This window comes from Bacillus sp. ISL-78 (genome assembly GCF_018613455.1).
In the GTDB taxonomy this organism is placed as follows: Bacteria; Bacillota; Bacilli; order Bacillales; family DSM-1321; genus Peribacillus; species Peribacillus frigoritolerans.
Genome location: NZ_JAGGQC010000026.1, coordinates 1 through 57,671, shown reverse-complemented (window position 1 = coordinate 57,671; position 57,671 = coordinate 1). Strand labels below are relative to the sequence as shown.

Below are 57,671 nucleotides of genomic sequence, written 5' to 3'. Positions count from 1 at the left end.
ACGGATGGAAATCAGCATGCCGCACCTTAAAGAAACGGTATATTTCATTGTCAATCCAATGGCAGGAAATGGAGAGAGTTTGAAGGTTTGGAAAAAAGCCGAGAAAATCCTGCAATCAAAAGCTGTTCCCCATGAGGTGTTTTTTACACGGGAAAAGGGTCATGCGCTAAGATTGACGAAGGAGATCCTATCAGGGACGAAGCATGATACCCGGATGATCGCTGTCGGGGGAGATGGCACGATCAATGAAATGATAAATGGCGCCATTGGTTTCCCCCACGCCATCATCGGCTCCCTTGCGGCTGGATCAGGCAATGATTATGTAAGGGGCATTCAAAAAACCGGGAGTGTGGAAGAAGCTCTTTCTTTATTTCAGGAAAATGCCTTTAGTGCCATTGATATCGGACAGTTCGAGACGAATGGTAAGATGGGGTATTTCGTGAACAGCCTGGGAATGGGCATTGATGCTGAAATTTCCGATGAAGCGGAGCGTTCCGCTCTGAAAAAATGGTTTAATTTTGTCAGAGCGGGTAAATTAATTTATCTGTTCATTTTTATAAAAAAGATAGTGACTTATAAGCCCAGCTGCATGGAATTGATCATTGATGGAGACCGGCATATATTGAAAAAGGTTTGGTTCATCGTTATTGCGAACCAGTCCTATTTTGGCGGCGGGATGAAAATTTCACCGATGTCGAAGCTGGATGATGGCAGGTTGAACGTGATTGCGGTCCATGATATTCCTTTGTTGAAATTATTGACCGTCTTCATCACCGTTTTATGGGGCGGTCACCTGAACATTAAAAATGTTGATTCTTTTTCCGGTAAAATGATAAAAATGAAGAATGAAGGGTCAGTGAAAATCCAGTCTGATGGGGAGATTGTTGGTAGGAACGAAGTAGCTGCAGTGGTTCTGAAACAGAAATTGCGCGTCATGTTACAGGGTGTTAACCGATACAAAAATATGAAATGATTTATTTGTTTTTGTTTTATGCGTATAATCGTTTTATAGTACTTGACGAAGAAACCGTTTTTCAACTAAAATTTAATTTATGGCTATTGTTTAATTGCTCAATAGCTATTTTTTTATTTCTCTAAAAATGAGGATGTTTTTAATTGCGGGTATCACCCCGATGCAAGTATATATGCAGCTTCGCCAGCAGGCGGATTTTTTATAAAACATGGACTCAAAGTAGTGGTAATACATACACTAGGTGAACGTACCCACATTTGTATGATTAAGCGAGGAAATCGAAGGTGAACCAGTTGGAACATTTATTAGGTCAGGAGTGGGATATATCCCCTGCTGGAGGAGCTACGGGAGAAGCCTTTATTGCCGAGAAAGAGGGGCAGAAGCTCTTCCTTAAACGAAATTCATCGCCATTTTTAGCTGTTCTTTCAGCTGAGGGCATTGTTCCAAAGTTAATGTGGACAAAACGCCTGGAAAATGGGGATGTAATTACGGCCCAGCATTGGATGGAAGGCAGGGAGCTATCTCAGCAGGAAATGAACAATATAAGAGTCGCAAAGCTGCTTCAAAAAATTCATCAATCCGATCCTTTGTTAAGCATGCTCAAAAGGCTTGGGAAATCCCCTTTACGACCTGAAAGTATACTTACAGACATAGAAACCGGGTTATCTTCGGATGTTACGGACATTCCGATTATCAAACAGGCCATCCATTTTTTACAGAACAATCTCCTGTTGATTGAATGCGACGAAAAAGTCGTCTGTCATTGTGATGTGAACCACAATAATTGGCTCATGACGGAAACGGACGGATTGTTCCTGATTGATTGGGACGGAGCGGTCATAGGCGATCCGGCCATTGACCTCGGCATACTCCTGTATTCATATGTCCCGAGGGAAGAATGGAATCAATGGCTTGCCCGTTACGGCAAGAAGCTTGACGCAGGCCTGGAGATGAGGATGAAATGGCACACGGTTTCACAACTTGTGCTTTCCATCCAATGGCATCATCGTAGGAAGCGGTACGAGGAAAGAAATGAATTACTGCAAAAACTGGAAGCTTTATTGATGGTCAGCTGATCAGAATTGATCTATATCATCCACCCACTGGGACAGGTCGTTCTGGTGGGTTGAAATATGTGCATCCAAATCGGCGGTACCGATGCCCGTCTGACTGTATTCGTAAATCTCCGTCAGTATCGTTTTCACATTGCTGTCAATTTCCATATTGATCATCAAGGATTTGACAAGCCTTTCAACCTGTTCACATTCAGAAACGGATCCGCAGCAGTCTGTTTGATGGTTGGTCAATATATCTTTCAATAGTGACATTTGGTGTTCATGGGAAAGCGGCATATAATACCTCTCCTTTCTTAAACATGGATTCAAGGGGTTTCCAGGTGGTACTCGCCTGCCCTTCACTTATTTATGGTGTGTTTTGCTGAAAGTTTTATACATGAAAACTACAGTGACTGTCGCCTGGATGGCCGGCAGTTTTTTTATTTGATCAGTGGGTGTTTCCTGAAAAAATCAACTTGCAGGAATCCATACACTCGTGTTATGGTTTGAACGATTATATTATAAATAGGGGTGTCATCATGCGTTTAAGAAATAAACCTTGGGCTGAAGACCGTTTGAATGATTTTCCACAATATGTAATTCAGCAGCCAGTGAGCCATAAAGGTAAATGGCATGAAGTTTTCGGAAACGATAATCCGTTATATATTGAAGTGGGTACGGGAAAAGGCCGTTTCATCACAGAAATGGCAAAGGCCCATCCTGATGTGAATTTCATTGGAATTGAAGTATATGGAAGCGTCATTGTCGCTGCATTGGACTTGCTGATTGAAGCGGATGTTCCAAATTTAAAGCTGTTGAATGTTGACGCAGCGAACTTAGGGGACTATTTTGCAAAAGGTGACGTGGATCGCGTCTACTTGAATTTCTCTGATCCATGGCCGAAATCACGTCATGCAAAACGCCGGTTAACATATAAGACCTTCCTCGAAGTATATGAAGGCATCCTGCCAGACAAAGGCGAGATTCACTTCAAGACGGATAATCAAGGGTTATTCGAATCTTCCTTGAAAAGTATTTCCGAATACGGCATGCTCTTGAAATTTGTAAGCCTTGATTTGCATAACAGCAGTTTTGAAGGCAACATCATGACTGAATATGAAGAAAAGTTCTCGAGTAAAGGCAATCGGATATACCGATTGGAAGCAATGTTCCAATAATCAACGATCGGAAACCAGGTGCACAGCATCTGGTTTTTTTTTGATTCACGGATGACTTGATTGTTATCAATTTCAATATATGGAAGCGGGTGTTAAACTATAGGCAGAGGAGGGGTAAAATGGAAACGATGCAAATAGGGGAAATAAAATTAACATGGTTGAATGGCGGTGTGACACACTTGGATGGCGGTGCGATGTTCGGTGTTGTACCGAAACCGCTTTGGTCCAAGAAGTATCCCGTTAACGAAAACAACCAAATCGAGTTACGTACGGATCCGATTTTGGTGCAGGCGAATGGATTGAATATGCTAATAGACTCCGGTATTGGCAATGGAAAGATGAATGACAAGCAGAAACGCAATTTTGGGGTGACGGAGGAATCCCATCTTGTTGAAGATCTTGGCAGACTTGGGATTCAGCCAAATGATATCGATTACATTTTAATGACCCATCTGCATTTCGATCATGCCTGCGGGTTGACGAAACGTGAAGGTGAAACTTGGGTGCCTGTTTTCGAGCGGGCAGAAATCATCACGACCAAAACGGAATGGGCGGAAATGAAAAACCCGAATATTCGTTCAAAAAGTACATATTGGGCAGAAAACTGGGAGGCTGTCGCTTCTCTTGTACGTCCTTTTGAAGGGGAACAGGAAATTACGGCTGGCATTAAAATGATCCATACAGGGGGGCATAGTGATGGACATGCGATCATCATCATGGAAGATGGCGGGGATAGATTGATCCACATGGCAGATATCATGCCGACGCACGCGCATGCGAATGTCCTTTGGGTTCTTGCTTATGATGATTATCCCATGACTTCCATCGAGGCGAAGGAAAAGTGGATGAAATCCGGACTGGAAAATGGGTCCTGGTATAGCTTTTACCATGATGCCCAATACTGTGCCATCAAATGGGATGCAACGGGTAAGGAGATACTAGCCGAATTGAAACGGAAGCGTTAAGAAGGAAAGCGAAAGGAGGACGTCATCTTGACGGCCCTCCTTTTTTGTTTCAATCATTTTGAGCATTTAGCTCCAATATCGTTCCTGTCGAGGCATCTGCAACAAATTCGAATTGCTCGCGTTTACCCTCTGTATTCCTGGTGATCCCGCCTTTGTACACTTCATAGTCCAAATCGTTTTTTGTATAGTTCTCCGGCTTCATCAAGATCCATGAGCCATATATATTTCCGTCCTTTTTGACTGTTTCCTTCACTTGGGCCAAGACTTTATCGGGAGAAGGTTTACTTGATTGATCCAATAATTGTTTTGTTGCATAGCCAGCAGCAAACCCGGCTGCAGTTCCTAGTAAAAACGTTTTCCAATTCATTGATTTCTCCTCCATTGCATTTTATAAAATCACTTCTTCTAGTATACAGAAGAAGGCTTTATTTGACTAATAATTTGAAATTTTACCCATAAACTGATAAATTAGAACTTTCTAGTGTAACATGATGCTAAGTTTTGTAAAATAGAAAGAAACAATACATAGTTAGGGGTAGAAAAATGAATCATGAGACTTTGGAGCTTTTTAAAACATTGACGGAATTACCGGGAGCCTCGGGAAATGAACATGCAGTTCGGAGTTTCATGAAGAGTGAGTTGGAAAAGTATTCGGATGAAATCGTCCAAGATCGCCTTGGCGGAATATTTGGCGTAAAAAGAGGAAATGAGGAGGGGCCGACCGTCCTGGTTGCCGGGCACATGGATGAAGTGGGATTCATGGTCACATCCGTAACTGAAAATGGAATGATTCGCTTTCAGACCCTAGGTGGCTGGTGGAGCCAAGTGCTTTTGGCCCAAAGAGTCGAGATCATAACCGATAACGGTCCGGTCATTGGTGTCATCGGTTCGATTCCGCCCCATTTGCTTGATGAATCACAACGGTCAAAACCAATGGATATCAAAAATATGCTGATTGATATTGGGGCGGATGATAAGGAAGATGTGAAGAGAATCGGTATTAAGCCCGGTCAGCAGATTGTACCGATATGTCCATTCACGCCGATGGCCAATGAGAAGAAAATCCTCGCAAAAGCGTGGGATAATCGTTATGGCTGCGGGCTTGCGATTGAATTGTTAAAAGATTTAAAAGGTGAAACGCTGCCGAATGTCTTATATTCCGGGGCAACCGTCCAGGAGGAAGTGGGATTACGGGGTGCGCAAACTGCAGCTCATATGATCAAACCGGATCTTTTCTTTGCTTTGGATGCAAGTCCGGCGAACGATATGTCCGGCAGTAAAAGTGAATTTGGCCAGTTGGGAAAAGGGGCACTGCTCCGCATTTTTGATCGTTCGATGGTTACGCATCGCGGCATGAGGGAATTCATCCTTGATACGGCCGAGTCGAATGAGATTCCGTATCAATATTTCGTTTCCCAGGGCGGCACGGATGCAGGGCAAGTCCATATTGCAAACGAAGGCATTCCAAGCGGGGTGATTGGCATTTGTTCCCGCTATATTCATACGCATGCATCCATGATTCATATTGATGATTATGCCGCTGCCCGTGAACTGATAGGGAAATTGGTTCGTTCCTGTGATAAAACGACATTTGAGACCTTGATTAAAAACGGTTGATGGAGGAAGCTGAAATGGAAAGGGATGGTGTCATAATCCTTTTCCATCAGCTTTTTTTACATAGAAGGAAGGTAATTATATTGAAAATAGCAGTAGGCAGTAAGAATCCGGCGAAAGTAAGTGCCGTGCTTGGTGTATATGAAGATGCTGAAACCATTTCGCTTCAAGTGGAGAGCGGGGTCCCGGAACAGCCTTTTTCAGACGAGGAAACGATGGAGGGGGCCATTACACGTGCCCGGAATTGCTTGATTCACAGTGATGCCGATATGGGTATCGGACTTGAAGGCGGTGTCGTGAAAATGGGACAAGCCCTGTTTCTGTGTAATTGGGGTGCAATGGCCACGAGGGACGGTGAGGTCTTTGTAGCTGCCGGAGCGAGAATCCCGGTTCCGGGAATCGTTGCCCGGAAGGTTCTGGACGGTGAAGAGCTGGGCCCGGTGATGGACGCCTTCACAAAGCAAGAGAATATTAGCAAAAAGGAAGGGGCGATCGGCGTATTTACAAATGAGCGAATCACCAGGGGAGAAATGTTCCTTCATATCATGAGGATGCTAGCCGGTCAACACGAATATAAGCTGAAAATGAGAAAGCACGATTTATGAATCACTGTCATGGAAAGGTGCCTTCGAATGGAAACGAACACTGCCAAAACTGAGCAGAATAAGACAGGGTTTTATTGAGCGGTCTTGCTACTATAGTGACAAGGGGTGAGCGGATATGGGGTGGGTTGAATCAATCCAAAAGGCCATCGACTATATCGAGGAGCACTTATTGGAGGACCTTACGATCGAGAGCATTTCCAGGCAGGCGAATGCTTCAGCTTTTCATTTTCAGCGGACCTTCACCATTTTAACGGATATTTCCATCGGTGAATATATCCGGCGTCGAAGACTGACGTTAGCGGCCCAGGAGATATCATCCACGAATGGCAAGGTCATTGATTTAGCCTACAAGTACGGCTATGACACCCCCGAGGCATTCTCAAAAGCTTTTCGAAGGCAGCATGGGGTATCTCCGAGCGAAGCGCGAAAGTATATGGGGAAGCTGAAATTCTATGAACGCCTGATGATACAGGTCATTCTGAAAGGGGCAAAACCGATGAAATACAATATCCTTGAAAGGGATTCCTTTCAATTGATTGGAATCAAGCAAGAGTTTTCCTTGGTTAATGAAGAGAATTTGATCGGGATTCCAAAGTTGTGGGAGAAAGTCAATTCGAATGGAACAGGAGATAGGTTAGCGAAGTTGAACAACGGCCAAATAGATGGCTTGCTTGGTGTATGTGTCGATAAGCGTAATGTGGAAAAAACTGAAACGATGGATTATTGGATAGGTGCAGAGTATTCCGGGAAAGTGCCTGAAGAGTTTTCGGCCCTTACGATACCGGCTTCCAAGTGGGTTGTATTTGAAGTTCACGGACCTATGCCTGATAGCATGCAACAAGCGTGGAAGCGGATTTTTTCCGAATGGTTCCCTACGAGCGGTCATGAACATGCCGGAACTCCTGAATTGGAAGTATACGACATTGCGGATGCTTCAAACCCTGACTATTACTCCGAAATTTGGATTCCGATTAAAAAGGGATAGTATTCAACCATCAAAATCATTCGTTATTCGCTTGCAGGGTTAGGCATCTAATTTGCCCCTGCAAGCTTTTTTATTTGTAAATATGAAATGATCAGCCCTTCATTCTTGTGCTTGATAAGGACAGGAAGATTTACAGCCCTTCTTCAAAAATATAAGAAAGCACCTTCATGGCTTGGTTCACGGATTCGACCGTGACACTCGCCTTTTCCGATAACTCCTTTAAGGCATGGTGATGGGGTTCCGGACGAATCAAAATAAGTGGTTTTCCCAGGGAAATCGCGGTGCTTGCGTCCATGGCAGTATTCCACTGCTTATATTTCTCGCCAAACAGAGCGACGACTAGATCGGCTTTTTTCATCAAAAGACCTGTCCGCAAATTATTGATTTGGGAAGCGGCTGCATCCTTCAGGATAGGGTTCGGCTGTTCCCCCAGGACATCTTCACCGATATTATCGGAGCGTTCATGATTTTCCATCGGGCCGACGAATTCTAATGGAAGCTTCAGTGCAGCAGCCTTATCTCTCAACTCACTTCTCCAATTTGAATGGATTTCCCCAGCAAGATAAACGGTTAACTTCATTGTTTTCCTCCTCGATATTGAAATTGCTTTCATTGTACCATGTTTTTTAGAAAATGGATGAATTCCATAAATAAGGATAATATTATCCATAAGATAGTACAAGAGACGGCTGGAGGAATGACGATGGCTTTATCGAATAAGAATTTCCTTGTTATCCTGTTGATAAGCAGTTTGATCGTAGGCTGCTCAGGAATCGAGAGACAAACCGAAAAGGCAATGAAGGCTGCTGAAGTGGCTTTTCGTGACGATGAAAAACAGCCCAATCAAGAAGCAGGGCTAATTCAGGTCCATCTGCCAAATGATTTTAAAGTAGTGGAAGAACATGATAATAACTTGATTTTACAAAAAAGTGATCAGATTTATATATTATTTGCCAACCCAAATGAAAAAGAAGACAGTTCCGTGTTATATTTGGCAATTAAGGAACAAGGGGATCAATTTGAAGTGCTGCATTCTTTTCAAACTGATGATAAATTCGGCTTTATTTCAATTAAAGAAATACCGAAAGAAAAGTATGAGCTTGCAGTGGGGATCGGCGGGGTGAAACTGACAACGGAAACGGATAAAGACCAATTAAAAACCGATGCAAAACAAATGATGGAAATCGTTTCATCCGTGCCCCAGAAATAAGCTGACCCCTGCCTTTCAACCGATCCGTATTAATGGTTGATTCGCGGAGAGTCTGGTATGATGGGATTATAAAAACTAAGGTGTCATTTAGAGCAGGAGGAATATTCAAATGGAAAAATTACAAACCGTCGAGCAATATGATGCATTGAAAAATGAAGGCAAACATATCTTTCTTTTTTCCGCTACATGGTGTGGAGATTGCCGTGTAATCGAACCGATAATGCCGGAGATAGAAACGAAATTTCCTGACTTTACATTCATTTATGTGGACCGTGATGAATTCATCGATGTGTGTGCGGCTAATGATGTATTCGGTATACCAAGTTTCATCGCCTATGATAATGGTAAAGAGCTAGGCAGATTCGTGAGCAAGGATCGCAAAACGCAAGAACAAATTGAGGAATTCATTCAATCACTATAATCAAAATCCCCTTCTCGTTGGGGGTTTTTCAATGAAGAGGAGGGTCAGTCATGAAAATGGACAGCACGAAGCTGAAAAATATTTTGAAGGAACGTTTAAAAGATGAGGGTCGGACATTCAAATTCGATAGCAAGCAAGATACGTTACGGGTGGAAAATGTGAAGACCGGGAAAGGGATCACCATCGAGTTGCCTCCTGTACTTGCTAACTATGAAAACGTACAGGAAAAGGCCATCGATGAAATTATATATTACGTGGAAGAGGCCCTGAATGTGATGGGGGAAGAACACAGCATGGAAGGCAAGGAGAAATTCATTTTCCCAGTCATCCGCTCGACCTCCTTTCCAATGGAATCGGAAGACGGAAATCCGTTTTTATTCGATGAGCATACAGCTGAAACCCGGGTTTTTTATGCCCTTGATTTAGGTAAAACCTACCGTCTTATAGATGAAAAGATGATTCAACGGGAAAACTGGCAGGGTGACAGGATCCGTGAAATTGCGCTTTTTAATGCCCGTTCCCTCTCCACTGAAATGAAGTCGGATATCGTTGCAGGTAATGCATTTTATTTTTTGAACACGAATGATGGATATGATGCCAGCAGGATCCTGAATGAATCATGGCTTCGGGAAATGAAGGACAAGATCGAGGGAACCATGGCTGTGGCCATTCCCCATCAGGATGTCATCATCATTGCCGATGTGAAGAATGATACGGGCTATGATATTCTGGCGCAAATGGCGATGAGCTTCTTTGCCAGCGGCCATGTTCCGATTACGGCTCTATCATTCCTTTACGAAGAAAATGAGTTGGAGCCCATCTTCATTATGGGAAAAAACAAAAAGCGTGAACAATAATAAAGGGAATCACAAAAGGACCGTGTCAGCATCTGGCAGCGGTCCTTTTAAAGTTTGATAGAGTTTATAATTCTCTTGTAGTTGATATTTATATTTTAATCGGTGATAATATAATTGTAATATTTTGAAAATATGGATAAAACATCGAGCAAGATTGAGGCGCCAAGGAGCAAGTTCCAAAAATATCCCTTGGAGTTAAACCCTCTTTCCGTTTTATCGTCCAATATAAAGTAAGGAATTACGCTGTTTATCCACACTGATATTCAACGGGGCATGATGTATAAATGTCCACGAAAAGCAAAACTGACCAAGGGGGAGAACAATCGTGAACGTGAAAAGCAAATTAATGAACATGCTGGAAGCCCGTAAAGAGGAAATCGTTCAAATCCGCCGTCATTTACACGAGAATCCGGAACTATCCTTCAAAGAAAAGAAAACGGCACAATATATCATTGATTTTTATAAGGGGAAAGGTGTGTCGATACAAACGAATGTAGGAAATGGTTTAGGGATCATCGTAACGATCGAGGGCGGAAAACCTGGGAAAACGATAGGTCTCCGTGCGGATTTCGATGCATTGCCGATTACAGAAGAAGCGGAGGTCCCGTTCCGTTCAAAAAATGAAGGTGTCATGCATGCCTGCGGACACGATGGGCATACCGCTTATTTATTGGTACTGGCAGACTGCATCAACGAGCTGAAAGATTCTCTATCAGGTACGATTAAAATAATCCATCAACATGCAGAAGAGACACCCCCAGGCGGAGCAAAAAGCATGATGGAATCAGGGGCTTTGGATGAACTGGATGCTGTTTTTGGAATCCATTTATTTCCTTCGCACCCAGCAGGGGTTGTCGGGTATCGCGGCGGCTATTCGATGGCTGGACGGACCTATTTCAAGCTGGCGATAAAGGGTGTGGGCGGCCATGGTTCCTCCCCGCATATGGCGAATGATGCCATTGTGGCAGGGGCCCATTTCGTGACAGCCGTCCAAACCGTAATCAGCCGTCGCTTGAACCCTTTTGATATGGGCGTAGTTACAATTGGCTCCTTCGATGGAAAAGGAAGCTTTAATGTCATTAAAGATCGTATAGAAATTGAAGGGGATGTCCGTTATATGACAGCGGAAACCCAACAGCTGATCGATAAGGAAATCCACCGGATCGTCAAAGGGATAGAAACGGAATTCGATGTTCAGTGCGACCTTACATATGTGCCCGATTATCCTCCGCTATATAATGACCCTGAACTGACTGAATTCGTGAAAAATAGCCTGGAAAGCATGAATGACAAAGAGATTAAGGAGGTTGTCGAATTTCCGGTTTTTTCAGGTTCAGAAGATTTTTCGTATTATGCAGAAAAGATACCAGGCTGCTTCTTTTACATTGGCTGTAAACCGAAAGGGGTGGAGAAGGCATACTTCAATCACCATCCTAAATTCGACATTGATGAAGATGCCCTTTTGATCGCTTCCAAATCAGTGGCGCAGGTTGTTTGCCGTTATTATGAATGGAACTAGTCCTTTGGTCTTCGTTTGCAAAAAAAACGGAGAAACCCACAAAACACCGTTCGGTATTAACGAACGGTGTTTTATGGGTTGCGACAGGCAATAGGATTCTGCCGGAGGTTCATGAAGGATGATGCAATGAATTGGCCAGGCTGTTTTCAAGTCAGCATGAAAACTTAATCTCTTTGTAAACGCGATTTAACAGCTGTGTTTTATTTAAATAGTAGACTACGGGCTAATGTTATTTCGTGATGATAGGTTTAAACCCATTGCAGAAGGGGTTTAATAGGGTAGGAGTTCTGCGAAATACGTTAAGGCAGCAAGAATGCGATAAAAAAGTAGATACTAATCCCAATTTAGCTTAAATTTTCTCGATATTTTTAAAATAACTGGTAGAATTAGTTACATAACTACAGATGTAGAAAGAGTGATAGTTTTGAAATGGCTAAATAAGATGAAAAAATGGTTCCAAGCAGAGGAAATTATTGAAATCGAAGAGATTATTATAGATGAACCGCTTGATGAAGAGACATTGAGGAAAATGGATTTTTCGAAGCTTACGAAGTCAAAGAAAGAAGAAATAAAGGTTTACAATCAAAAAGTGGAAAAAATGTCCCAGACGCCAGACCCGGATACGAAAATCCTGTTTCAATATCCAAAAGGCCAGTTCAAGTTTCCGCTCATTCCAGACCGGGAGCAGATTAAAAGAAAACCTAGGGAAAGAAACAGGGAAGACAACGAACCCAAACAGGGGAAGAATGTGACTAAAGAAACAACGAGAAGGCCTGTAAGGGATCCTCAACCAAAACGGAAAAGCTTTGACCGGGAGGAAACTTCAAAAATAGTCCCGTCAAATACCCCATTCCGCCCAACGGAAATCCCATCACCCATTTACGGGTTCCGTCGTCCGGAAAAAAAAATAGTCCCTTCTGAAGAAATTGTTGAATATGAATTGGAAAGCAAGATGCCCATCCTTAAAAAAGAAGAACCCGCTATCGAGATTCCGGTATCGATCCCTGAAATCCCAAAAGGTGCGTCACATGAGGAAATGATGACAGAACCCGCCATTCTTATACCGGAACAAGCGGAAGAAAAAAGGGAAGATACGGAGATACCCGCATTCTTTCGTAGAAATTCCATTGAGTCATTGCCGGAAGACGCGGTAATCGAGCCTAACATGATCGAGCCTAAGGTAGAAAAAGAGGCTATTGAACAGGACCAAGTCGATTTTGGACGCGAAGTCGCTGTATCCATCATCGAACAGGCGGACGACACACGACCTGAAGCGATATCGGTTCAGGGGGAGGCTACTGGACAATCATCCGTTAGTCAAGGGACAATGCCTGAAAGTGACTCATCTGAGGCCATGCCTGAAGTGCAGCCTAAAAGTCCGAAAAAACATATTCCATTTAATGTGATGATGCTTAAGCAAGATCGGGAAAAAAATGGCTTCATGAATAAAATGATAGCGGAAAAAAAAAGCCTTAAATCGGAAAGGGCAGTAGTTTCACCTGATAAACGAGCAATGGATGATGCTGTCCAAACGGAGGCGGGACAAGCGGAACCATCCGCCATTCCCGAACGCAAACCGGATGTAGGCAGAGTTATGCCGAAAGGGGAGAATCCGGACATTACACCTGCCTTTTCGGATACTGAAGCCGCCGCCGAGCCTGAAAATACAATTGAATCGATTATTGGCTCTGACCCTAAGCCGCTTCTAGAACAGGAATCCCCCATTTCTGGAGATGGGTATCAAGAAGCAGTTTTAACAGAGACAGCGGAAAGTGGCCAGGGCAATGCTCTTGAAGTTTTTGATTCCGTGGAAGCGGATGATAATCCATACTATGTGTTTCCGAATATCGAATTGCTGACACCTCCCACTTATGCTGTGCATGATGATGAGTGGCTCGGGGAACAGACTGTATTACTTGATCAGACATTGAAAAATTTCAATGTCCGTGCTAAGGTCGTCAATGTCACCCAAGGACCGGCAGTCACTCGTTTCGAGGTGCATCCGGAGCCGGGAGTGAAGGTGAATAAAGTGACGAACCTGATGGATGACATCAAATTAAGCCTTGCTGCCCAGGATATGAGGATGGAAGCGCCCATTCCGGGTAAACATACAATCGGCATCGAGATTCCGAACAGGAAAAGCAAACCGGTATTTTTGCGTGAGGTTTTGGAAAGTACTGAGTTTCAAGAGCATGAATCACCGCTTGCCGTGGCTTTAGGACTCGATATATCCGGTCAGCCGATTATCACGGATTTGAGAAAGATGCCGCATGGTTTGATAGCCGGGCAAACGGGATCGGGGAAAAGCGTCTGTATCAATACCATGCTGGTCAGCTTGCTGTATAAAGCGACGCCGCAGGAGCTGAAATTACTGTTGATCGATCCGAAAATGGTCGAGCTCGCCCCATATAACCGGATCCCGCATTTGGTCAGTCCAGTCATAACCGATGTAAAAGCCGCTACGGCTGCGTTGAAATGGGCTGTAGAGGAGATGGAACGGCGTTATGAATTGTTTGTACATGCCGGTGTACGTGATATCACCCGCTTTAATGAACAAGCGGAAAAAGCCGGTCAATATTCAAGCAAGCTGCCTTATATCCTGGTGATCATCGATGAGCTTGCGGATCTAATGATGATGTCCCCGGCTGATGTTGAGGAAGCGATTTGCCGGATTGCTCAAAAGGCCCGTGCCTGCGGCATCCATTTGATTGTTGCCACTCAAAGACCTTCAGTCGATGTCATAACTGGATTGATCAAGGCAAATATCCCGACAAGGATCGCTTTTTCGGTTTCTTCACAAGTCGACTCCCGTACAATCATCGATAGCGGCGGTGCAGAAAAACTTTTGGGAAGAGGAGATATGCTATTCGCTGAAAACGGCTCTTCAAAAACGGTGCGCCTGCAAGGGACTTTCGTGAGTGATGAAGAAATCGATCAAGTGGTCAACCATGTTAAACGGGAGCAGCAGCCGAAATACCTGTTTGAACAGGAAGACTTGCTGAACAGGGCCCAGGTCACGGAAGAAGCGGATGAGCTGTTTTTCGAGGCATGTGAATTTGTCGTGAGCCAGCAGGCCGCATCTGCATCGAGCGTCCAACGGCGTTTCCGTGTCGGATATAACCGTGCAGCGCGTCTAATAGAAATGATGGAGCAACAGGGAGTCGTTTCCGAATCCAGGGGCTCAAGGCCCAGGGATGTATTGATTACGGAAGAAGAGCTGGAATTTTTACATGTTAATTAAGAGAACCTAATAAAAGGAAATTGTATATAATGTGAAAGGGTGAAAACCCTTTTTTATCACCTTAATTGAGGGAAAAGCCAATGATTTGATAAATTGGCACCTGCCTGACATGGATGAATGAATAAAAAAGTGATATAATAGTTTTTTGTTGATGAATGATTGAAAATAAAAGTTCGAAAACCTATGAAGAAATTGCGTTACTAACAAGTCTCGTAATGGAAAAACAAATAAAAGATGACGTCATATACTGTCATACAGGTAGACGATTGGTGGAGGTTCGCTTTATGACTGCTTACCATTTTGTGGGAATTAAAGGGTCGGGTATGAGTGCTCTTGCACAAATACTGCATGATATGAATATTGAAGTGCAGGGTTCCGATTACGAAAAAGAATTTTTTACACAATTGGCATTAGAAAAAGCCGGGATTAAAATCCTTCCTTTCAACGAGGAAAATATTCAACCTGGAATGACCATCATTGCAGGAAATGCGTTTCCGGATAGCCATCCGGAAATCTTGAAGGCAAAAGAACTTGATTTGCCGATTATCCGTTATCACCGTTTCCTAGGTGATTTCATGAAAAACTTCATCAGCGTGGCGGTTACGGGAGCGCATGGTAAAACATCGACGACCGGCTTACTTGCCCATGTAATGGGGGGCGCTAAACCGACATCCTTCTTGATTGGGGATGGAACGGGTAAAGGAATCGTGAATTCTGATTACTTCGTATTCGAAGCATGTGAATATCGCCGTCATTTCCTTTCCTATTATCCGGATTATGCAATCATGACGAATATCGATTTTGATCATCCTGATTATTACGCTAATGTCGAAGACGTGTTCGAGGCTTTCCAAACGATGGCCCTTCAAGTCAACAAAGGCATCATTGCGTGCGGGGATGATGAGCATTTACCACATATTCAGGCGAAAGTACCGGTTATTTTTTACGGATTTGCAGAAGGAAATGATTTTCAAGCGAAAAATGTTTCCGTCACTCCGGATGGCACGACTTTTGATGTGCATGTAAGGAATAATTACTATGATACATTCACTATTCCTACTTTTGGAAAGCATAATGTGTTGAATGCACTTGGTGTCATTGCACTTTGTAAATATGAAAACTTGGATACGGAAGCTGTGAAAGCCCAATTGCGGACTTTTGGCGGAGTTAAACGCCGCTTCTCCGAAAAGGAAATCGGAAGTCAGATCATCATTGATGATTATGCACACCATCCGACCGAAATCTCTGCAACTGTGGACTCGGCGCGTCAGAAATATCCAGAGCGTGAAGTTGTTGCTGTATTCCAGCCGCATACTTTCTCGAGAACGCAGGCATTCCTGGATGAATTCGCCGACAGCTTGAATTTGGCCGACAAAGTATACTTATGTGAAATTTTTGGATCTGCTCGTGAACATCAAGGAAAGTTATCGATTGAAGACCTTCAAGATAAGATTCCAGGTGCCGAGCTGATTACGGAGAACACAACATCTATATTGCAAAACCATGATAACAGTGTCGTGTTATTCATGGGTGCGGGGGACATTCAAAAGTTCCAAGCAGCCTATGAGCATTCACTGCAGGTAAAATAAGAAAACGACCATCCGTTAGTAGCGGATCGGTCGTTTTTTTATTGGGTTATTTTAAATTTTCCGGATTTAAATTTTCCAGTTCCGGTAAAACGAAGCGTCCGTCCTTACGTATCAAGACGTCATCAAAATAGATTTCCCCGCCCCCATATTCAGGCCGCTGGATATTGACCAGGTCCCAGTGAATGTCTGAATGGTTTCCGTTAAAGGCATCATCATAGCATTGTCCTGGAGTGAAATGAAAACTTCCATCAATTTTTTCATCAAAGAGGATATCTTGCATCGGATGTAGAATATAAGGATTTACACCAATTGCAAATTCACCAACATATCGTGCGCCTTCATCAGTATCAAAAATTTTGTTGATGCGTTCCGTATCATTCGCAACCGCTTCAACGATTTTTCCATCCTTGAATGTCAACTTCACGTTTTCAAAAGTAAAACCCTGATATGGGGAAGGAGTATTATACGAAATCACTCCATTGATGGAATCTTTAACTGGAGCCGTATATACTTCACCGTCAGGAATGTTCAGCTCACCCGCACATTTGATGGCTTTAATGTCTTTGATGGAGAAGGTTAGATCCGTACCGGGCCCAGTTAAGCGGACCTTATCCGTCTTATCCATCAATTCGACAAGGTTGTCCATTGCTGAGCTCATTTTGCCATAGTCGAGGTTGCAGACTTCGAAATAAAAGTCTTCGAATGCTTCTGTGCTCATCTTGGCTAATTGGGCCATGGAATTTGTCGGGTAGCGAAGTACGACCCATTTTGTTTTTGGCACGCGGATATTTCTATGTACTTTACCGACTGTCTGTCCATGAATCGCCATCTTCTCTGAAGGGACATCGGATTGTTCATTGATATTATCCCCGGCACGAAGCCCGATATAAGCATCCATCTGCTTCATTACGTTTGCTTCAAACTCACCCATCATCTTGTACTGTTCTTCTTTGGCACCCATCAGCAAGGCCCGATCCACTTGATGATCCTTTAACAGGACGAATGGGTAACCACCTGCTGCATAGGCTTCATTCACAAGTGCGTTAACAAGTTCACGCTGCAAACCAAAGTTTTCGATCAAGATTTTTTCACCTTTTTGAAGCTTCACGGAATAATTGATTAAGTTTTTGGCCAATGTACCAATTCTGGGATCTTTCATAAAAAATACCTCCATTGTTTAAATTCGACTTATCTTTTCTATCATACCCGATTTCCTGCCATAAGTGTCACCCATGAATTTCAAGGAGGAACTGGATGCAGACAACAATATTTCCAGATTAGGGTTTGATAGGGTATATTGAAAAAATAAATACGTTTATAATAATAGGGAAGGGGTAATTAATATCTAACAGCTATTAAATAAGTCGATTTTTTTCGGAGGTGTTCCAATGGAGATTATTTTATACGTAAGTGCTGCTGTTGCAGCGATAGCTTTTTTGGTACTCGTTATTTTTCTAACGAAGGTACTGACATCACTTCAAACTACCCTGGACAGTGTGGCCCGGACGCTGACAGGACTAGAGGGCCAAATGCAGGGCATAACGCTCGAAACTACTCAGTTATTACATAAAACGAATACGTTGGCTGAAGATTTGCAGCAAAAGTCAGAAAACCTGAACACGGTGGTGGATGCGGTGAAGGATGTAGGTACATCCATCTCCAGCTTTAATTCTTCCATCCAAAAGGTTTCCCATAAAGTGCAGGCTGAGATTGATAATAATCAAGAAAGAATCTCACAAATTGTACAATGGAGCAATGTAGCCATGGAGATCAGGGACAAATGGAAGTCCAGAAGCAAACAGGCAGCCCCGACCCCGACTGAAAGGGCAGAGATAGAAAGGGAAGCGCTGGAAACAGATAACTTACCTAAAAAAAGGTTTTTACGTTCTAGATCATAAAATCTATTAAATAAAAATGAACTGAAAATTGAAAGGGGAATGTATTATGACTCAAAAAGAATTTCCGACAAAGGACTATCAGAAATCATATGAGGACGAACGCGACTCGATCAATTCTAAGGACTTTATGATTGGCGCCTTGATCGGCGGGATGATCGGAGCGGCTACAGCTTTGTTCATGGCTCCGAAAACAGGCAAGGAATTAAGGAATGACTTCAATGAGCAAGCTAGAAACATTTCCGAGAAAACAGAAAGATTAAGACAAACGGCGATGGAAAAAGGTACAGTCCTTGCTGATACCGCAAAAGAAAAAACAAGCTCCGTCACGGAAATCGTTTCCAATAAATCTTCGAATATCGTCAACAAAGTGAAGAGCCTGAAAACAGGAAAAGAAAACGGCGACGCTGCTGATGATACAACGAATTCAAGCAATAAGGATATTGATGTAACCGGAACTACCGATGCTCCTATCGTATCCGTCGAAACGAACTTCGCTAACAGCAATGATTCGGAAAATAATCCTGCAGATCCCACAAGCGGAAACAAGAATGCGGCAAAATTAAAACTTGATGAAGCGAAAAAGGCATTTGATGAAACGGAGAGTAAACTAAAGAATTAAACTCCCTGGCTTCCTTTAATGGGAATGAAGAGTCATTAAGGGACGAAGAATAAGGCGGTGAAGTGCTTCGATGGCTTCATCGCCTTTTTGATGGTAAAATTTATATGACAAGGAAAGGAGACTGCTATATGGTCATGAGCAAAATCGAAACAGAAGAACAATTCAATGAGCTGCTAAAAGAGGATACATTCCTGCTTTTCAAGCATAGCGTAACATGCCCTGTCAGCGCTGAAGCATTTGAACAATACGAGAGGTACATCTTAGAGAACGAACAACTTAAAACGGCCTATTTGGCCGTCCAGGAAGCTCGTCCACTATCCAATTATGTGGCAGAAACCTTTGAGGTCAAACATCAATCACCTCAGGCCATCCTTTTTAAAAATGGAAAACCTGTCTGGAATGAATCTCATTGGCGGATTACATATGATTCATTGAGCAAGGCCGTTACAGAATGAATGGAAGGCCGGATCCCTTTGGTAAGGGTTCCGGCCTTTTATTATTCCATTGATTGGCGGGCCTAAGGATGTTAATCCTGGGGAAACCTTATCTAGGGAGGCCCTTCCTGTTCATTTCGCTAGGCAAAGTTTCTTTACTCAATTCTGGATGGGTCCAGAGTGGCAGAAGATTTAAGCTTTGTCCCATGCTTTTAAGAAAAATGATCAATTAAATGATAGCTTTCCTGTTCTATTTCCAATATAATTCCTACAACGGATCTGTTTCAATATTCAGTCTAAATTGTTTTTCTGGCATGAGAGGCACCTGGATGTATGCATTTATAACTTTAATGCTTAAAAGCGTTTAATTATTAAAGAAAAATATAGTGACATTTTTGGACACTTCATTTATAATTGATTTTAATCATACATGAAATATTCTAAATTTTTCATTGATAAAACAATCGGGGTGGATGCTCAAGGGTCCGGAAGGGTTTTTTGTTTGAGTCCGCTGAACCGATTTCTATTTTAAAAAACGAAGGGATGGATTTGTAATGAGCAACAAAGAGCTTGATGGACTTCGTAATCAACTGGATGATGTGAACCTTCAGTTATTACATCTTATTAATCAACGTGCTGAACTTGTACAGGAAATTGGTCGCGTTAAAGAAAAACAAGGTGTAAACCGTTACGATCCGGTCCGTGAAAGAACAATGCTGGATCTTATCGAAGCCAATAACCAAGGACCGCTTGATCTTGGTTCGATTAAACATATTTTCAAAGAAATCTTTAAATTGGGCTTGGAGCTGCAAAAGGATGATCAGAAGAAAACGCTTCTTGTATCAAGAAAACAAAAAGCTGAAGACACGATCATCGACATCAAGGGTGAATTGGTAGGTAACGGGATCCCTAGCTTCGTTTTCGGACCATGTGCCGTTGAATCTTATGAACAGACAGCTGCGGTGGCGGAAGTCATTAAAGCTAAAGGCTTGAAATTGATGCGCGGCGGTGCATTTAAGCCACGTACATCTCCATATGACTTCCAAGGGCTTGGTTTGGAAGGTTTACAAATACTTAAACGCGTTGCTGATGAATACGGCTTGGCTGTCATCAGTGAAATCGTGAGTGCCAATGATATTGAAGCGGCGACCGATCATATCGATGTCATCCAAATCGGGGCGCGCAACATGCAGAACTTCGACTTGCTAAAAGCGGCAGGTGCAGTAAATAAACCAGTTCTGTTAAAACGCGGACTGGCTGCAACGATTGAAGAGTTCATTCATGCAGCGGAATACATCATGTCGCAGGGCAATGGCAACATCATCCTTTGTGAACGTGGTATCCGCACTTACGAAAAAGCAACTAGAAATACACTTGATATCTCTGCTGTACCGATCTTAAAACAAGAAACACATTTACCGGTCATGGTTGATGTGACGCATTCAACTGGACGTCGCGATCTATTGCTGCCTACGGCTAAAGCGGCACTTGCAATCGGTGCTGACGGTGTTATGGCTGAAGTGCATCCGGATCCTTCCGTTGCTCTATCGGATTCTGCACAGCAAATGGACTTCAAACAATTTGATGAATTCTACGATGAAATTAAACGTTTGAACTGGGTAACTGTTTAAGCTAAGAATGTCTTTAATTGATCTACTTACGGCCCTTACCAACTTGGCAAGGGCTTTTTTTAATGGTAAAATACTAGTTTTTGCAGAAAAACCTTCGAAATAAGCACTATTGGATTGCAGGAAAGATTCGACTATCGTATGATAAATAACAAGAATGAGAACTGTTCGGAAGATTGAGTCATACATAAAGTGTTATCTATGTGAATTTTATACTTGAATAGGGTATTGAATATTTGACTGAGAAGAGAGTAGGACTGCCTTTTTGTTAGGCAGATCGTTCCTAAAATAATCTTCCTTATAGAGAAAAACGCATAAAAGATTTTTTTCCGAAATAATTCGGGTCTTTTATGGGGAAAATGAAAGAAATGGAGGAATGGATGAATGAATAATATAACCATTTATGATGTGGCACGTGAGGCGAATGTATCCATGGCCACCGTTTCCCGCGTAGTTAACGGGAATCCAAATGTAAAGCCTGCAACAAGGAAGAAAGTTTCCGATGTGATTGAAAAGTTAGGGTACCGTCCGAATGCAGTGGCAAGGGGACTTGCCTCAAAGAAAACGACTACTGTCGGGGTCATCATCCCGGATATCTCGAGCATCTTTTTTGCCGAATTGGCACGGGGCATAGAAGATATAGCCACCATGTATAAATACAATATCATTCTAAGCAGTTCAGATGAGAATATAGATAAGGAATTCCATTTGCTGAATACGATGCTTGGAAAACAAGTGGATGGCATCGTATTCATGGGCGGCAACATTTCTGATGAGCATGTCAAAGAGTTTACGAATTCACCGGTTCCGATCGTTCTGGCAGGTTCGGTGGATGAAAGCGGGCAAGTTCCATCTGTTAATATTGATTATGAAGCGGCGGCATTTGACGCAGTGACCTTCTTTGCTAATAAAGGCCACAAGCATATCGCGTTTGTAAGCGGAAACCCTTCCGCGCTGATTAATGAAATGAAACTGACTGGATATAAACGAGGATTGAAAGAAGCTGGTCTTTCATTTGATGAAAGGTATATTGTTGAAGGTGATTATACATATGATTCAGGAATTGAATCTTTTGAAAAGTACCTGGAAGTTGAAGACAGGCCGACGGCATTCATCGCCGGTGCTGATGAAATGGCGCTTGGTATTGTCCATGCCGCACAGGATAAAGGGTATAATGTGCCGGAAGACTTTGAAGTGATCAGCTTCGATAATACGAGATTGACATTGATGGTGCGTCCGCAAATCACGACGATCGTTCAACCTTTATATGATATTGGTGCGGTTGCGATGAGGCTTCTTACAAAGTTGATGAATAAAGAACAAGTGGAGGAAGGTCTTGAAAAAGTGATCCTCCCGCATCGGATTGAAAACCGTCAATCAACGAAATAAACTGGTTTGGAGAGTGTCCCGAGGGCACTCTCTTTTTGTCTCTCAAATGTTTGACCGAACAAAAAAGATCGTTTTTCAACGATCTTTTGGTTAACTTTGTCCATTGCTTTTCGATGTTTGCTTGGAAGACCTGATGGGATAAAGGGCCTTTTCAAGCGTCAGGGCATTCTTCTCGGTAATTTCAGGCTTTCTCGGAATAGGTTCGTATATATCTTCCATGTCATCCCATTCAGTCGGTAGGGGAACAGGGGACTCAGGCTGCCAGAAATCGAGCCATTCCTTTGATAGGGGACCTGAAATATCATTATCCGTCATTTCAAGCCAGACCCTCGCCCATGCCCTCGGGACGACGCGCCATATATCATATCCGCCGCCTCCTACTGCAATCCACCGTCCATCGCAATACTTATGGGCCATTTCATGGGCCAACTTTGGTATTTCCCTAAAAATCTTCATGGTCGCAGATAAATGGGTAAGCGGATCGTAATAATGGGAATCGGCTCCGTTTTGCGTTAATATGACATCCGGTTTGAAGTATTCAATGACCTCTTTAAAGGAAGCCCTATAGCATTCGAGCCAGGATTCATCTTCAGTGAACGCATCGACCGGGATGTTGAATGAATAGCCGTAGCCTTTTCCTTGGCCCCGCTCGTTAATCGTGCCGGTGCCGGGAAATAAGTAGCGTCCCGTTTCATGAATGGATAGGGTGCATACATCAGGGTCATCATAAAATGACCATTGGACTCCGTCACCATGATGTGCATCGGTATCGACATACAAGACACGCGCCCCATATTTCTTTTGCAGGTATTTAATCGCGACCGAACTATCATTATAAATGCAAAAGCCCGAGGCTTTCCCGCGGAAACCGTGATGCAGGCCACCGCCAAGATTAAGTGCGTGCAGGGATTGACCGGTCATGACGGCATCCACAGCCGTCAAGGTACCGCCTACAAGCAAGGCGCTTGCTTCGTGCATATTGGGGAAGATAGGGGTATCCTCTGTTCCCAGTCCATAATTTACTGCCTTTTCAGGGGGGAGCTTTCCGTGGCCCGCTAATCTGACAGCGTTTACATAATGGTGATCATGGATCAGTTCCAATTCTGCATCCGTAGCCATTCTGGGCTTGATAATTTGATCATCATTGATGGCATGGTGTTTTTTTAATAAATCAAGCGTGAGTTTAAGCCGTTTTTGATTGAATGGATGATCATCGTTGAATTTGTAGGTAAGGAGTTCATCCGAATAGACGAAAAGGGATGTATCATTCATGTGAAATCCCCGGTAGATTAGGCCATAAAACGGTATAGCCTTCTTTCTTCAAATCCTCCACCACCATAAATGGATTCATCGTCTGTACACGAATTACAAGAATTTTATAATCAGTTCCATTTTTTTCAGGATAAACAAGGGTGCTCAGGATATTCGTATTGCGCCTTTTGAAAATATGGGCAATATCATGAAGGGAACCTGCCTTATCCGGGATTCTGATTTCGATTTGGGAACCGGGCTGATTGACTCCTGTCAACTCAACGTATGAATGAAGTAAATCAGAACCGGTAATGATGCCCACTAACTTCCTGCCCTTTACGATTGGAAGGCAGCTGATATTGTTATCACAAAAAACAGCCCCGATTTCTTCCACGAAATCAAGCGGGTGCCCCGTGATTATTTCCGTTTTCATGATGCTTGATAATGGTTTTTGTAAATCATTTTTGTATTCTTCGGTACGGAAAATAGAAGGGGCAGCATCCCGAATATCACGGTCGCTGACTAATCCCACAAGTTGAAAGCTGTCATCGACAATCGGTATATGGCGAATTCGTTTCTCCCTGATGATCAAGACAGCGCTATGGATGGTATCCGTTGGAGTGAGGGTGATGACATCCTCATTCATTATTGTTTCAACAATCATTTTCCTTCCTCCTCTTCCTCTCCTCTTTAATACATAAACCGATTCATAAAACGCAATTGGTCGAACTTCTGGATGGATTCAGGTGGGACTCTTTTGCCAATTCGGGCCATCAGGCAGTTGGCCGGGTGGGAACTGATTTCAGGATCATCTGTTGCAAAGTAGACCAAGCCACCCGCACTCATCATTTTTTCCATGACCTTGCGATAGTCCCAAATATTCAGCCCTGTCCCTTTCAAATCCCAATGCCAATAGTATTCAGTGGTGATGATGATGAAGTCCTCAACCGAATCGTCTTCCATTGAAAGGCGGATCAGGTTCTTCCCGACGGAGGCACCCCGGTATTTAGGGATGACCTCGATTGCGCCAAGCTCAATCAGGTCCTCCATCTTGATTTCCGACCAGCGCTCCAAGGGATCGGGATATAAGTAAGTTACATAGCCTACGATCGTTTCATTTTCACGGGCGATGAAGATCCTGCCCTCAGGCAAGTCTGCTATTTCTATTAACGCTTTATGCTGCAATGCAGGGGGGCGAAAGGCGACCAAGTCTTCGTGAAACTCATAAGCGGACATTTTTTCGCCGCTTAACGGTCCCTCGATGATGAGCGTTCCGCTTAATGTCTGCAGTTCCTTAGTGTAAAAGGTCTTACTATATTCCATTCTTTCACCACCCTTGTTATATAGTAATCATACACTCTCGCATTCCGAAGCATCGCTTTTAAACCGAATGGAAAGCTTACATAAATTATACATGAAAACAAGGGGCATAATTCAGAAAGTTCAAGGCGCTTTTGTTACAGTGCTTCTTCTTTCCCGGCTATCATATGGATGCACCTTGACCATAACCATATACCAGTAACTTTCGACATTCACCAAAAAGGGATTTCCCTATTATGGAAGCTTGCAATATTTTAAAAATTGAGATAATTCGATTCTTATACTATAATAAAAATATAGAGCCGAATGAAGGGGGAGTTTGTCGTATGAATGTGAAAGCGTTACCAGTAGTGGAAGGTAATTTTAATTTAAAGAATTATGATGAAAAATACAATAAGTTTGACTGGTCCGAGACGGAAAAGGAATTCTCCTGGTCTGAAACCGGTAAAGTGAATCTTGCGTATGAAGCCATTGACCGCCATGTCGAAACATACAAAAAGAATAAAGTGGCCCTTTATTACAAAGACGATAATAGAAATGAAAAGTATACATTCAAGGAAATGAAAGATTATACGAACCAGGCGGCCAATGTATTCAAGAACGTTGCCAATGTGGAAAAAGGTGATCGTGTTTTCATTTTCATGCCTCGCTCCCCGGAGCTGTATTTTGCATTGTTGGGTGCAATTAAAACGGGAGCGGTCGTAGGGCCGTTGTTCGAAGCCTTCATGGAAGGCGCCATAAGGGATCGTCTTGAAGATAGTGAGGCAAGTGTGATTGTGACGACACCTGAACTTTTGCCGCGTGTGCCAGTGGATGAATTACCCCATTTAAAGCATATTTTCTTGGTGGGGGAAAATATAAAAGAAGAAGGAAAGTACCATCACTTCAATAAGAAATTAAAAGAAGCCGACAAAAAATTCGAGATTGAATGGGTCGATCGGAATGACGGTCTGATTCTTCACTATACCTCCGGTTCCACAGGAAAACCAAAAGGGGTGCTTCATGTTCATAATGCGATGATCCAGCATTATCAAACCGCAAGATGGGTCCTTGATTTGCAGGATGAGGATGTGTATTGGTGCACAGCGGACCCTGGGTGGGTGACAGGGACGTCTTACGGGATTTTTGGACCTTGGCTGACAGGGACCTCGAATGTCATTGTAGGCGGGCGTTTCAAGCCTGAATCCTGGTACAAGACCTTGGAGGACTTTGGTGTCACGGTATGGTATAGTGCACCGACTGCCTTCAGGATGCTGATGGGTGCGGGTGACGAGATCGTTAAGCGGTTCGATTTAAGCAGTCTCCGCCATATTTTAAGTGTCGGTGAACCGTTGAACCCGGAAGTGGTGCGCTGGGGAATGAAGGTATTCAATCACCGGATCCATGATACATGGTGGATGACGGAAACTGGGGCTCAGGTCATCTGCAATTATCCTTGCCTGGAAATCAAACCGGGCTCGATGGGTAAACCGATTCCTGGCGTGAAAGCGGCAATAGTGGATGATCAAGGCAACGAGCTCCCGCCCCATAGAATGGGGAACCTTGCAATCAAGAAAGGCTGGCCTTCGATGATGAAGACCGTCTGGAAGAATGATGCGAAATATGAATCTTACTTTATGCCAGGTGATTGGTATGTTTCCGGAGATTCCGCATACATGGATGAAGATGGTTATTTCTGGTTCCAAGGCCGTGTTGATGATGTCATCATGACGGCAGGGGAGAGGGTCGGGCCTTTCGAAGTGGAAAGCAAGTTGGTCGAGCATCCAGCTGTAGCTGAAGCGGGGGTCATCGGTAAGCCGGATCCGGTCCGGGGGGAAATTATCAAAGCGTTTATCGCCCTTCGTGACGGATACGATGCGAACGATGAGTTGATTGAGGATATTCGTACCTTTGTGAAGCATGGTTTAGCGGCACATGCAGCACCTCGTGAAATTGAATTCAGGGATAAACTTCCTAAAACACGAAGCGGTAAAATCATGCGCCGTGTCTTGAAAGCTTGGGAACTTGATTTGCCAACCGGTGATTTATCATCGATGGAGGATTGAGAAACTGAGTCATACGGATTATTGAAACTGAAAAAGGCATCCATAGTCACTTTCATGGATGCCTTTTTGGGAAATTAGGAAACAGGCTGTCGGGCAATCCCGACAGCCTGTTTTAGTTCAAGAGTGTCATTCTTCCTCTTCTTCCGGTTTATCCGTTTCTTGCTCTTGATCATTGATCGTGCCTTGATCTTTGTCGGTCTCTTGAATTTCTTTATCTGTATTCTCTTCGTTTTGATCTTTGTCTTGAACTGGATCTTTTTCTTTATCCGTTTCCGTTTCTTTTTCTGGTTGTATATCTTTTTCCGGTTGTTTATCTGTATCTGTGTTTTTATCTGGACCGTTCTCTTCTTTTGAGTCTGTTTTTTTAACTTCGTTAACTATTTTATCTTTTCCGCGATCATCTTTATTTTTCGTGGAATCTTCTTTGAAACTTGTCTTTTTAGCGCCGCTTTCAACATGTTGGGAAGGGGCTGATTCTTTACCGACAATGTCGACGGCCGTTACGTAATAAGATCCGCCAGAGCCGACTTTGTAAACAAGATTCCCCCCAGCATTGATGCTCGCCACTTTTTTGCCGTCTTTATAGACACGATAACCGACGACATCTCCTTCATGATGCAAGCCCCATGTAATCTTATCGTTGCTGATCGTTATGGATAGGGGATCAGGTGCTTTGCCATTATCATTCAATTTCGCTGTCGCCCCGACGACATTTCCGGATTTTTCGGCTCCGGGAATCACGGATCCCGGGTCAACGACATATCTCAATCCGATATCTGCAAATGAATCTGGATTCAGCATGAACCCGCCGCTTGTGAATTCGCCAGGCGTTTGCGGAAGCGCTGCGTAGCGTTTGCTGCCGACTGATACATATTGTCCATCTATGAAACTATCATCCGCCCTTGATGGAGCATATTTGGCGATGAATAAATCCGATTTGACAAGTCCTGCCTTTTGACACGAACTTGAAGGCAGCAGTCCTGAAACGCCACAGAAAGAACGGCTGACAATTCCGCCAGGCATTTCAAAGCGCTTATCGGGGTCGATGAGTTTAGGGTCGACCTTGTATGCGGCATTGATCAAATCTGCCCAATAATACATATTACGTTTATTATATTCAAGACCATTATAAGTCCCTTGCAAGGATTTAGGTGTGTCATAACCCAGCCATGTACCGAATGATACATTGGGATTCGTAGCGACGAACCAAGCGTCCCAATAGTTTTGTGAAGTACCGGTCTTACCTGCCCAATCGCTTGAGAAGGCAAGGCGGTTCCTGACCGAAGCGGCCGTCCCGCTGTTTACGACATCACGCATCATATCAAGCGTCAAGTAAGCGGCTTGCGGAGAGAAAACATCCACTGGTTTCACTTTATGTTCATAGATGACCTTGCCATCCTTCGATACGATTTTATCGATCATATAAGCATCGATGAATTCCCCTGAATTGGCAAATGTGCCAAATGCATTGACGTTTTCTTCAACGGTCACACCTTCCTTCATGGCACCTAATGACATGGAAAGATGGGAGTAATCCTCTTTCGTCACGGTGGAGAATCCCATTTTCTCCAAATAGGAAGCGGGGCTCAGGTTGATTATTTTCTTGTAAAAGAGCGCTGCCGGGATGTTGTAGGAATTTTTTAAAGCCTCGCGGGCAGTCGATACTCCTGTATAGCTGCCGCCGCCATAGTTTCCTGGACTCCACGGTTTGCCGCCTGTTGGAATGGAGATCGGCACGTTGGCCGATACGCTGCCAGGTGAGATTTTGCCTAGCTCGATGCCTGGGCCATATACGAGCAAAGGCTTCATCGTTGATCCGTTCGATCGCAGTGATCCGGTTGCATGGTTCGTCTGTGACCGTTTGAAATCACGGCCGCCTACGAAACTGATGATTTTCCCTGTTTTATTCTCGATAAGAATCGCTCCGGCCTCCACGGGCTGGCTCACGGTCTTCATTTCCTTCGTATCCGGGTCGGGGACTTGCGCCAGTTTATCGTACCCGAAATTCGGATAGTTTTTCGTTACTTCCTGCATCTTGTCATAAATCTTTTTGTTGACGGTCGTATATACCTTATAGCCATTTTGCCGCAGCTTACGGTCGGCAAGTGCTAGATATTGAGCTTTTAAGTCAGCATTCTTTAAATCTTTCTCTTCATATCCGTCTTCTTTTGCCAGACTGACAGAGAGGATTTCGATGGAGCGTTTTTCGATTTCATTGGTGAGCCATGGATATTTCTCCGAAGGCATCTCCGTTTTACCGATAAAGTCTTTCGTAATGTCGTATGCGTTTGCTTTATCATATTCTGCTTTTGTTATGTATCCGTTACTATACATCCGTTTTAAAACGGTTTTCATCCGGTTGATGCCGGGCTCTTGATTTTCCTTCAGTTTTCCTTTCTGGGTATATGGTGTATATCCGAAAGGGCTTTGCGGCAATCCAGCGATAAAGGCTGATTGGGGCAGTGTCAGATCTTTGGCCTCCACGCCAAAAATACCTTCAGCAGCGGACTCGACCCCGGCGATGTTACGGCCTGAAGAGTTTCGTCCCAAAGTGGAGACGTTTAAGTACGTTTCCAAAATCTCTTCTTTTTCAAAGAACTTTTCGACCCGGAGCGCAAGAAGGATTTCTTTTGCCTTCCGGTCAAATGATACTTCGTTGGTCAGGATCTGGTTTTTAATGAGCTGCTGTGTTAATGTACTTCCTCCCGATTGGACGGTTGCATTCGAAAATTCCTGGTAAATCGCACGCAGGATGGCTTTCGGGACAACCCCGTCATGCTCATAAAAATACTCATCTTCTGTAGCGATGACTGCATTTTTAAGATGCTCGGAAACTTTATCGATGGACACTTCCTCACGCTCAAGGTCACTCTTGAGCTTGCCCAAGTATACTTCATCTGCAAAGTATACTTCAGAGGTCTCTTCATAATTGTAAATGTCTTTTTTCAAATCTTCTTTTGAGCGTACTGGCTCATCATTGACGAGGGCAGCGAAATAGCCGGCTCCGACGCCGCCGGCGAATGAGAATCCTAGGATCCCGACAATAATGAGGATCAGTGTTAAATTCCAAATGACTTGGTATGTAACCCGCGCGTTCTTATGTGTTTTTTCACTTTGGAAAAAACGGGTCAGCTGCTTCCAGACTGTTTGAAATCTATCTTTTTGATTATTATTCATCGTATCATACCCCCTGAAATCACATATATTATAGCATATAACATGCAGGGGAAAGGGCATCTTTCTTATTTTTCTATAATCTGTAAGGGTGATGTTGACAAGGATTCTTATGTATGATAAAAGTTTATTAACAACAATAAAATGATTAAATGATCGCGATGATAGGACCCAGTAGTCAGACTATCCCTGTTTCAGAGAGCCGGTGGTTAGTGGAAATCGGTACAAATGGTATGATGAATTACTTCCTGGAGCATTTGCTGTGAAATGATTAGTAGCAGGAAACGGCTGACGACCGTTATTCGTCTTGAGCGGAGGGCATATTATGTCCTCAAGTTGGGTGGTACCGCGAATTCATTCGTCCCTTCATATTCATGAAGGGGCGTTTTTGTGTGCTTTTTGCGGTTTTTTTCTATGATGGAGGAGGAATATTTAATGGAATTGCTTAAAGACCTCGAGTGGAGAGGAATTATTTATCAACAAACGGATGAAGAAGGTTTAAAGAACCTTTTGGAAAAAGAGAAAATTTCTTTATACTGTGGTGTCGATCCAACTGCGGATAGCATGCATATCGGTCATCTATTGCCATTCTTGACATTGCGCCGTTTCCAGCAGCACGGTCATCGCCCCCTTGTGCTGGTAGGCGGTGCGACAGGACTCATCGGTGATCCAAGCGGTAAAAAAGAGGAACGTCAGCTGCAAACGCTGGAAAAAGTGCTTTATAATGCAGACTGCATAAAAGGGCAGCTATCCCACATCTTTGATTTCGACGGTGAAAATGGTGCGGTCATGGTCAATAACTATGACTGGATAGGCAAAATTGATATGGTTACGTTCCTGCGTGATTACGGGAAATACATCGGCATAAACTACATGCTGGCAAAAGATACGGTTGCTTCCCGCTTGGATACGGGAATTTCCTTCACTGAATTTGCGTACACGATTTTACAAGGAATTGATTTCGGTCATTTATACAGCAATTACGACTGTAAATTGCAAATTGGCGGCAGTGATCAATGGGGCAACATTACGACCGGCCTTGAAATGATCAGGAAATCCAATGATGAGAATGCCAAAGCATTCGGTATGACGATCCCGCTCGTAACGAAAGCGGATGGAACGAAATTCGGTAAAACGGAAGGCGGAGCGATTTGGCTTGACCCTGAAAAAACGACTCCGTATGAATTTTACCAATTCTGGATCAATACAGCAGATGCAGATGTCGTGAAATACCTGAAATTCTTCACATTCCTATCTCGTGAGGTGATTGAAGAGTTAGAGCGATCCGTACAAAACGAACCGCATTTGCGTAAAGCGCAAAAAGCATTAGGGGAAGAAATGACCCGTTTGATTCATGGTCAGGAAGCTCTTGACCAAGCAATCAAAATCTCTGCCGCCCTATTCAGCGGTGAGGTGAAGAATTTAAGTGCAGCGGAAATCAAATTGGGCTTTAAAGATGTCCCTAGCTTCGAACGTGAAAGCAAGGAAGACATCGGTTTGGTCGATTTAATCGTTGAAGCGAAAATTTCGCCATCAAAGCGCCAAGCCCGTGAAGATATTCAGAACGGGGCAATCTCCATAAATGGGGAGAAAGTGACCGATCTGCAATATGTAGTGACGGAAGCAGCCAAGATTGAAGGGGAGTTCATCCTCGTTCGTCGCGGCAAGAAGAAATACACATTAGTGAAATGATTGTCCAAGGCCCGGCTGAATCCCAGCCGGGCTTTGTTCTGCAAAGATGTTTAAATTTAAAAAAACCCCATCCAAGGATGGGGTTTTTGAAGTTATTAACGAGAGTAGAACTCAACGATAAGAGCTTCGTTAATTTCAGCAGGCAATTCAGAACGTTCTGGTAAACGAGTGAAAGTACCTTCTAATTTCTCAGCATCGAAAGTAAGGAAATCAGGAACGAAGTTAGTTGCTTCAACTGATTCTTTGATGATTGAGAAGTTGCGTGATTTTTCACGAACTGAGATTGTTTGTCCAAGAGACACTTTGTAAGATGGAATGTCTACGCGGCTTCCGTCTACAGTGATGTGACCGTGGTTAACAAGTTGACGTGCTTGACGACGTGTACGAGCTAAACCAAGACGGTAAACTAGGTTGTCAAGACGTGATTCAAGAAGAATCATGAAGTTTTCACCATGTACACCTTTAAGTTTGCCAGCGCGGTCGAACATTGTGCGGAATTGACGCTCAGTGATTCCGTACATGTGACGAAGTTTTTGTTTCTCTTGTAGTTGCATTCCGTATTCAGAAATTTTTCTACGTTGGTTAGGACCATGTTGTCCTGGAGCATAAGGGCGTTTTTCTAATTCTTTACCAGTACCTGTTAGGGAAATTCCTAAACGACGGGATAGTTTCCAGCTTGGGCCAGTATAACGAGCCATAGGATGACTCCTCCTTTAAATGTTTTTATTTTGGTAAAATAAAAACCGTGTGAATGTACGATCATGACCATTTTGTTTTCATGTACCTTCGCCCTAGCAGCTGAGGGTTACGAGATACACCTCTGGATTGAGGAACAAAATGAGAACATAAAGGCTATCACATAGGCTGCAATATTTTACACAAAGAGTATTGTATAATATTCTGCTCAATGAGTCAAGGACAGTTGTGATAATTAAGGAATGGATAAGAGAATGACAGCAGGAAAATACAATATATTTAAAGGTTGTTTTCGCATACTGCTATTTACCAATTATTGCGGTGTGGTTGATTTCCTCTCCAGATGCTCCCGCAGGAGTCTCGCACTTCCGCTCCAATCAACCTTAAATCGTTTCGGTTTAAAAACAACAATCTTTACGATAAGAGTCTATTTAAAAAATACAAAATAGAGAGGTTTTTTCCATTGAAAGCGTTATGAGGTAATGAATCCAAAAGTCATGGATGGTATGAGACATTCCTTGGTTGCCTATGCCATGGGTGAGGTTCAATCCTGTGGAAGGAACGGGTACATGTACCTGGGGTCCTGTAATGGAAAAGGGAGCAGGCATGGGCTGCCGCTCCCTTTAACTTTTATAGATGATTGGAAAGGATTTCAGCGAACTTCTCCAGTCCTTGCTGATCCATTTCGTCAAAACGGTCCGTTATCGGGCTGTCGATATCGAGGACACCAAGCAATTTGCCATCCTTCATCAGCGGGATGACAATTTCAGATCTTGATGCCGCATCGCAGGCGATATGTCCAGGGAATTGGTGGACATCCTCAACGCGCAGGGTTTTTTCGGTTGCCGCTGAAGTCCCGCATACGCCCTTGCCCATTGGAATGCGCACACAGGCCGGAAGCCCCTGGAAGGGTCCTAGTATTAATTGGTCTTCTTCATATAAATAAAAGCCAACCCAGTTAATCTCATCGAGAAACTGATTAAGTAAAGCTGCCGCATTGCTTAAATTGGCTATCCGGTTCGTTTCATCTTCGATTAAGGCAAGTAGTTGTTTTTGGACCAGTTCATAGTTTTTTTCTTTTTTTCCTTGATACATTTCGACATTAAACAAAAGCGTTCACCTGTCTTCCTCATATTTTTACAGCACTTTCTAATCATGATGCTCCATTGTTGGGAAATTGTCGAGAACTTACTAAAGGATTCAGGCTCTTTCGTGAAGAAGTAGTCCATAAGACTTGTCTCAAAGAAAGCGAGGGATTGCCTGAATGAATCGCCAGACGCCAACGAAACAAGCCATTGTGGATGCTGCATTGCATTTATTTCATTTAAAAGGTTATCATGCTACATCCATACGGGATATTGCGAATAAAGCGAAAGTGAACGCTGCCAATATTGCCTACTATTTCAAGAATAAGCAGGGGTTGCTGGAATTCTGTTTCACTTCCTATTTAGAAGAATATATCCTGGTCCTTGAGACGAACATGACGTTGCTGGAACTTAAAGGCCCACAGCAATGCTTGATGAACCTTGTAAAGGATATCCTCGCCTTCCAGAGGGAAAACTTCCTTGCTGCACGGTTCATATATGGTGAATCTTCACTCGATTCCAATTTAAACCGGGAAATTCATTCGACTTATTTTACAAAGGAAAAGTCTTATTTTCAATATATATTGGAACAAGGAATCAAGAGCAGGAGTTTCCAGCAGGTCTCCGTTCCAATGTATATGCTGCAGTTGAAGGGATTATTGACGGCCCCTGTCCTGCATACCCATTATGCGATGGATGTGCTTCATGTATTCCCGCAGGAAGCGTATTACACGAATATTTATGCCAATGAAGTCGGACGATTCCTGCAAGATACCCTTTTCATTGCCGAAGACCTGCAGCCGCTGTTAGCTGGCCGGGGCTGAAGTGTAAACATGAGTTACCCATTATACCCTGCAATCAGTGCCTGATGGCCCTGACCCAAATCTTTAGCCTGATGGGCATCGGAACCGTAAATGAGCGGAATGCCGAGATCTATTGCACGCTTTGCAAATCGTTCAGGAGGGTAGGGTTCACCGCATAGCGGCTTTACATGCCCAGCCCCATTATAATCCAGTTCATACCTTTGATCCTTGATCATTTCGAGAACCTTGTAAACCCGCCCGTCAAAACTTGATGCCGGCGGATATCGATGCTGGAATTTATGGACAAGCGTAATGTGCCCGATCCGTTTTGGTTTATAAATGCCTAAATCAGTTTCTATTGATTTTTCCAGTGTATCGTAATATTTGGCATAAACCGAATCCACTGAACCTAGTTCATTGGCAATCTCACCGAACCCATTTTCGCTGAAATCGATGCAATGCCAGTTGTTTTGATGTTTGATGAAGTGAACGGAAAGTATACTATCATCAAGGAATTCTCCGATTTCGTCGAGGAATTCTTTTGTTTCTTTTTCATGCCCCTCTATAAAGTCAACCTCCAGACCTGTTTTGATCAGGATTTTGTCTTTATGGCGTTCTTTCAGTACGCGGAGCTCTTGAAAGTAATCCAGGAGCAGGGCAGCGTCCATGCCGCTGTCTTTTTCAGGCGTAGGATCTTGAAAATTTCGTGGCAATGGAGCATGTTCCGTAAATGTGATTTCCTTTAATCCTAGCTCGATTCCCCGCGTAATATATTCATCGAATTTATCCGTAGAGCCGTGAGGGCAAAACGGAGTGTGCACATGACCGTCAGCTTTCATGGTCCTTCCCTCCCAAAAAACAGGTATTTGTAGCAATTTTCTACAAAAAAATCATTTTTCTCGTCAAAAATTATTGCTAACATGGTATCATAAAAGCATTAAATTTAACATTTTTACATTTCATATATAAATAGCAAGACTGTAAGGACTAGAACAGGGGGCTTACCATGGATTACATAATTGGGGTAATTGTATTAATTTTGATTTTCATCATTTGGGGTTATTTTTTCAAAAAGAGATATTTTAAAGAAATCGATCGACTGGAATCCTGGAAAATAAGCATCACGCACCGCCCCGTGCTGGAAGAGCTTTCTAAAGTCAAACAATTGAACATGACAGGTGAAACAGAGGAAATGTTCGAAAACTGGCGCATTGAATGGGACGCCATCATTACGGATCATATGCCCGAAGTCGAAGAGCTTTTATTCGATGCCGAGGAATTCGTCGATAAATACCGTTTCAGCCGATCAAAAGAGATACAGCGCAAAATTACAGTCAAGCTGAATGAAATAGAGGAAATGATCAAAAAGATCCTATACGAACTGAATGAACTCGTAGGCAGTGAGGAAAAGAATCGATTGGAAATTGAGGATATCAAAGAATCCTACCGTCAATTGAAGAAATCCCTGCTTGCACACAGGCATAATTATGGGAAAGCGGCTGATAAGCTGGAAAGCTCCTTGGATGAAGTGCTGCAGATCCTTCAGAAATATGAAGAAGAGACCGTGAACGGCAATTATTTGAATGCGAGGGAGCTTGTTCTCACCATTAAGGACAAATTGGCGGTTCTGTCAGTTAAAATGGAAATGCTCCCAAAATTATTGGTTGATAGCCAATCCGAGCTGCATTCCCAGCTTAATGAATTGAAGGATGGTTATGAGGAGATGTCAGGACAGGGGTACCTGCTGAGCCATATCCAATTCGAGCAGGAAATATCAAGGCTTGAGGAAGAACTGGATCTATATAAAACACAATTGGAAAATGCCGAAACGGAAGCAGTGGAAAAAGGCATTAAAGAAATGCGCGAAAGCATCGAGGTTCTCTATGACCTTTTGGAAAAAGAAGTGCTTTCAAAACAGTATATCTTGAAAAATGATGAAGTTCTCAGGAAAACGATTAGTGACCTTGAATATGAAAACGATAAACTTAAAGTTGAAACCATACATGTTCAACACACGTATCATCTGACGGAAAATGAGCTCGATGCCCAACGGAAAATGGAAAAGCAGATTGCCCAGATTTCAAAACGCCATCAATTGCTCGTCTTGAAAATGGAGGATAATGTGATGGCAAGCTCGCTTATCAGCGAAGAGATGCAGGGGCTTGCAGCACAGTTGAAGGAATTACAGGAAAATCAGAAAGACTTTACCGTTAAATTACAGGCTTTACGGAAAGATGAAATGGATGCAAGGGATTCACTGGCCGAATTGAAGCGCAAAATGGTCGATACTGGACGTTTAATTTCAAAAAGCAATATTCCAGGTCTTCCAGAAGAGTATAAAGTGGTGCTATCTGATGCCAAAGAAAGCATGGATGACGTTCAGGGCAAACTTGAAGAAAAGCCGCTTGACATGGCCGCTGTTTATATTTATTTGGAAAAAGCGGTTCAGCAGGTGAATAAGGTACACGAAAAAGCCCAGGAATTGATCGAGCATATGTATTTGGCCGAAAAGGTGATCCAATTCGGAAATCGTTATCGAAGCAGTCACGATATGGTAGCCGAGAGCCTAAGGGAAGCCGAAGCGAAATTCCGAAGCTATGAATATCAAGCCGCATTGGAAACGGCAGCCACTGCCATAGAAAAGGTCGACCCAGGCAGTTTACGAAAAATCGGGACGAACATAGAAGAAGTCCTTTCCTGAAAACCCGCCATGGCGGGTTTTTTTCTTTTTATGGATTAGGTGGGAAGTTAAATCATTCCCGAGAATTTAAAGAAGCAGGTATCCTATCATTCTTGGACCAGTGTTTTACATTCTCTTTCAAATTCAATTATGTTAATATTAGAAGTTGCAACAGCAACATTGAAACTTATATTTAGAAGAGTGACCATCATAGATATAAAAACATGGAAGGTGAACCCATGATTTATTTTGACAATAGTGCAACAACGAAACCATATCCCGAAGTAATCGAATCATTCATGAAGGTTACTTCGGATTATTTCGGGAATCCCTCATCGCTTCATGGACTTGGGGTGCAATCCGAAAAACTGCTTTCCGCTGCCAGAAAGCAGATTGCTGATTTATTAAAGGTGAAGAGTTCGGAAATATATTTCACTTCCGGGGGAACGGAAGGAAATAATCTTGCCATTAAAGGGGCAGCCCTCTCTCAGGGAAATCGAGGCAAACACATAATCACGACAGCGATTGAACATCCTTCTGTAGAAGACGCTTGCCAATCATTGACGAGAATGGGATATGAGATCACATATCTTCCCGTTAACGAATCTGGACAAATTGATGTAACCGATCTTAAGGATGCATTGAGGGAAGATACCATTTTGGTTTCCGTCATGCATGTTAATAATGAAGTTGGCTCGATACAGCCGATTGCTGAAGTGGGCAAATTGTTAAAACAATACCCAAACGTGCTCTTTCACGGCGATAATGTACAGGGAACAGGCAAGGTTTCGTTATCATTGCGTGAAGCCAATGTGGATTTATGTACAATTTCCGGCCACAAGGTTCACGGTTTGAAAGGGACGGGCATCCTGTATGTTCGTGAAGGCGTTCGGGTCGACCCGCTTTTCCATGGTGGCAATCAGGAAACGAAAATCAGGAGCGGCACCGAAAATGTTGCGGGAATCGTCGCCCTTTCGAAGGCTTTACGTATTAGTATGAACAATCAATTGCTGTATCATGATAAGCTTCAGCAAATCAAAACTTATTTATATAAAGGTTTGAAGGAAATGGACGGGGTGTTGGTTAACAGTCCCGAAGAGGGTGCACCCCATATTGTGAATTTTTCCGTTCCGGGACTGAAATCCGAGGTATTGCTGCATGCACTGGAATCGGAGGGAATATATGTTTCGACGACTAGTGCCTGTTCTTCGAAAAAAAGGACGGTAAGCAAAACGGTGGACGCGATGTTCCATCATCCGGCTCGTTCCGAAAGCGTCATCCGTATCAGTACTACCTACGGCAATGAAATGGGAGAAGCAAAGCAAGTTCTGGCGGCGATACAGAAAATAGTCGCTAATTTAGAAAAAATAATGAGGGTTGCTAAATGAAATTTGATCATATAATTATCCGTTATGGAGAAATCTCCACTAAAAAAAGAAACCGTAAAGGCTTTGTAGACAAAATGAAGGCACATATCCGCTGGAGTTTAAAAGATATAGAAGGCGTAGTGCTGACAGCCAACCGGGAGCGGATGTACGTCCTCCTGAACGGTGCGGACCATGTGCCGGTCATTGACCGATTGAAAGGCATTTTTGGAATACAGTCATTAAGCCCTGCAATAAAAATAGAGCGTGATCTGGAAGTGATGAAAACGGCAGCATTGTATTACCTTAATCATACTCTTGAAGAGGTAAACACGTTCAAAATCACAACAAAACGCGCCGATAAGGACTTTCCGTATAATACCGATGAAATTAACAGGGCAATCGGCGGGCATTTGCTCCGAAATACAGAAGATTTAAAAGTGGATGTAAAGAACCCTGATTTGAACCTGCTAGTGGAAGTGAGACGCGAAGCCGTGTATTTGACAGGTGAAATCATCCAGGGGGCAGGCGGTCTTCCATTCGGTTCAAGCGGGAAGGCGATGCTGATGCTTTCAGGCGGGATTGACAGTCCTGTTGCAGGATTCCTTTCGATGAAACGGGGATTGGACGTGGAGGCGATCCATTTTTACAGCCCACCTTTCACAAGTGAGCGTTCACGTCAAAAGGTCATTGATTTGGCGGGCAAACTGGCAGAAATTAATGGAAGCATGAAAGTGCATATCGTTCCATTTACGGAAATCCAATTATTGATTCAAAAACAAATCCCGGAAAACTACTCAATGACTACAACCCGTCGTTTAATGATGCGGGTCGCCGATCGCATCCGGGAAAAGGAAGAAGCCATGGCACTGATCACCGGTGAAAGCCTTGGACAGGTTGCGAGCCAGACGATGAGCAGCATGTTTGCCATCAATGAGGTTACGAATACACCGATCCTGCGTCCGCTGATTACCATGGATAAGACAGAAATCATCAAAATAGCAAGACAACTCGATACTTTTGAAATATCCAATCTGCCGTACGAGGATTGCTGTACGGTCTTTACGCCGGCAAGCCCAAAAACGAAACCGAAACGTGAAAAAGTCAATTACTATGAAAGCTTCGTCGACTTTGACTCCTTGATTGAAAAAGCGGTCTCCGAAACAGAAATACTAACGGTTAAACCGGGTCAGACTTTCGTTAAGGAAGAAGCGATGGAAGACTTGTTTTAATATCCTTTAATTACCAATAAAAATGTGCGAATGAAGCCATGTGTTTTAACACACTCTATAATCACAAGGAGGTGAAACACACATGGCAAACAACAACAGCTCAAACGAATTATTGGTACCTGGAGTTGAACAAGCTCTACAACAAATGAAATATGAAATCGCTACAGAATTCGGCGTACAACTTGGTGCCGACACAACTTCTCGCGCTAACGGATCAGTTGGTGGAGAGATCACAAAACGTCTTGTTCAAATGGCTGAACAACAATTAGGCGGAGGCTTCAACAGATAATTTCATAAATATGGCTACAGAGAGCGGGTTTTAACACCCGCTCTCTTTACGTTTGCGTACTGAATTCGTGGGCAGCAAAATAAAGTGCGTTGTATGTCAAAAAGCTGCGTTAACAACAAGACCTTGTTTTACTACATAATTTTTTACTGTTTTATATAATATGAAACCTCATTATTGTGCCGAATAACCGGCTAGCCAAGACCCACAGGTGCAGGCTTTGATGAGGCTTGGCAGACAGTCGGCGGAAAGAGAGCGGGTTTCTGAAATCAGCTGGAATTTTTTAAAAGAAAAACTGCAGGCAAACCTTGCTTTAGGAGTTGTCTACAGGCTATAAGAGAGCGGATTCCTAGACCCGCTCTTTTTTTAATTTGTAAAAATAAATAGAAATTTTAGAGAAGTATCTTGTATAATGAGTAGGTACTAAGAGTTCATAATTGGAGGGGAAGAATATGAAGCGTGAAGACTTATTGGCTCCGGAACATTACAACTTAGTGAGTGAAATGGAACGTTATGCAAAAGATCCAGGTAAAGTTGCCGTACTTTGGGAGAACGAAACCGGAGATAAAAAGCAACTTACATATGAGAATTTATTAAAAAGTGCAAATAAAATTGGAAATGCCTTCAAGAAAAAAGGACTGGGTAAAGGTGATACGGTCCTCATCATAATCCCCCGTTTGGTGGAAGCTTATCAAGTGTATTTAGCCGCATTGAAAATTGGCATGATTGTCATCCCTTGTTCTGAAATGCTTCGTGCGAAGGACTTGCAGTACCGAGTCAACCATGGTGATGTCAAAGGAATCATCAGTTATCATGAATTTACTGGCGAATTGAATGAAATAGAAGGAGCGGAAAGCCTCCTGAAGTTTTCAATCGGAAAACGAATCGAAAATTGGCTGGATTTGAATGAGCTCGCCGATGAGGAATCCGATCAGCTGACCATGGCTGACACGAAGAGTGAGGATATGGCATTCTTATCGTATACTTCCGGAACGACAGGAAATCCAAAAGGGGTCGTCCATACACATGGATGGGCTTATGCCCATTTGAAAACGTCCGCTGCAAACTGGCTAGGAATCAGCGAAACGGATGTCGTTTGGGCAACTGCAGGCCCAGGGTGGCAAAAGTGGATCTGGAGTCCTTTCCTGGCGGTTCTGGGGACTGGAGCGACAGGCCTTGCCTATCATGGAAAGTTCGAGGCGAAAAAATATCTTCAGCTGCTTCAGGACTACAAAGTGAATGCATTATGCTGTACACCAACCGAGTATCGATTGATTGCAAAGGTGGATAACCTTGATGATTATGATTTATCCCATCTTCATAGTGCCGTATCAGCGGGAGAGCCTTTAAATCAAAAAGTGTTCGAGGTCTTTAAGAACCATTTCCAGATTGAAGTGCGTGATGGGTATGGACAGACCGAAAATACCTTGTTGGTTGGTGTAACGAAAGGCATGGAAATTAAATTGGGCTCCATGGGCAAACCGACTCCGGGCAACCATGTGGAAATCATCGATGATTCCGGTAAACCTTGTTCTCCTGGCGTAGTGGGGGATATTGCCGTACATGTCGATACACCTGCTCTTTTTAAAGAATATTTTAAAGATCCCGAGCGGACATCGCAGCAATTCCGCGGGGACTATTATATCACCGGCGATCAAGCGAAAAAGGATGAGGATGGTTATTTCTGGTTTGAGGGTCGTTCTGATGATATCATCATCAGTTCGGGATATACGATCGGACCGTTTGAAGTGGAAGATGCACTCGTTAAGCATCCGTATGTTAAAGAGTGTGCCGTAATAGCAAGTCCTGATGAAATAAGGGGAAATGTGGTCAAGGCGTATGTCGTCTTGATGGATGATATCGATCCGAACAGCCAGGACTTGATCAAGACGCTTCAATCGCACGTGAAAGAATTGACTGCTCCATATAAATATCCAAGGAAAATCGAATTTTTAGAAGAGCTTCCCAAAACGACATCAGGTAAAATCAAACGGGTGGATTTACGGAAAAGGGAAGAAGCACTCCTTAACAATTGATTGAAATGCATGAACGTCAGCCTTCAAGGCTGGCGTTTTTTTATTGACAGGGACTTGGGTAAAAGCATAAATATGGGAATTCGTGTTATGAGATGGTACACTTACTGCATATCTGCACAGTAACAATCATTTAATAAGGAGTGTAAAGCCGGAATGGGAACGTTATGGTTCAATGGGTCAATTTATACGATGGTTAAAGAAAATGATAAAGTGGAGGCAGTCTTCACTGATAAGGGGTTAATTGTTGATACCGGCAGCCTGGACCATTTGAAAAATGAACATGCCGGCAATATTTCCAGGGAAATCGACTTAAAAGGACAAACGATGCTGCCGGGATTAGTGGATAGTCACCTTCATTTGGTCGGACATGGTGAAAGACTGCTTCGTCTAGACCTCTCTTTGATGGATAGCAGGGAGTCGATCATGAAATCCTTGAAGGAAAAGTGCTTAAAGACCCCGGCCGGAAAGTGGATCGTTGCCGAAGGGTGGAATGAAAATGAATGGCCGAGGCCTGAATTGATATTACGGGATGAGCTTGACGCGATATCGGCAGATCATCCCATCGTATTGAAAAGGGTCTGCCGTCATGCCTTGGTGGTTAATTCCCGGGCCCTTTTGGAAGCGGATATTAAAGAAGATATAAAAGAACCTTCAGGCGGGGTGATCTGCCGTTATCCTGACGGACGTTTAAATGGATTATTTAAAGAAAGCCAGGCGCAGAACCTTATTTTAGACAGCCTTCCCGGCATTGATCAAGAGTATATCGAAAACGCGCTCACAGAGGCCATAGAAGACGCATATAAGCTAGGTTTGACTGGGGGGCATACAGAGGACCTTCATTACTACAATGGATTCATGTCGACATATCAGGCGTTTAAATCGGTAATCGAGGACCGGGAAATGGCCTTTCGCGCCAATTTGCTCGTCCATCACGAAGCGTTTGAAGAAATGCTGGCAGCAGGCGGCGGCTATCAGGAAGGTACGCGATATATCAAATTCGACAGCATGAAGATCTTTACCGACGGCTCCTTAGGCGGACGCACTGCCCTGTTGAGCGAACCTTACGTAGATCAAAAGAATACGAATGGGGTCGCGATATTCACTGAAAATGAGCTTCAGGAATGGGTGAAAAAAGCAAGGGCTGCCGGAATGCCGATTGCTGTCCATGCGATTGGCGATCTCGCTTTTGAATACGTCTTGAATGCAATTGAAGCCCTCCCCCCGAAAAAGGGACAGAGGGACCGGCTCATCCATGCGCAGATTGTACGGCCCGAGCTTTTGGAGCGGGCGGCAAAGCTGCCGGTAATCTTTGATATACAACCGGGGTTCGTTCCGTCCGATTTTCCATGGGTGGAAGAAAAGGTGCCAGCCGATCTATTGGAATCCTCCTATGCCTGGAAAACCTATTTGAATTTGGGCATCATTTGTGCGGGAGGGTCGGATGCACCCATTGAACCATTAAATCCGATTTTGGGCATTCATGCAGCTGTCACAAGGATGAAAATCAACAGTGAGGACCGTACCGTATATGGTTTGTCTGAAAGGCTTTCCGTTTTCGAGGCTTTCGCATTGTATACGAAAGGGAGTGCTGCAGCAATCGGCCAGGAAAAACGCCGAGGTGTGATCAAAAAAGGGTACGATGCCGATTTTACCGTGTTTAATCTGGATGTCTTTGCTGTTGCACCGGATGATCTCCTGAAAGCTGAGGCGGTCATGACGGTCATCGATGACAAAATCATGTATGATAAAAATTAACAGTTGCAAAAAAAGAAATGGAAATACAAAATTGTCAGATGGAATTAGATAAAGGAATGTAAATGGAAAGAAGGCTTGTTATGAAAGTGGATCAACAAAAAGAAGGGGCGATTTATGCAGCCCTTTCTTACATGATGTGGGGAGTTGTGCCGGTTTACTGGAAGTTCCTTCAGGGAGTCGGTGCAATGGAAATTTTAGCTCAGAGGGTATTATGGTCTTTCGTGTTCATGCTGGTTTTATTGATGATCATGAAAAAGTGGCAGGCGTTTCTTGATTATGTCAAAAACATACTGGGCAATCCGAAACTATTTACGGCATTACTAACGGCGTCACTGCTTGTTACAGCCAATTGGGGAGTGTTCATATGGGCCGTTAACTCGGGACGGATCCTCGACACGAGCCTTGGATATTATATCAATCCGCTCGTCAGTGTACTATTGGGAGTGATAGTCTTAAAAGAAAAATTGAGCGGGGCCCAAATCATTTCATTCCTGCTTGCAGGAATCGGAGTCTTGATCCTTGGCATTCATTTCGGCACGATCCCGTGGATCTCTCTTGTTTTGGCCATGACCTTTGGATTATACGGTCTGGCAAAAAAAATGATCAAGGCCGAATCGGCAATCGGGCTGACGCTCGAAACGATGATGGTAACGCCTCTGGCCCTAGGTTACCTGATTTACTTGATGAACAGGTCGGAAATGCAATTCTTTACAGACGGGAGCACAAGCTTGCTGTTGGTGGGCGGCGGGATTGCCACGGCATTGCCTCTTTTATATTTTGCGAAAGGGGCCGAGAAGATCCCGTTATCGATGCTAGGCATTTTTCAGTATATCGCTCCGACCTTATCTTTATTGATCGGGGTATTCGTCTATCATGAAAGTTTCACCAAAGCACATCTTTTAGCCTTTTTGTTCATATGGTCAGCCTTGGCTGTTTATACACTATCCATAACGAAATGGGGGCAGGCAAGTGCCCGCAGGTTCAAAGGCAAAGGGAATATTGGTGCTTGAAAAGAAATAAATGCTTGGGAAATTTTCTGCCCAAGCATTTTTTATGTCGATATTCAATAAAACGGATTTATGGCATAGGCGAAATGCCAGGGTCATGAAAGGTATATCTTCGAACCTATTTCAGAAACAATACAATTGGAAAGGCTGGCAGGACTGTTATCGGGCTTGGCACGAGGGTTATTTAGTTGGAATTGTCTATAGAAGGAACTATCCAGGGAAATGATATGCGTTGTCAGAAATGCTGATATGGTGGCGAATGGCTTTCTATTGCTATTTAATTCATCGATGATTCCCTGTGCAGTGGTAATCCCGATCCCGTGGCCATAAAAGAGGTTATTCCCTAATAATATGGCATTTTCACCTTGCCATTCAGGGGTTGCCAAGTCGTGATCAGGGTTTTTGAAGTAAACGCAATCACCTGGTAAATAATCCCTTCCTCGATGAATAATGAGAGCCATATTCTGTGGAGGGCGAAAGTCATATAAAAATAGGTCTGAAAAAAGATAGTCGAAATTCCTGGGGCCGATCAGATCCAAAATCGCCTTTAAAAAAGTGATGACCATTGCTGTACCGCATTCGAATGCATAAAGCCCTCCATTCATGAAAATGTCAACGAGCGCAGCATGAGGGAGAATCCCTGGCTGAAGGGTAAAGGTGCCATCCTTTGAAAGGTGCCAATAACGTTGATTGGATTGAGACTCCTCAAGTGTGGAGAAATCCGGACCGCTTTTATCCAACGCAATAGCTGCCTCTATGACTCGGTTCCTCAGCTGTATCTCGAAATTAAAATCCCCAAAGTTCCGGTATTCAAAAACGTTAGAATCTTCCGCCAAGCATTGAAGAGTTTCAAGCGATTTGGCAGAGGCTGTACCTGGTTGGATTTGACTGACATCTAACCATTTGTGATTAATCTTTATCATGACATATCCACCTTTTGCTTATGAAATTAAGGGTTTAATAAAACAAGTAAACAAAAATGTCTACATGTAATGCTCATTATATGAATGCTTGAAAAGAAATGACTATTTGGTACGTGTCCGCCACCGTTGCAGCCAAGCATGATTGGAACGGAAAGAGGCAGAATTATTTTGCTTTCAATGATTTTCGTTCCAAAAGATATTTTGCAAGATATCCTGAAGTGCCAGGAATACCTTTCCAATTAGAGAGAAGAAGCAAATTAGTATTCCTTTTTCCCTATGAATTGATATAATGAGAGAGAAAAGTTCATATGTGCGAGAAATGTAGGGGGGCCAGTACTGCTGGCTGAGATTGCATCCATTAGATGCTGACTCTTTGAACCTGATCTGGGTGATGCCAGCGGAGGGAACATATTATGACTGATTTTCTGTTTTGTATGTTAACGTCCGAATTCATCTTCGGGCGTTTTTTGCTTTTTTCCAGTATTTGAATAGCCCTGGAGCCCTATTATGGTTCCGGCATATGGACCTTATAAGATATGTAGGGGGATAATGACTTGAATAAATTCTTACCACTGTTAACTTCGTTCTTCCTTTTAGCTGGATGCGGAGCAGGCGGAACTAATGAAAAAGAAGAAGCATCTAAAAATGAAGAATTAAAAAAGGTATCGGTCGTGCTCGATTGGACACCGAATACAAACCATACAGGACTGTATGTAGCCAAGGAAAAAGGTTATTTTAAAGAACAAGGTCTTGATGTGGAAATTATCATGCCAGGTGAAGCTGGAGCTGATAAGCTTGTCGCTTCAGGGAAATCTGAATTTGGCGTGAGCTACCAGGAGGGCATAACGCAGGCCCGCGTCCAGGGCGTGCCGATTGTTTCGGTAGCTGCCGTCATCCAGCATAATACCTCGGGATTCGCTTCCCCTGAGGCAAAAGACATTACGACTCCCAAGGATTTTGAAGGGAAAACGTATGGTGGCTGGGGGTCCCCGGTTGAAAAGGCCATCATTGATTCACTCATGAAAAAAGAAAATGCGGATGTAAATAAAGTGGATATAGTCAATACAGGAGACATGGATTTTTTCACTTCGGTTAAAAGGGATATAGATTTTGCCTGGATTTATTATGGATGGACAGGCATTGAGGCCGAATTGCGAAATGAAAAGCTTAATATGGTTTACTTAACCGAATACTCTGATAAGCTTGATTACTATACGCCTGTATTAACTACGAATGAAAAGATGATAAAAGAAGATCCGGAGACTGTTAAAGCATTCGTTCAAGCAGCTTCCAAAGGGTACCAGTTTGCGATTAAGAATCCTGACGATGCAGCGGACATGTTAATTAAGTCTGCACCGGATCTTGATCCAAAACTAGTGAAGAAAAGCCAGGAGTGGCTTGCAGACAAGTATCAGGATGATGCTCCGCGATGGGGTGAACAAAAGCTTGAAATTTGGAAGAATTATAGTGAGTGGATGACTGAAAATAAGCTTCTTGAAGGTGATTTCGATCCTGAAAAGGCATTTACCAATGAATTTTTACCAAAATAGGAGGAAATACAATGGCCAATTCATTAATTAGTATACAAATTATTCCTAAAGGGGAAAACGTCATCCCTATGGTCGATGAAGCAATCAAGATCATTGAAGAATCAGGTGTCAAGTATGAGGTTCACCCGCTTGAAACGACAATGGAGGGGGAGCTTTCCGAACTTTTTGCCGTGATAGAAAAAATGAATGTAAGAATGATTGAAATAGGATCGCCGAATGTCATTTCCCAAGTGAAAATATTATATCAGCCAAGCGGGATTACGATGGATACGTTAACGGAGAAATATCGGGCATGATCGGAAAGGGAATTTGGAAGAAGGGGGCTCCCTTCTTTCTTTTATTATTGTTGCTGATAGTATGGGAGTCAGTGACAGTCTTATTGAAAGTTGAAGAATGGCTGCTTCCCGCTCCATCGGCCATTTTCATTGAAGGAATTGAGTCTTCCCGCAATCTTTACGGACACCTTATATCCACAACCGAGCTTGCGTTGTCGGGTTTTTTTATTGGGAGCTGCATCGGCTTATTGATCGCGGCAATCCTGCACCTATTTCCAGGTGTGAAGGACGCGGTTTATCCTCTGCTCATACTATCACAAAATATACCTATCATCGTTTTGGCGCCGCTTTTGGTAATCTGGTTTGGCTTTGGCATGCTGCCTAAGTTGATCGTGATTTCACTTGTATGTTTTTTTCCGGTTGCGGTCGCATCTTTGGACGGTTTTCGCCAGACACCATACGAGCTTAAGCATTATTTCAAGATGATGGGAGCGGGGAAAAACCAGTTATTTTGGAAGCTGGAACTTCCTCACTCGATCCCGTTCATATTCTCGGGCTTGAAAATTTCGGCTACCTATAGTGTAATGGGTGCGGTTATTTCGGAATGGCTTGGGGCAAAATCGGGGATTGGTGTTTATATGACTCTCGCTTCTTCAGCGTTCAGGACAGATCGGGTGTTTGTAGCCATTTTCATCATCATGGGAATGAGCCTGATTTTTTTTGGAATCATCACTTTCCTGGAGAAATACTTGGTTTCTTGGAAGAGAAAGGAGGGCGAAAAGGGTGAAGCTGGAAATTAAAGACGTCTCCTATTCTTTCGATGGTAAGCAAAATATATTGGAGAATATGAATTTCCATGTGAATGATGGGGAATTTGTTACGATCCTTGGGCCATCGGGAAGCGGTAAAAGTACATTGTTCCACTTGATCGGCGGGATTTTGAAGCCTGATCATGGCATCATTTCATTGGATGGTAAAAAGATAAATGGCTTAAAGGGACATATCAGCTATATGCCTCAGCAGCCTTCCCTTTTACCTTGGAGAACGGTATTGGAAAATGTTTTGCTTGGAAGTGAACTTGCTGGGACCAGAGATAAAGAAAAGGCAAAAAACCTTTTGATGAAAGCCAGGTTAGAAGATTACGGGAAAGCATATCCGCATGAATTATCTGGAGGCATGAAACAAAGGGCCGCATTCATTCGGAGTATCTTAAGTCCACAGGACTTGATGTGCCTGGACGAACCCTTTTCTGCCTTGGATGAACTGACAAGATTGCAAATGCAACAATGGCTGTTGTCGGTTTGGGAAGAAAATCGGAGGTCGGTGCTTTTTGTCACTCACAGCATAGATGAAGCGGTTTTCCTATCAGATAGAATTTATGTGTTATCAGCAAAACCGGCTGCTGTCATCAAAGAAGTGAAAGTCCCATTTTCAAGGCCAAGAAGAGAAGAACAGCTTCTTAGTGATGAATTTATTCATTTGAAGAGAGAATTATATGCAGCACTCAAGCCAACTTTCACTACTTAAGTAAGGAGGCGATAACATTTGAGAATCATCGACAGCCATATCCATTTGGATAAGTATGATATTGTTAAGCGGAAGCAGATCCTGAAAGACATGGAAAAGGTTCAGTTGGAATCCTTGCTGACTGTTTCCATGAATTTGGATTCTTCGATTAACAATTATCAGCTTTCACTTAAAGATTCACGAATTAAGCCTGCCTTTGGTTTTCATCCAGAGCAGCCCCTCCCGAGTGATGAAGAAGTGAATGAATTATTGAGCTGGATGCGGGAACATCGTCACAATATGGTTGCGATAGGCGAGGTTGGGCTGCCCTATTACTTAAGGCAGGAAAATCCCGATATTGATAACTCAGCATATATAGTGATACTGGAGAGGTTCCTGACTTTAGCTAAAGAGATTGAAAAGCCGGTTATCCTTCAGGCCGTCCATGACGATGCACCTATCGTTTGCGACCTTTTGGATAAGCATCAAATCACAAGGGCACACTTCCATTGGTTTAAAGGGGATATCCGGACAATTGAAAGAATGGCCGAAAAGGGCTACCGCATTTCGATTACACCTGATGTTTGTTATGAGAGGGAAATACAGGAATTAGTTGCGGCCTATCCACTTAAGCTGATGATGATAGAAACGGATGGACCATGGCCGTTTGAAGGGGTTTTCAATGGGGAATGGACCCATCCCGGCATGATGCATGACAGTGTGCGTCAAATTGCTTCGATTAAAGAATTGCCGATTGAAGATGTCTATGAAGCCCTTTATCAAAATACGAAAGATTTTTATCATATATAAAGGTACCGGTTATCATATCCGGTACCTTTTTTCGTTTAGAGAAAGGTCCTTTTAACCTTTTCCCAAAAGGAATTGTCTTTTAGCTTAACGGTCTTGATGACCTTACCGCTTAACCGGACCTTTACCTTTTCGACATGATTGATGCTTAACGCTTCATTGTCCATTCCGACGATCGGATAGCTTGGTCCGTTTTGTTCAAGGTGGACGGTCAACGTCTTAGCGCCGCTTAGGATGAATGAGGAGCCTAGGGTCCGATAGGTATTATTATTGACGGAAGCAAGTTCGCTCACTTGGAAGCAAGGGAGAAGGGGATCGACAACGGCCCCATTGACCGATTTATTATAGGCGGTGCTTCCGGTCGGAGTCGCAATGATGATTCCGTCCCCGCGAAAAGTTTCAAAATGAAGTTGATCAATGAAAATATCCATGATGAACGTTTTGGTGATCGAAGAGCGGATACTCAGTTCATTAAGGGCATAGAAGGAGGGCTGATCGTCCAATTGGATAGAGATGGTTGGATATTTACGCACCTCGATTTGCTCCCTTGTCATGGCATCAATCATCTTATCACTGTCTTCCAAGTGGAAATCGCAATACATATTCAAGTTTCCTGTCGTGGAAATGCCCGCATATAAACAGTCATCCCTGAACCCGGTTTTACGTGCTGCCTGCAGGAATGTGCCGTCATCACCGATGCTTACGATGATGTTCGCTTTTGTGAAATCCTGGATGACTTCATACGAATGTTGCTTCGCCAAGTCTGATAAGTATTCAACCTTGCTAAGCATCTCTGCATTCGGTGCATGGAAAAAATAAATATTCCTTCGAGTGTTCATCATGTTTCCCCCTAGAATGTATGGTGATGAAAGGGCTTTCTATATCCTGTTTACAATAAATGCATTTTTTGCAAAATGGACCAATGCATTTCCAATTTGAGGATTCTTTGCTACAATTTTATATGTCTTAGTTTATCATGGAATGAAACATTTTTGGTATTAGTTCGTATGGTAAGAAGGATACATATATTTAAGGGGGAAAACAGATGAATGGAAAGCGTTGGGCTGCACTTGGAATCGCAGCCGTTTTATTTTTTGTATCTATTGCTGTAGGGGCGGCCACTACTCTATTTACAGCGGATACGGAAAATATCATTGATGAATTATTTGCTTCCGAAAGTGCATTTTACGAGGAAGTCATAGAAGGCGATGATTACACTAATGTTATTGCCGTATTTGATGTAGAGGGCACGATTCAAGATACAGGGGAAGCCTCATTACTTAGTTCAGCAACATATAATCACCGTGCCTTCATGGATAAGCTGAAGATGGCAGAGGAAAATGACGATATCAAAGGAATCATCCTTCGGGTGAATTCTCCAGGCGGCGGTGTCGTCGAAAGTGCAGAGATTCATGAAAAGATCCTTGATATCAAGAAAGTGAAAAAACCTGTTTATGTATCAATGGGGTCTATGGCTGCTTCAGGCGGATATTATATTTCTGCACCAGCCGACAAGATTTATGCCAGCCCAGAAACGATGACGGGTTCACTTGGAGTCATCATGCATGGGTATAATTACGAGAAGCTGGCCAAGAAGTATGGTGTCGAGTTCGAAACCATCAAAAGCGGACCACACAAAGATATTATGAGTCCAACCCGTGAAATGACTGGGGAAGAACGTGAAATACTGCAGAATATGATTAATAATTCTTATGATCAATTTGTAAAAGTCATTGCTGACGGACGCGGAATGACAGAGAAGGAAGTAAGGGAAATTGCCGATGGACGCATTTATGATGGACGTCAGGCTAAGGAAAACCATCTAATCGATGATTTCGGCCATTTGGATGATGTAATTGCCGCAATGAAAACGGATATCGGTAAAAAGGATGCTCAAGTCATCCGTTATACGGATGAGGCAGGTTTCGGTTCATTATTCAGTATGAGTGCGCAAAAAATGTTGGGAAATGATGTGGAAACGGCAGTCTTGACAAAAATCCTTTCCTCTTCAAATTCTCCACGCTTAATGTATTTGTATGCGGAATAGGGGGGCTGAAGGATGACGGAAAGAAATGAAAACAATGAACAAATCGCTTCATCCAATCTAATGGCAGAACAAGAGGTTCCCGTTCAGCAGGAATTTACATCAGCCAAAAAGGCTGTGGGTGATGATGAAGTCAAAAAAGTGCATTTTGCTGGTTTTTGGATGAGGTTTTGGGCCTATTTAGCCGATCTATTGGTTATCGGAAGCTTGAACCGGATTTTGATTCATCCCATCTTTAAATTTTATGAAGGGACAGATGACCTTTGGTTCTCCGCAGAGGGCTTCTTAACGGGGATCGTATTTTTCTTATACTTTGTATTGATGACCAAATTCTTGAATCAAACCCTTGGCAAGATGATTTTTGGACTGAAAGTCGTTGCCTTGAAGGAAGAGAAAAAAACCATTTCATGGAGCACGATATTGTTCAGGGAGCTGATTGGCCGCTATATTTCAAAGGTCACTTGGATTGGCTATCTCTTGGCAGGCCTATTACCGAAGAAACAGGCTTTGCATGATGTCTTTGCTGACACGGGCGTTGTGTTGATCAGAAGATGATTTCTTCCATTCATAAATCTGTAAGAGCGTGATTTTCGCTTTTGCAGGTTTATTTTTTTTTGCATATGCCGATAATGATAGGCTGAAGGGGTGTAGGTGCATGAAGTGGCTTTTGATGATTATGGGTATCCTCATTTTGGTGCTGCTTATTGTTATTTTCACTAAAGTAAGAGTGTCCATCGACTACAAGCGTGTCCAAGCGAATGACCTAATACATATTAAATTATCAGCTTGGTACGGGCTTTTTCACTATACATTCAAGGTTCCGGTCATAAAAATGGAAGATGACTCGGGAACTGCAGTAGTAAAGAAAGAGCAAGAAATGAACGGAAAAACAAATAAGGAAGAAAAGAAAAAAATCACAGCCGAAGATTTGCGGGACGGATTCGCAGACATTCTGGAAACGCTTCAGCATATAATCGGATTCCATAAGATCGTCCGTCAATTCGCTGGGAAAGTCAAAGTCAAAAAATTCACCTGGCATAGTAAGGTCGGTACTAAAAACGCTGCACACACCGGTGTTTTAACTGGTGCATGCTGGGCACTTAAAGGTTCAATCATCGGTTTGCTGACAACCTATTTCAACTTTCGGATCATGCCCTCCTATTCTATTACACCCGACTTTCAGAGATGGCAGGCAAACACGTCGATTTCCTGCATATTACAATTCAGAATCGGGCAGGCTATGGTGACTGGAATAAAACTGCTTCGTTATTGGAAAGGCGGAAAGCCGCATTTCAAGTCGAGGAAATTAGCGAAGCTATCAGATGATTCCAATAAACAATCGTTCTAGAGTGGAGGGAATTTAAATGTCAGATCATCCGATCCAAGGTTTAATGAAAGAAGCTATGGAAAATCTTAAAGAAATGGTCGATGTGAACACGATCATTGGGGATCCGGTAGAAACTCCGGATGGAAGTGTCATTTTAACTGTATCCAAAGTGGGGTTTGGTTTTGCAGCCGGTGGCAGCGAATTTGTGATGGATGGAAACCATCAAGGACAGCAAGGCGGTTCCAAGCAGCCTTTTGGCGGCGGTAGCGGCGGTGGGGTTTCCATAACGCCAATTGCCTTTTTGATTGTCGGTTCCCATGGAGTGAAAATGATTCATCTCGATGAAGGGACGCATCTTCTCGAAAAAATGATGGATTTAGCTCCTCAAGTCGTCGATAAGATTCAGTCCATGCTATCCAAGAAAGACAATCATCAAAAGCAAGGCAGCAATCAATACCAAGGCGGCAGTCAAGCAGCTGTGAACAGATACCAAGAACCTAAACAGGATATAGACTTCTAATTGCGACTCGGCATCCGCCGAGTTTTTTCTTTTTGCTGCATTCTTCCTTTGTACCAAAAAAAGCTCGGATGGCGAACATGTGCAAGCATCATTCACATTTCCTGATTCAATTAATTGCAAAATTCCGGCAAAACAAATATCATTATGCTTGTACATATAGCAGAAAAGGGAGGAATTATTAATGGCTTCAGTTACATTTAAAAACAACCCGATCACTTTAGTGGGACAAGAACTAAAAGTTGGGGACAAAGCACCTGATTTTACAGTATTGGCTAATGACTTATCACCGGTTACTTTAAGCGACTCCAAAGGTTCTGTCCGCATTATCAGCGTTGTTCCATCCGTGGATACAGGCGTATGTGATGCACAGACACGTAAATTCAATGAAGAAGCGGCAAAATTGGATAATGTGAAAGTACTGACGATCAGTAACGACCTTCCTTTCGCGCAAAAACGCTGGTGTGCTGCCAGCGGCTTGGACAATGTTCAAGTCCTTTCCGATCACCGTGACCTTTCATTCGGTGAAGCATATGGTGTCGTCATGCAAGAACTTCGTCTATTGGCTCGCTCTGTATTCGTTGTGAACAGCTCTGATGAAATCACATATGTGGAATATGTGAGTGAAGGTACCAACCATCCAAATTACGAAGGTGCAATCGAAGCGGCGAAAGCGGCAAAATAAGATCGGCGAATTTAAGAAACCGGGCACAATGTGCCCGGTTTTTTGTTTTAATGTTGATTTTCTTGTTGATAAACACCTTGTCGTTGAAGTGGAAAGGTCCTTTTTAGGCTCTAATGTTCATTTAAGTTGTGCGTTATATTAATTTTTAAGTGTCATTTCTATAGAAGGGTATCATTTATTATATCTGGATTCAGTTAAGGCTCGAAAGTCGGACCATTTTGTGGTAAAACAACTTTGCCAGACCATTCCTGACCATTAGGTGTTCCAACTCTTATGTCAATTTCATTAGGCCACGACGGCATTTGTCTTTGATGGGGCCCCGGAAAAAACCCCGCTTGTTGCCCTGCTCGAAATCCTTCTCGATATCCTTGTCGATACCCTTGTCGAAATCCTTGACGAAAACCTTGTTGAAACCCCTGCTGTTGCCTGTTAAATTCATCTGCTGACTGAATATCATGTTGCTGATTTATCGGATTAACCTGCCCATGATAGTTTTGATATTGATTATCCATATATAATCACCACCTCATGCATGGTATTCTGTTTGGGCCTTCATTGAGCCTATCCAAGTAATAAAAAAAATACAGGGCAACAAAACAACCTGTTTTAGACAAAAGAGTTTCTATCTGAATTTCAAAACAAATTTGCTTGGAACGTAAGGTACGAGACTCCTGCGGGAAAAGCGTGTCTAGGGAGACCCCGCAGGCGCAAGCCGAGGAGGCTCCCCGACCGCCCGCGGAAAGCGAGTGCCTTACGTTCCAATCAACGCCCAAATTTTACACCTTGTATTTAATTTACTTATTACTTACTCATGGATGAAATCTTGAAAAGGGAGTGGGCGCGAGATTCCTTATCAAACGGAATTCGGTACGCTAATAATCGAAGAATGATGAGCAGGACGTCCGGCTTGTATCTCTTTCTTCTTACCTTTAAAATAGGGACAGAAGCAAACAGGAGGAATTAATAAGTGAAGTCTACCCCAGTTGAACAATTATTTTATGAATTTGATGAAACAGCTCAAATATTGCAAAGTGAACTATCATGTACGTATCTGGACGCCTTGGGCGAGACGGGCGAGAATTTCTTCCAAGGGAAAGTCCTGCAGGATGAAATCAGTGAAGTATCGAAGAAAAGGTTAGCGAAGCATTATGCAGATTTTTCACCAGAGAAATATGAGAAAGAAGCAATCCGTAAAGCGTATCAGCTTGCCATTTTAAAAGGCATGCAGCAGAGCGTTCAGCCGAATCATCATATGACTCCTGATGCAGTCGGCATGTTCGTCAGCTATTTAGTCGGTAAATTCACCAAGGACCAAAAAGAGATAGTCATGCTCGATCCAGCCATTGGGACGGGGAACTTACTATTTGCGATCATGAATCAGCTTACTGATAAGAACATCGCTTCATATGGTGTCGAGATTGATGAAACCTTGATCAGGCTTGCTTATGCTGGTGCCAACCTGCAAGAACATCCACTGGAATTTTTCAATCAGGACAGCTTGGAGCCACTTTTCATCGATCCTTCAGATGTTGTGGTCAGTGATTTGCCGATTGGTTATTACCCGAATGATGTGCGTGCAGCTGAATATGAATTGAAGGCCGACAAGGGACATTCGTATGCTCACCATTTGTTTATTGAACAAGGTGTTAAACACGCGAAGGATGGCGGACACCTATTCTTCATTGTCCCGAATAACCTGTTCGTCTCGGAGGAAGCTCCGAAACTCAATGATTTCCTGAAGAAGCATACACATATCCAAGGGATGGTGCAACTGCCGCTTTCCATGTTCAAGAATGAATCGGCTGCCAAAAGCATCCTGATCCTTCAAAAGAAAAAAGAGGGGATCGAAGCTCCGAAGAAGGCATTGCTTGTACAACTTCCGAAGTTGTCGGATTTCGAAGCGACAAGGTCTGTCATGCAACAGATGGATGATTGGTTTAAAGAGGAAAAATAAAAAATGAAAGCTGATGCCATAGGCATTGGCTTTCATTTTTTTTTTGAAAAAATGGTGATTGGCAATTTTTCATTATCATTTGGTTGAAATCGCTTGCCATGATAAGATTGTACAATACACTGCACGTTTAGAAATGAACAAAGAACTAACTTAGAGTAAAGGAGCAGGATCGATGTCAAAAGTCATGGCTATTAATGCGGGCAGCTCTTCATTGAAGTTTCAGCTTTTTGAGATGCCTAGTGAAAAAGTAATTACAAAAGGTCTTGTAGAAAGAATCGGCTTGAAAAATTCCGCATTCACTTTAAGCGTCGAAGGCGAAAATGTTTCTGAAACGGTGGATATACCCAATCATGAAGTGGCTGTAGGGCTTTTATTGAAAAAGCTCATTGACCATCGGATCATTGACTCCTTTGAAGAGATAGATGGCGTAGGCCATCGGGTGGTGCATGGCGGCGAGGTATTCAGTGACTCGGTCTTGATCACGGAGGATGTAATAAAGGAAATCGAAAAGCTTTCCGAGTTGGCGCCCCTTCATAATCCTGCCAATATCACCGGGATCCAAGCCTTCAGGCGAATACTTGATGATGTGCCAGCGGTTGCGGTATTCGATACGGCCTTCCATCAAACGATGGCAGCAGGTTCCTATTTGTACAGTTTACCTCTTGAATATTATGAAAAGTACGGAATTAGGAAGTATGGGTTTCATGGTACTTCACATAAATATGTATCGCAGCGTGCTGCCGAAATGATTGGCCGCCCAATTGAACAGCTTCGATTGATATCCTGCCATTTAGGGAATGGTGCAAGCATTACGGCCATAAAGGGAGGCAAATCGATTGATACATCAATGGGGTTCACTCCCTTGGCCGGTGTTACCATGGGAACGCGGTCAGGGAACATCGACCCTGCACTGATTCCTTATATCATGGAGAAGACGGGAAAAACAGCAGATGAAGTGCTGGATGTCCTGAATAAGAAAAGCGGCATGCTAGCCCTTTCCGGATTTTCCAGCGACCTGCGCGATATTCAAGTTGAAGCGGATAAAGGAAATGAGCGGGCAGAACTCGCACTTAAAGTATTTGCAGACCGGATTCACAAGTACATTGGCTCCTATTCAGCTAAAATGGGAGGTGTGGACGGCATCATTTTTACAGCGGGCATCGGTGAAAACAGTCAAACAATTAGAGGGCGTATCTTGGAGGGACTTGAATTCATGGGGGTATATTGGGATAAGGATCTCAATCGCACCAAGGGCAAGGAAGCGTTCATCAATACACCTTATTCCCCTGTCAAAGTCATGGTCATCCCAACCAATGAAGAAATCATGATTGTCAGGGATACTGTGAAAATAGCTTTGAGAGAAACCTGGAAAGCATGACTTCCTTTTTTTTATAAGGCAACTTTCGTAAAGATTGTTGTTTTTAAAACGAAACGATTTAAGGTTGATTGGAGCGGAAGTGCGAGACTCCTGCGGGAG

At 43.2% G+C, this 57,671-nt stretch carries 55 protein-coding genes, 1 riboswitch and 1 other annotated feature (2 of these 57 only partly in view); of the genes, 41 read left to right on the top strand and 14 right to left on the bottom strand.

What is annotated here, in order from left to right:
* Positions 1–30: the final stretch of an NERD domain-containing protein gene (locus J7I96_RS21145; protein ID WP_214770926.1), read on the top strand. Its footprint begins 978 nt before the window's first position; only the last 30 of its 1,008 coding nucleotides appear in the window; its start codon lies off the left edge, out of view; it ends in the stop codon at positions 28–30.
* Positions 1–973, top strand: the 3' portion of a protein-coding gene (locus J7I96_RS21140; RefSeq protein WP_214924420.1) for a diacylglycerol/lipid kinase family protein. 59 nt of this gene lie to the left of the window's left edge; only the last 973 of its 1,032 coding nucleotides appear in the window; its start codon lies off the left edge, out of view; it ends in the stop codon at positions 971–973. Before J7I96_RS21145 ends, J7I96_RS21140 begins: the two co-directional genes overlap by 89 nt.
* A gap of 293 nt (positions 974–1,266) precedes the next feature.
* The gene (locus J7I96_RS21135) at positions 1,267–2,049 is read left to right on the top strand and encodes a phosphotransferase family protein (protein ID WP_034311469.1); all 783 of its coding nucleotides are present in this window, start codon (positions 1,267–1,269) and stop codon (positions 2,047–2,049) included.
* Here J7I96_RS21135 and J7I96_RS21130 read toward each other — a convergent pair whose 3' ends face one another.
* Complete coding sequence (locus J7I96_RS21130) at positions 2,050–2,325, bottom strand: YtzH-like family protein (RefSeq protein ID WP_034309293.1); 276 nt, start codon at positions 2,323–2,325, stop codon at positions 2,050–2,052.
* Positions 2,326–2,567: 242 nt separating this feature from the next.
* Between J7I96_RS21130 and trmB the strand changes: the two genes are divergently transcribed.
* Together trmB and J7I96_RS21120 are read left to right on the top strand one after the other, a co-directional pair.
* On the top strand, positions 2,568–3,206 hold the full coding sequence (trmB, locus tag J7I96_RS21125; protein WP_034309290.1) for a tRNA (guanosine(46)-N7)-methyltransferase TrmB: 639 nt from the start codon (positions 2,568–2,570) through the stop codon (positions 3,204–3,206).
* Positions 3,207–3,325: 119 nt separating this feature from the next.
* Entirely contained in the window at positions 3,326–4,171 is an 846-nt protein-coding gene (locus J7I96_RS21120) for a YtnP family quorum-quenching lactonase (protein ID WP_214770933.1), read from the top strand.
* A gap of 49 nt (positions 4,172–4,220) precedes the next feature.
* Here the strand turns inward: J7I96_RS21120 and J7I96_RS21115 are convergent, their stop codons facing one another.
* Positions 4,221–4,538, bottom strand: coding sequence for a PepSY domain-containing protein (locus J7I96_RS21115; RefSeq protein ID WP_076364628.1), 318 nt, complete (start codon positions 4,536–4,538; stop codon positions 4,221–4,223).
* A 176-nt stretch (positions 4,539–4,714) separates the two neighbouring features.
* Here J7I96_RS21115 and J7I96_RS21110 point away from each other — a divergent pair, with 176 nt between their 5' ends.
* The 3 genes from J7I96_RS21110 (at position 4,715) to J7I96_RS21100 (ending at position 7,375) form a co-directional block, all read left to right on the top strand.
* A complete protein-coding gene (locus J7I96_RS21110; protein ID WP_214924418.1) occupies positions 4,715–5,788 on the top strand; it encodes a M42 family metallopeptidase in 1,074 nt (357 codons plus the stop codon).
* 80 nt (positions 5,789–5,868) lie between these two features.
* Positions 5,869–6,390 (top strand): DUF84 family protein, encoded by a 522-nt coding sequence (locus J7I96_RS21105; RefSeq protein WP_214771341.1) that lies wholly within the window; start codon positions 5,869–5,871, stop codon positions 6,388–6,390.
* Positions 6,391–6,505: 115 nt separating this feature from the next.
* Positions 6,506–7,375 carry an AraC family transcriptional regulator gene (locus J7I96_RS21100; protein WP_214924416.1) on the top strand — a complete coding sequence of 290 codons (870 nt, stop codon included), beginning with the start codon at positions 6,506–6,508 and terminating at the stop codon, positions 7,373–7,375.
* Positions 7,376–7,505: 130 nt separating this feature from the next.
* Here the strand turns inward: J7I96_RS21100 and J7I96_RS21095 are convergent, their stop codons facing one another.
* On the bottom strand, positions 7,506–7,955 hold the full coding sequence (locus J7I96_RS21095) for a YtoQ family protein (protein ID WP_214770941.1): 450 nt from the start codon (positions 7,953–7,955) through the stop codon (positions 7,506–7,508).
* Between the two features lie 123 nt (positions 7,956–8,078).
* Here J7I96_RS21095 and J7I96_RS21090 point away from each other — a divergent pair, with 123 nt between their 5' ends.
* From J7I96_RS21090 to murC, 6 genes are all read left to right on the top strand, one after another.
* On the top strand, positions 8,079–8,585 hold the full coding sequence (locus J7I96_RS21090; protein ID WP_214924414.1) for a hypothetical protein: 507 nt from the start codon (positions 8,079–8,081) through the stop codon (positions 8,583–8,585).
* A gap of 109 nt (positions 8,586–8,694) precedes the next feature.
* Complete coding sequence (locus J7I96_RS21085) at positions 8,695–9,006, top strand: thioredoxin family protein (RefSeq protein WP_034309264.1); 312 nt, start codon at positions 8,695–8,697, stop codon at positions 9,004–9,006.
* Between the two features lie 50 nt (positions 9,007–9,056).
* Entirely contained in the window at positions 9,057–9,863 is an 807-nt protein-coding gene (locus J7I96_RS21080; protein WP_214770948.1) for a DUF1444 domain-containing protein, read from the top strand.
* A 331-nt stretch (positions 9,864–10,194) separates the two neighbouring features.
* Positions 10,195–11,382, top strand: a complete 1,188-nt coding sequence (locus tag J7I96_RS21075; protein WP_214924964.1) for an amidohydrolase — start codon at positions 10,195–10,197, stop codon at positions 11,380–11,382.
* 424 nt (positions 11,383–11,806) lie between these two features.
* Positions 11,807–14,623, top strand: a complete 2,817-nt coding sequence (locus J7I96_RS21070) for a DNA translocase FtsK (RefSeq protein ID WP_396020123.1) — start codon at positions 11,807–11,809, stop codon at positions 14,621–14,623.
* 284 nt (positions 14,624–14,907) lie between these two features.
* Complete coding sequence (murC, locus tag J7I96_RS21065) at positions 14,908–16,212, top strand: UDP-N-acetylmuramate--L-alanine ligase (RefSeq protein ID WP_034309255.1); 1,305 nt, start codon at positions 14,908–14,910, stop codon at positions 16,210–16,212.
* 46 nt (positions 16,213–16,258) lie between these two features.
* On the opposite strand, the gene J7I96_RS21060 is transcribed toward murC, so the two are convergent.
* Positions 16,259–17,371 (bottom strand): aminopeptidase, encoded by a 1,113-nt coding sequence (locus J7I96_RS21060; protein WP_214770950.1) that lies wholly within the window; start codon positions 17,369–17,371, stop codon positions 16,259–16,261.
* A 229-nt stretch (positions 17,372–17,600) separates the two neighbouring features.
* On the opposite strand from J7I96_RS21060, the gene J7I96_RS21055 reads away from it, so the two are divergent.
* The 5 genes from J7I96_RS21055 to ccpA all read left to right on the top strand — a co-directional run bounded on the left by J7I96_RS21055 (position 17,601) and on the right by ccpA (position 22,180).
* Complete coding sequence (locus J7I96_RS21055) at positions 17,601–18,110, top strand: DUF948 domain-containing protein (RefSeq protein WP_214770952.1); 510 nt, start codon at positions 17,601–17,603, stop codon at positions 18,108–18,110.
* A 46-nt stretch (positions 18,111–18,156) separates the two neighbouring features.
* Positions 18,157–18,729, top strand: a complete 573-nt coding sequence (locus J7I96_RS21050) for a YtxH domain-containing protein (RefSeq protein WP_053535945.1) — start codon at positions 18,157–18,159, stop codon at positions 18,727–18,729.
* Positions 18,730–18,857: 128 nt separating this feature from the next.
* The gene (gene ytxJ / locus J7I96_RS21045) at positions 18,858–19,184 is read left to right on the top strand and encodes a bacillithiol system redox-active protein YtxJ (RefSeq protein WP_214924413.1); all 327 of its coding nucleotides are present in this window, start codon (positions 18,858–18,860) and stop codon (positions 19,182–19,184) included.
* Positions 19,185–19,717: 533 nt separating this feature from the next.
* Positions 19,718–20,794: a bifunctional 3-deoxy-7-phosphoheptulonate synthase/chorismate mutase gene (locus tag J7I96_RS21040; RefSeq protein ID WP_214924411.1), complete on the top strand. Its 1,077-nt coding sequence runs from the start codon at positions 19,718–19,720 to the stop codon at positions 20,792–20,794.
* Positions 20,795–21,175: 381 nt separating this feature from the next.
* A complete protein-coding gene (gene ccpA / locus J7I96_RS21035; protein ID WP_048682265.1) occupies positions 21,176–22,180 on the top strand; it encodes a catabolite control protein A in 1,005 nt (334 codons plus the stop codon).
* 90 nt (positions 22,181–22,270) lie between these two features.
* Here ccpA and J7I96_RS21030 read toward each other — a convergent pair whose 3' ends face one another.
* From J7I96_RS21030 to J7I96_RS21020, 3 genes are read right to left on the bottom strand one after another with little or no spacing between them, the layout of a single operon-like run.
* Entirely contained in the window at positions 22,271–23,452 is a 1,182-nt protein-coding gene (locus J7I96_RS21030) for an acetoin utilization protein AcuC (protein ID WP_214770954.1), read from the bottom strand.
* Positions 23,445–24,095, bottom strand: coding sequence for an acetoin utilization AcuB family protein (locus J7I96_RS21025; protein ID WP_214770956.1), 651 nt, complete (start codon positions 24,093–24,095; stop codon positions 23,445–23,447). The genes J7I96_RS21030 and J7I96_RS21025 overlap by 8 nt, the downstream gene beginning before the upstream one ends.
* 26 nt (positions 24,096–24,121) lie before the next feature.
* The gene (locus J7I96_RS21020; RefSeq protein ID WP_034309235.1) at positions 24,122–24,754 is read right to left on the bottom strand and encodes a GNAT family N-acetyltransferase; all 633 of its coding nucleotides are present in this window, start codon (positions 24,752–24,754) and stop codon (positions 24,122–24,124) included.
* 323 nt (positions 24,755–25,077) lie between these two features.
* Between J7I96_RS21020 and acsA the strand changes: the two genes are divergently transcribed.
* Positions 25,078–26,796 carry an acetate--CoA ligase gene (gene acsA, locus J7I96_RS21015; protein WP_214770958.1) on the top strand — a complete coding sequence of 573 codons (1,719 nt, stop codon included), beginning with the start codon at positions 25,078–25,080 and terminating at the stop codon, positions 26,794–26,796.
* 126 nt (positions 26,797–26,922) lie between these two features.
* Here acsA and J7I96_RS21010 read toward each other — a convergent pair whose 3' ends face one another.
* A complete protein-coding gene (locus tag J7I96_RS21010) occupies positions 26,923–29,973 on the bottom strand; it encodes a transglycosylase domain-containing protein (RefSeq protein WP_214770959.1) in 3,051 nt (1,016 codons plus the stop codon).
* Positions 29,974–30,122: 149 nt separating this feature from the next.
* Positions 30,123–30,339, top strand: a binding site (T-box leader).
* Between the two features lie 66 nt (positions 30,340–30,405).
* Between J7I96_RS21010 and tyrS the strand changes: the two genes are divergently transcribed.
* Positions 30,406–31,662: a tyrosine--tRNA ligase gene (tyrS, locus tag J7I96_RS21005; protein WP_214770961.1), complete on the top strand. Its 1,257-nt coding sequence runs from the start codon at positions 30,406–30,408 to the stop codon at positions 31,660–31,662.
* A gap of 95 nt (positions 31,663–31,757) precedes the next feature.
* Here the strand turns inward: tyrS and rpsD are convergent, their stop codons facing one another.
* Complete coding sequence (rpsD, locus tag J7I96_RS21000) at positions 31,758–32,360, bottom strand: 30S ribosomal protein S4 (protein WP_034309220.1); 603 nt, start codon at positions 32,358–32,360, stop codon at positions 31,758–31,760.
* Positions 32,361–32,988: 628 nt separating this feature from the next.
* Complete coding sequence (locus tag J7I96_RS20995; protein ID WP_214770964.1) at positions 32,989–33,468, bottom strand: GAF domain-containing protein; 480 nt, start codon at positions 33,466–33,468, stop codon at positions 32,989–32,991.
* A 154-nt stretch (positions 33,469–33,622) separates the two neighbouring features.
* Here J7I96_RS20995 and refZ point away from each other — a divergent pair, with 154 nt between their 5' ends.
* The gene (gene refZ / locus J7I96_RS20990) at positions 33,623–34,267 is read left to right on the top strand and encodes a forespore capture DNA-binding protein RefZ (protein ID WP_048682281.1); all 645 of its coding nucleotides are present in this window, start codon (positions 33,623–33,625) and stop codon (positions 34,265–34,267) included.
* Between the two features lie 14 nt (positions 34,268–34,281).
* Here the strand turns inward: refZ and hisJ are convergent, their stop codons facing one another.
* Positions 34,282–35,085, bottom strand: a complete 804-nt coding sequence (hisJ, locus tag J7I96_RS20985) for a histidinol-phosphatase HisJ (RefSeq protein ID WP_214770967.1) — start codon at positions 35,083–35,085, stop codon at positions 34,282–34,284.
* A 167-nt stretch (positions 35,086–35,252) separates the two neighbouring features.
* Between hisJ and ezrA the strand changes: the two genes are divergently transcribed.
* From ezrA to rarD, 7 genes are all read left to right on the top strand, one after another.
* Complete coding sequence (ezrA, locus tag J7I96_RS20980) at positions 35,253–36,947, top strand: septation ring formation regulator EzrA (protein WP_214770970.1); 1,695 nt, start codon at positions 35,253–35,255, stop codon at positions 36,945–36,947.
* A 218-nt stretch (positions 36,948–37,165) separates the two neighbouring features.
* Positions 37,166–38,314 (top strand): cysteine desulfurase family protein, encoded by a 1,149-nt coding sequence (locus J7I96_RS20975; protein ID WP_214924409.1) that lies wholly within the window; start codon positions 37,166–37,168, stop codon positions 38,312–38,314.
* Positions 38,311–39,522, top strand: coding sequence for a tRNA uracil 4-sulfurtransferase ThiI (gene thiI / locus J7I96_RS20970; RefSeq protein ID WP_214770976.1), 1,212 nt, complete (start codon positions 38,311–38,313; stop codon positions 39,520–39,522). The genes J7I96_RS20975 and thiI overlap by 4 nt, the downstream gene beginning before the upstream one ends.
* A gap of 82 nt (positions 39,523–39,604) precedes the next feature.
* On the top strand, positions 39,605–39,811 hold the full coding sequence (locus J7I96_RS20965; RefSeq protein WP_034309203.1) for an alpha/beta-type small acid-soluble spore protein: 207 nt from the start codon (positions 39,605–39,607) through the stop codon (positions 39,809–39,811).
* Positions 39,812–40,260: 449 nt separating this feature from the next.
* On the top strand, positions 40,261–41,844 hold the full coding sequence (gene mbcS, locus J7I96_RS20960; RefSeq protein ID WP_214770980.1) for an acyl-CoA synthetase MbcS: 1,584 nt from the start codon (positions 40,261–40,263) through the stop codon (positions 41,842–41,844).
* 153 nt (positions 41,845–41,997) lie between these two features.
* On the top strand, positions 41,998–43,599 hold the full coding sequence (locus J7I96_RS20955) for an amidohydrolase (RefSeq protein ID WP_214770982.1): 1,602 nt from the start codon (positions 41,998–42,000) through the stop codon (positions 43,597–43,599).
* Positions 43,600–43,679: 80 nt separating this feature from the next.
* Positions 43,680–44,609 carry an EamA family transporter RarD gene (gene rarD / locus J7I96_RS20950; RefSeq protein ID WP_214770984.1) on the top strand — a complete coding sequence of 310 codons (930 nt, stop codon included), beginning with the start codon at positions 43,680–43,682 and terminating at the stop codon, positions 44,607–44,609.
* A 92-nt stretch (positions 44,610–44,701) separates the two neighbouring features.
* Here rarD and J7I96_RS20945 read toward each other — a convergent pair whose 3' ends face one another.
* A complete protein-coding gene (locus J7I96_RS20945; protein ID WP_251029214.1) occupies positions 44,702–45,529 on the bottom strand; it encodes a protein-glutamine gamma-glutamyltransferase in 828 nt (275 codons plus the stop codon).
* A gap of 313 nt (positions 45,530–45,842) precedes the next feature.
* Positions 45,843–45,952: riboswitch (TPP riboswitch) on the top strand.
* Between the two features lie 131 nt (positions 45,953–46,083).
* On the opposite strand from J7I96_RS20945, the gene J7I96_RS20940 reads away from it, so the two are divergent.
* Genes J7I96_RS20940 through J7I96_RS20920 form a run of 5 tightly spaced genes read left to right on the top strand, consistent with a single transcriptional unit; the run spans position 46,084 to position 49,670 of the window.
* Complete coding sequence (locus tag J7I96_RS20940; protein WP_214770986.1) at positions 46,084–47,079, top strand: ABC transporter substrate-binding protein; 996 nt, start codon at positions 46,084–46,086, stop codon at positions 47,077–47,079.
* An 11-nt stretch (positions 47,080–47,090) separates the two neighbouring features.
* Positions 47,091–47,375 (top strand): thiamine-binding protein, encoded by a 285-nt coding sequence (locus tag J7I96_RS20935; protein WP_034309193.1) that lies wholly within the window; start codon positions 47,091–47,093, stop codon positions 47,373–47,375.
* Entirely contained in the window at positions 47,372–48,154 is a 783-nt protein-coding gene (locus J7I96_RS20930) for an ABC transporter permease (RefSeq protein ID WP_214924407.1), read from the top strand. Before J7I96_RS20935 ends, J7I96_RS20930 begins: the two co-directional genes overlap by 4 nt.
* The gene (locus J7I96_RS20925; protein WP_251025214.1) at positions 48,144–48,881 is read left to right on the top strand and encodes an ABC transporter ATP-binding protein; all 738 of its coding nucleotides are present in this window, start codon (positions 48,144–48,146) and stop codon (positions 48,879–48,881) included. The genes J7I96_RS20930 and J7I96_RS20925 overlap by 11 nt, the downstream gene beginning before the upstream one ends.
* An 18-nt stretch (positions 48,882–48,899) precedes the next feature.
* Positions 48,900–49,670, top strand: a complete 771-nt coding sequence (locus tag J7I96_RS20920) for a TatD family hydrolase (protein ID WP_214924404.1) — start codon at positions 48,900–48,902, stop codon at positions 49,668–49,670.
* A gap of 35 nt (positions 49,671–49,705) precedes the next feature.
* Here J7I96_RS20920 and J7I96_RS20915 read toward each other — a convergent pair whose 3' ends face one another.
* Complete coding sequence (locus J7I96_RS20915) at positions 49,706–50,506, bottom strand: NAD kinase (protein WP_053535929.1); 801 nt, start codon at positions 50,504–50,506, stop codon at positions 49,706–49,708.
* Between the two features lie 206 nt (positions 50,507–50,712).
* Between J7I96_RS20915 and sppA the strand changes: the two genes are divergently transcribed.
* From sppA to tpx, 5 genes are all read left to right on the top strand, one after another.
* The gene (gene sppA / locus J7I96_RS20910; protein WP_214770992.1) at positions 50,713–51,714 is read left to right on the top strand and encodes a signal peptide peptidase SppA; all 1,002 of its coding nucleotides are present in this window, start codon (positions 50,713–50,715) and stop codon (positions 51,712–51,714) included.
* Between the two features lie 12 nt (positions 51,715–51,726).
* Complete coding sequence (locus J7I96_RS20905) at positions 51,727–52,266, top strand: RDD family protein (RefSeq protein WP_214770994.1); 540 nt, start codon at positions 51,727–51,729, stop codon at positions 52,264–52,266.
* A gap of 100 nt (positions 52,267–52,366) precedes the next feature.
* Complete coding sequence (locus J7I96_RS20900; protein WP_214770996.1) at positions 52,367–53,059, top strand: DUF2953 domain-containing protein; 693 nt, start codon at positions 52,367–52,369, stop codon at positions 53,057–53,059.
* Positions 53,060–53,075: 16 nt separating this feature from the next.
* Complete coding sequence (gene ytfJ, locus J7I96_RS20895) at positions 53,076–53,558, top strand: GerW family sporulation protein (protein WP_214770999.1); 483 nt, start codon at positions 53,076–53,078, stop codon at positions 53,556–53,558.
* Between the two features lie 181 nt (positions 53,559–53,739).
* Complete coding sequence (tpx, locus tag J7I96_RS20890) at positions 53,740–54,240, top strand: thiol peroxidase (RefSeq protein WP_034309176.1); 501 nt, start codon at positions 53,740–53,742, stop codon at positions 54,238–54,240.
* Positions 54,241–54,434: 194 nt separating this feature from the next.
* Here tpx and J7I96_RS20885 read toward each other — a convergent pair whose 3' ends face one another.
* On the bottom strand, positions 54,435–54,752 hold the full coding sequence (locus J7I96_RS20885; protein WP_214771002.1) for a hypothetical protein: 318 nt from the start codon (positions 54,750–54,752) through the stop codon (positions 54,435–54,437).
* Between the two features lie 455 nt (positions 54,753–55,207).
* On the opposite strand from J7I96_RS20885, the gene J7I96_RS20880 reads away from it, so the two are divergent.
* Together J7I96_RS20880 and J7I96_RS20875 are read left to right on the top strand one after the other, a co-directional pair.
* Positions 55,208–56,194 (top strand): class I SAM-dependent methyltransferase, encoded by a 987-nt coding sequence (locus tag J7I96_RS20880; protein ID WP_034309170.1) that lies wholly within the window; start codon positions 55,208–55,210, stop codon positions 56,192–56,194.
* A 172-nt stretch (positions 56,195–56,366) separates the two neighbouring features.
* On the top strand, positions 56,367–57,572 hold the full coding sequence (locus tag J7I96_RS20875; RefSeq protein ID WP_214771005.1) for an acetate kinase: 1,206 nt from the start codon (positions 56,367–56,369) through the stop codon (positions 57,570–57,572).
* The last annotated feature ends 99 nt before the right edge of the window (positions 57,573–57,671 follow it).

Bases quoted from the DNA above. Each gene is read 5' to 3' on its own strand.
- J7I96_RS21010 (WP_214770959.1), bottom strand. From the start codon at position 29,973: ATGAATAATAATCAAAAAGATAGATTTCAAACAGTCTGGAAGCAGCTG.
- mbcS (WP_214770980.1), top strand. From the start codon at position 40,261: ATGAAGCGTGAAGACTTATTGGCTCCGGAACATTACAACTTAGTGAGT.
- J7I96_RS21020 (WP_034309235.1), bottom strand. From the start codon at position 24,754: ATGGAATATAGTAAGACCTTTTACACTAAGGAACTGCAGACATTAAGC.
- J7I96_RS20965 (WP_034309203.1), top strand. From the start codon at position 39,605: ATGGCAAACAACAACAGCTCAAACGAATTATTGGTACCTGGAGTTGAA.
- hisJ (WP_214770967.1), bottom strand. From the start codon at position 35,085: ATGAAAGCTGACGGTCATGTGCACACTCCGTTTTGCCCTCACGGCTCT.
- J7I96_RS21100 (WP_214924416.1), top strand. From the start codon at position 6,506: ATGGGGTGGGTTGAATCAATCCAAAAGGCCATCGACTATATCGAGGAG.
- murC (WP_034309255.1), top strand. From the start codon at position 14,908: ATGACTGCTTACCATTTTGTGGGAATTAAAGGGTCGGGTATGAGTGCT.
- J7I96_RS21030 (WP_214770954.1), bottom strand. From the start codon at position 23,452: ATGAATGATACATCCCTTTTCGTCTATTCGGATGAACTCCTTACCTAC.
- J7I96_RS21130 (WP_034309293.1), bottom strand. From the start codon at position 2,325: ATGCCGCTTTCCCATGAACACCAAATGTCACTATTGAAAGATATATTG.
- J7I96_RS21085 (WP_034309264.1), top strand. From the start codon at position 8,695: ATGGAAAAATTACAAACCGTCGAGCAATATGATGCATTGAAAAATGAA.
- refZ (WP_048682281.1), top strand. From the start codon at position 33,623: ATGAATCGCCAGACGCCAACGAAACAAGCCATTGTGGATGCTGCATTG.
- J7I96_RS20945 (WP_251029214.1), bottom strand. From the start codon at position 45,529: ATGATAAAGATTAATCACAAATGGTTAGATGTCAGTCAAATCCAACCA.
- thiI (WP_214770976.1), top strand. From the start codon at position 38,311: ATGAAATTTGATCATATAATTATCCGTTATGGAGAAATCTCCACTAAA.
- J7I96_RS21115 (WP_076364628.1), bottom strand. From the start codon at position 4,538: ATGAATTGGAAAACGTTTTTACTAGGAACTGCAGCCGGGTTTGCTGCT.
- J7I96_RS21050 (WP_053535945.1), top strand. From the start codon at position 18,157: ATGACTCAAAAAGAATTTCCGACAAAGGACTATCAGAAATCATATGAG.
- J7I96_RS20900 (WP_214770996.1), top strand. From the start codon at position 52,367: ATGAAGTGGCTTTTGATGATTATGGGTATCCTCATTTTGGTGCTGCTT.
- J7I96_RS20885 (WP_214771002.1), bottom strand. From the start codon at position 54,752: ATGGATAATCAATATCAAAACTATCATGGGCAGGTTAATCCGATAAAT.
- J7I96_RS21080 (WP_214770948.1), top strand. From the start codon at position 9,057: ATGAAAATGGACAGCACGAAGCTGAAAAATATTTTGAAGGAACGTTTA.
- rpsD (WP_034309220.1), bottom strand. From the start codon at position 32,360: ATGGCTCGTTATACTGGCCCAAGCTGGAAACTATCCCGTCGTTTAGGA.
- ytfJ (WP_214770999.1), top strand. From the start codon at position 53,076: ATGTCAGATCATCCGATCCAAGGTTTAATGAAAGAAGCTATGGAAAAT.
- acsA (WP_214770958.1), top strand. From the start codon at position 25,078: ATGAATGTGAAAGCGTTACCAGTAGTGGAAGGTAATTTTAATTTAAAG.
- J7I96_RS20905 (WP_214770994.1), top strand. From the start codon at position 51,727: ATGACGGAAAGAAATGAAAACAATGAACAAATCGCTTCATCCAATCTA.
- ccpA (WP_048682265.1), top strand. From the start codon at position 21,176: ATGAATAATATAACCATTTATGATGTGGCACGTGAGGCGAATGTATCC.
- J7I96_RS20975 (WP_214924409.1), top strand. From the start codon at position 37,166: ATGATTTATTTTGACAATAGTGCAACAACGAAACCATATCCCGAAGTA.
- sppA (WP_214770992.1), top strand. From the start codon at position 50,713: ATGAATGGAAAGCGTTGGGCTGCACTTGGAATCGCAGCCGTTTTATTT.
- tpx (WP_034309176.1), top strand. From the start codon at position 53,740: ATGGCTTCAGTTACATTTAAAAACAACCCGATCACTTTAGTGGGACAA.
- J7I96_RS21110 (WP_214924418.1), top strand. From the start codon at position 4,715: ATGAATCATGAGACTTTGGAGCTTTTTAAAACATTGACGGAATTACCG.
- J7I96_RS20915 (WP_053535929.1), bottom strand. From the start codon at position 50,506: ATGAACACTCGAAGGAATATTTATTTTTTCCATGCACCGAATGCAGAG.
- J7I96_RS21025 (WP_214770956.1), bottom strand. From the start codon at position 24,095: ATGATTGTTGAAACAATAATGAATGAGGATGTCATCACCCTCACTCCA.
- J7I96_RS20955 (WP_214770982.1), top strand. From the start codon at position 41,998: ATGGGAACGTTATGGTTCAATGGGTCAATTTATACGATGGTTAAAGAA.
- ytxJ (WP_214924413.1), top strand. From the start codon at position 18,858: ATGGTCATGAGCAAAATCGAAACAGAAGAACAATTCAATGAGCTGCTA.
- ezrA (WP_214770970.1), top strand. From the start codon at position 35,253: ATGGATTACATAATTGGGGTAATTGTATTAATTTTGATTTTCATCATT.
- tyrS (WP_214770961.1), top strand. From the start codon at position 30,406: ATGGAATTGCTTAAAGACCTCGAGTGGAGAGGAATTATTTATCAACAA.
- J7I96_RS21095 (WP_214770941.1), bottom strand. From the start codon at position 7,955: ATGAAGTTAACCGTTTATCTTGCTGGGGAAATCCATTCAAATTGGAGA.
- J7I96_RS21040 (WP_214924411.1), top strand. From the start codon at position 19,718: ATGAGCAACAAAGAGCTTGATGGACTTCGTAATCAACTGGATGATGTG.
- J7I96_RS21060 (WP_214770950.1), bottom strand. From the start codon at position 17,371: ATGAAAGATCCCAGAATTGGTACATTGGCCAAAAACTTAATCAATTAT.
- J7I96_RS21120 (WP_214770933.1), top strand. From the start codon at position 3,326: ATGGAAACGATGCAAATAGGGGAAATAAAATTAACATGGTTGAATGGC.
- trmB (WP_034309290.1), top strand. From the start codon at position 2,568: ATGCGTTTAAGAAATAAACCTTGGGCTGAAGACCGTTTGAATGATTTT.
- J7I96_RS20930 (WP_214924407.1), top strand. From the start codon at position 47,372: ATGATCGGAAAGGGAATTTGGAAGAAGGGGGCTCCCTTCTTTCTTTTA.
- J7I96_RS21055 (WP_214770952.1), top strand. From the start codon at position 17,601: ATGGAGATTATTTTATACGTAAGTGCTGCTGTTGCAGCGATAGCTTTT.
- rarD (WP_214770984.1), top strand. From the start codon at position 43,680: ATGAAAGTGGATCAACAAAAAGAAGGGGCGATTTATGCAGCCCTTTCT.
- J7I96_RS20875 (WP_214771005.1), top strand. From the start codon at position 56,367: ATGTCAAAAGTCATGGCTATTAATGCGGGCAGCTCTTCATTGAAGTTT.
- J7I96_RS20935 (WP_034309193.1), top strand. From the start codon at position 47,091: ATGGCCAATTCATTAATTAGTATACAAATTATTCCTAAAGGGGAAAAC.
- J7I96_RS21090 (WP_214924414.1), top strand. From the start codon at position 8,079: ATGGCTTTATCGAATAAGAATTTCCTTGTTATCCTGTTGATAAGCAGT.